The sequence below is a fragment of the Geodermatophilus sp. SYSU D00663 genome, from assembly GCF_054050655.1.
On record NZ_JBJGZT010000002.1, the window covers coordinates 1 to 56,224 of the forward strand.

General features: G+C 76.8%; 57 protein-coding genes and 1 rRNA gene (1 of these 58 cut by a window edge). 23 read left to right on the top strand and 35 right to left on the bottom strand.

Features of this window, described 5'->3' with window-relative positions; translation table 11 throughout:
* Position 1 precedes the first annotated feature (1 nt).
* Positions 2-118, top strand: a 5S ribosomal RNA gene (gene rrf, locus ACI79Z_RS01530).
* Between the two features lie 151 nt (positions 119-269).
* Here the strand turns inward: rrf and ACI79Z_RS01535 are convergent.
* From ACI79Z_RS01535 to ACI79Z_RS01545, 3 genes are read right to left on the bottom strand one after another with little or no spacing between them, the layout of a single operon-like run.
* The gene (locus ACI79Z_RS01535; RefSeq protein ID WP_456901463.1) at positions 270-968 is read right to left on the bottom strand and encodes a hypothetical protein; all 699 of its coding nucleotides are present in this window, start codon (positions 966-968) and stop codon (positions 270-272) included.
* The gene (locus ACI79Z_RS01540) at positions 965-1,906 is read right to left on the bottom strand and encodes an ABC transporter ATP-binding protein (protein WP_456901464.1); all 942 of its coding nucleotides are present in this window, start codon (positions 1,904-1,906) and stop codon (positions 965-967) included. Before ACI79Z_RS01540 ends, ACI79Z_RS01535 begins: the two co-directional genes overlap by 4 nt.
* Positions 1,903-2,265 carry a GntR family transcriptional regulator gene (locus ACI79Z_RS01545; RefSeq protein ID WP_387994108.1) on the bottom strand — a complete coding sequence of 121 codons (363 nt, stop codon included), beginning with the start codon at positions 2,263-2,265 and terminating at the stop codon, positions 1,903-1,905. Before ACI79Z_RS01545 ends, ACI79Z_RS01540 begins: the two co-directional genes overlap by 4 nt.
* A gap of 110 nt (positions 2,266-2,375) precedes the next feature.
* On the opposite strand from ACI79Z_RS01545, the gene ACI79Z_RS01550 reads away from it, so the two are divergent.
* Genes ACI79Z_RS01550 through allB form a run of 8 tightly spaced genes read left to right on the top strand, consistent with a single transcriptional unit; the run spans position 2,376 to position 9,196 of the window.
* Positions 2,376-3,506, top strand: a complete 1,131-nt coding sequence (locus tag ACI79Z_RS01550; protein ID WP_456901465.1) for an epoxide hydrolase family protein — start codon at positions 2,376-2,378, stop codon at positions 3,504-3,506.
* A gap of 59 nt (positions 3,507-3,565) precedes the next feature.
* The gene (locus tag ACI79Z_RS01555; protein WP_387994115.1) at positions 3,566-3,868 is read left to right on the top strand and encodes an urease subunit gamma; all 303 of its coding nucleotides are present in this window, start codon (positions 3,566-3,568) and stop codon (positions 3,866-3,868) included.
* Complete coding sequence (locus ACI79Z_RS01560) at positions 3,865-4,167, top strand: urease subunit beta (RefSeq protein WP_387994118.1); 303 nt, start codon at positions 3,865-3,867, stop codon at positions 4,165-4,167. The genes ACI79Z_RS01555 and ACI79Z_RS01560 overlap by 4 nt, the downstream gene beginning before the upstream one ends.
* On the top strand, positions 4,167-5,888 hold the full coding sequence (locus tag ACI79Z_RS01565) for an urease subunit alpha (protein ID WP_456901466.1): 1,722 nt from the start codon (positions 4,167-4,169) through the stop codon (positions 5,886-5,888). The genes ACI79Z_RS01560 and ACI79Z_RS01565 overlap by 1 nt, the downstream gene beginning before the upstream one ends.
* Positions 5,889-5,903: 15 nt before the next feature.
* Positions 5,904-6,542 (top strand): urease accessory protein UreF, encoded by a 639-nt coding sequence (locus ACI79Z_RS01570; protein WP_387994124.1) that lies wholly within the window; start codon positions 5,904-5,906, stop codon positions 6,540-6,542.
* A complete protein-coding gene (gene ureG / locus ACI79Z_RS01575) occupies positions 6,532-7,206 on the top strand; it encodes an urease accessory protein UreG (RefSeq protein WP_456901467.1) in 675 nt (224 codons plus the stop codon). The genes ACI79Z_RS01570 and ureG overlap by 11 nt, the downstream gene beginning before the upstream one ends.
* Before the next feature lie 56 nt (positions 7,207-7,262).
* Positions 7,263-7,886, top strand: a complete 624-nt coding sequence (locus tag ACI79Z_RS01580) for an urease accessory protein UreD (protein ID WP_456901468.1) — start codon at positions 7,263-7,265, stop codon at positions 7,884-7,886.
* Complete coding sequence (allB, locus tag ACI79Z_RS01585; protein ID WP_456901469.1) at positions 7,883-9,196, top strand: allantoinase AllB; 1,314 nt, start codon at positions 7,883-7,885, stop codon at positions 9,194-9,196. Before ACI79Z_RS01580 ends, allB begins: the two co-directional genes overlap by 4 nt.
* Before the next feature lie 36 nt (positions 9,197-9,232).
* Here the strand turns inward: allB and ACI79Z_RS01590 are convergent, their stop codons facing one another.
* Positions 9,233-9,394 carry a hypothetical protein gene (locus tag ACI79Z_RS01590; RefSeq protein ID WP_387994136.1) on the bottom strand — a complete coding sequence of 54 codons (162 nt, stop codon included), beginning with the start codon at positions 9,392-9,394 and terminating at the stop codon, positions 9,233-9,235.
* Positions 9,395-9,477: 83 nt separating this feature from the next.
* Between ACI79Z_RS01590 and alc the strand changes: the two genes are divergently transcribed.
* A complete protein-coding gene (alc, locus tag ACI79Z_RS01595; protein WP_387994139.1) occupies positions 9,478-10,473 on the top strand; it encodes an allantoicase in 996 nt (331 codons plus the stop codon).
* Between the two features lie 27 nt (positions 10,474-10,500).
* Positions 10,501-11,241: an SDR family NAD(P)-dependent oxidoreductase gene (locus ACI79Z_RS01600; RefSeq protein WP_387994142.1), complete on the top strand. Its 741-nt coding sequence runs from the start codon at positions 10,501-10,503 to the stop codon at positions 11,239-11,241.
* On the opposite strand, the gene pucD is transcribed toward ACI79Z_RS01600, so the two are convergent.
* Genes pucD through ACI79Z_RS01615 form a run of 3 tightly spaced genes read right to left on the bottom strand, consistent with a single transcriptional unit; the run spans position 11,228 to position 14,954 of the window.
* Positions 11,228-13,603, bottom strand: coding sequence for a xanthine dehydrogenase subunit D (gene pucD, locus ACI79Z_RS01605; RefSeq protein ID WP_456901470.1), 2,376 nt, complete (start codon positions 13,601-13,603; stop codon positions 11,228-11,230). The two genes, ACI79Z_RS01600 and pucD, sit on opposite strands and share 14 nt — an antisense overlap.
* On the bottom strand, positions 13,600-14,088 hold the full coding sequence (locus ACI79Z_RS01610) for a (2Fe-2S)-binding protein (RefSeq protein ID WP_387994148.1): 489 nt from the start codon (positions 14,086-14,088) through the stop codon (positions 13,600-13,602). The genes pucD and ACI79Z_RS01610 overlap by 4 nt, the downstream gene beginning before the upstream one ends.
* Positions 14,079-14,954 carry an FAD binding domain-containing protein gene (locus ACI79Z_RS01615; RefSeq protein ID WP_456901471.1) on the bottom strand — a complete coding sequence of 292 codons (876 nt, stop codon included), beginning with the start codon at positions 14,952-14,954 and terminating at the stop codon, positions 14,079-14,081. Before ACI79Z_RS01615 ends, ACI79Z_RS01610 begins: the two co-directional genes overlap by 10 nt.
* Positions 14,955-15,087: 133 nt before the next feature.
* On the opposite strand from ACI79Z_RS01615, the gene ACI79Z_RS01620 reads away from it, so the two are divergent.
* Positions 15,088-16,482, top strand: coding sequence for an 8-oxoguanine deaminase (locus ACI79Z_RS01620; protein ID WP_456901472.1), 1,395 nt, complete (start codon positions 15,088-15,090; stop codon positions 16,480-16,482).
* A 25-nt stretch (positions 16,483-16,507) separates the two neighbouring features.
* Here ACI79Z_RS01620 and egtE read toward each other — a convergent pair whose 3' ends face one another.
* The 9 genes from egtE to egtA form a co-directional block, all read right to left on the bottom strand.
* Complete coding sequence (gene egtE / locus ACI79Z_RS01625; protein ID WP_387994157.1) at positions 16,508-17,638, bottom strand: ergothioneine biosynthesis PLP-dependent enzyme EgtE; 1,131 nt, start codon at positions 17,636-17,638, stop codon at positions 16,508-16,510.
* Positions 17,639-17,647: 9 nt separating this feature from the next.
* Positions 17,648-18,499, bottom strand: a complete 852-nt coding sequence (locus tag ACI79Z_RS01630) for an anti-sigma factor (RefSeq protein ID WP_456901473.1) — start codon at positions 18,497-18,499, stop codon at positions 17,648-17,650.
* Positions 18,480-19,079: an RNA polymerase sigma factor gene (locus ACI79Z_RS01635; protein ID WP_387994162.1), complete on the bottom strand. Its 600-nt coding sequence runs from the start codon at positions 19,077-19,079 to the stop codon at positions 18,480-18,482. The genes ACI79Z_RS01630 and ACI79Z_RS01635 overlap by 20 nt, the downstream gene beginning before the upstream one ends.
* Before the next feature lie 101 nt (positions 19,080-19,180).
* Positions 19,181-19,816: a class F sortase gene (locus ACI79Z_RS01640; protein WP_456901474.1), complete on the bottom strand. Its 636-nt coding sequence runs from the start codon at positions 19,814-19,816 to the stop codon at positions 19,181-19,183.
* Position 19,817: 1 nt separating this feature from the next.
* Positions 19,818-20,633 carry a DUF4397 domain-containing protein gene (locus ACI79Z_RS01645; RefSeq protein WP_456901475.1) on the bottom strand — a complete coding sequence of 272 codons (816 nt, stop codon included), beginning with the start codon at positions 20,631-20,633 and terminating at the stop codon, positions 19,818-19,820.
* 93 nt (positions 20,634-20,726) lie between these two features.
* Positions 20,727-21,689 carry an L-histidine N(alpha)-methyltransferase gene (egtD, locus tag ACI79Z_RS01650; RefSeq protein ID WP_456901476.1) on the bottom strand — a complete coding sequence of 321 codons (963 nt, stop codon included), beginning with the start codon at positions 21,687-21,689 and terminating at the stop codon, positions 20,727-20,729.
* 24 nt (positions 21,690-21,713) lie between these two features.
* On the bottom strand, positions 21,714-22,403 hold the full coding sequence (egtC, locus tag ACI79Z_RS01655) for an ergothioneine biosynthesis protein EgtC (RefSeq protein ID WP_456901477.1): 690 nt from the start codon (positions 22,401-22,403) through the stop codon (positions 21,714-21,716).
* 2 nt (positions 22,404-22,405) lie between these two features.
* On the bottom strand, positions 22,406-23,698 hold the full coding sequence (egtB, locus tag ACI79Z_RS01660) for an ergothioneine biosynthesis protein EgtB (protein ID WP_456901478.1): 1,293 nt from the start codon (positions 23,696-23,698) through the stop codon (positions 22,406-22,408).
* On the bottom strand, positions 23,695-24,993 hold the full coding sequence (egtA, locus tag ACI79Z_RS01665) for an ergothioneine biosynthesis glutamate--cysteine ligase EgtA (protein ID WP_456901479.1): 1,299 nt from the start codon (positions 24,991-24,993) through the stop codon (positions 23,695-23,697). The genes egtB and egtA overlap by 4 nt, the downstream gene beginning before the upstream one ends.
* A gap of 176 nt (positions 24,994-25,169) precedes the next feature.
* Here egtA and ACI79Z_RS01670 point away from each other — a divergent pair, with 176 nt between their 5' ends.
* Positions 25,170-25,622 carry a DUF309 domain-containing protein gene (locus tag ACI79Z_RS01670; protein ID WP_456901480.1) on the top strand — a complete coding sequence of 151 codons (453 nt, stop codon included), beginning with the start codon at positions 25,170-25,172 and terminating at the stop codon, positions 25,620-25,622.
* A gap of 35 nt (positions 25,623-25,657) precedes the next feature.
* Here ACI79Z_RS01670 and ACI79Z_RS01675 read toward each other — a convergent pair whose 3' ends face one another.
* The gene (locus ACI79Z_RS01675) at positions 25,658-28,864 is read right to left on the bottom strand and encodes a BTAD domain-containing putative transcriptional regulator (RefSeq protein ID WP_456901481.1); all 3,207 of its coding nucleotides are present in this window, start codon (positions 28,862-28,864) and stop codon (positions 25,658-25,660) included.
* A gap of 37 nt (positions 28,865-28,901) precedes the next feature.
* Positions 28,902-29,807, bottom strand: coding sequence for a CPBP family intramembrane glutamic endopeptidase (locus tag ACI79Z_RS01680; protein WP_456901482.1), 906 nt, complete (start codon positions 29,805-29,807; stop codon positions 28,902-28,904).
* 127 nt (positions 29,808-29,934) lie between these two features.
* Here ACI79Z_RS01680 and ACI79Z_RS01685 point away from each other — a divergent pair, with 127 nt between their 5' ends.
* The 3 genes from ACI79Z_RS01685 (at position 29,935) to ACI79Z_RS01695 (ending at position 32,789) form a co-directional block, all read left to right on the top strand.
* Positions 29,935-30,321 carry a hypothetical protein gene (locus tag ACI79Z_RS01685; RefSeq protein WP_456901483.1) on the top strand — a complete coding sequence of 129 codons (387 nt, stop codon included), beginning with the start codon at positions 29,935-29,937 and terminating at the stop codon, positions 30,319-30,321.
* Between the two features lie 34 nt (positions 30,322-30,355).
* Positions 30,356-31,846 carry a malic enzyme-like NAD(P)-binding protein gene (locus ACI79Z_RS01690; RefSeq protein WP_456901484.1) on the top strand — a complete coding sequence of 497 codons (1,491 nt, stop codon included), beginning with the start codon at positions 30,356-30,358 and terminating at the stop codon, positions 31,844-31,846.
* Between the two features lie 88 nt (positions 31,847-31,934).
* On the top strand, positions 31,935-32,789 hold the full coding sequence (locus ACI79Z_RS01695) for an Fpg/Nei family DNA glycosylase (protein WP_387990677.1): 855 nt from the start codon (positions 31,935-31,937) through the stop codon (positions 32,787-32,789).
* A 326-nt stretch (positions 32,790-33,115) separates the two neighbouring features.
* On the opposite strand, the gene ACI79Z_RS01700 is transcribed toward ACI79Z_RS01695, so the two are convergent.
* On the bottom strand, positions 33,116-34,351 hold the full coding sequence (locus ACI79Z_RS01700; protein ID WP_387990674.1) for an MBL fold metallo-hydrolase: 1,236 nt from the start codon (positions 34,349-34,351) through the stop codon (positions 33,116-33,118).
* A 58-nt stretch (positions 34,352-34,409) separates the two neighbouring features.
* Entirely contained in the window at positions 34,410-34,943 is a 534-nt protein-coding gene (locus tag ACI79Z_RS01705; protein WP_387990671.1) for a copper chaperone PCu(A)C, read from the bottom strand.
* Between the two features lie 97 nt (positions 34,944-35,040).
* Here ACI79Z_RS01705 and ACI79Z_RS01710 point away from each other — a divergent pair, with 97 nt between their 5' ends.
* Positions 35,041-35,592, top strand: a complete 552-nt coding sequence (locus ACI79Z_RS01710; protein ID WP_456901485.1) for a MarR family transcriptional regulator — start codon at positions 35,041-35,043, stop codon at positions 35,590-35,592.
* An 83-nt stretch (positions 35,593-35,675) separates the two neighbouring features.
* Here the strand turns inward: ACI79Z_RS01710 and ACI79Z_RS01715 are convergent, their stop codons facing one another.
* Positions 35,676-36,914, bottom strand: coding sequence for a Rieske 2Fe-2S domain-containing protein (locus tag ACI79Z_RS01715; protein ID WP_456901486.1), 1,239 nt, complete (start codon positions 36,912-36,914; stop codon positions 35,676-35,678).
* Between the two features lie 163 nt (positions 36,915-37,077).
* Here ACI79Z_RS01715 and ACI79Z_RS01720 point away from each other — a divergent pair, with 163 nt between their 5' ends.
* Both ACI79Z_RS01720 and ACI79Z_RS01725 read left to right on the top strand, forming a co-directional pair.
* The gene (locus ACI79Z_RS01720; protein ID WP_387990663.1) at positions 37,078-37,473 is read left to right on the top strand and encodes a DUF485 domain-containing protein; all 396 of its coding nucleotides are present in this window, start codon (positions 37,078-37,080) and stop codon (positions 37,471-37,473) included.
* Entirely contained in the window at positions 37,463-39,106 is a 1,644-nt protein-coding gene (locus tag ACI79Z_RS01725) for a solute symporter family protein (protein WP_387990660.1), read from the top strand. The genes ACI79Z_RS01720 and ACI79Z_RS01725 overlap by 11 nt, the downstream gene beginning before the upstream one ends.
* A 117-nt stretch (positions 39,107-39,223) precedes the next feature.
* Here ACI79Z_RS01725 and ACI79Z_RS01730 read toward each other — a convergent pair whose 3' ends face one another.
* From ACI79Z_RS01730 to ACI79Z_RS01740, 3 genes are all read right to left on the bottom strand, one after another.
* A complete protein-coding gene (locus ACI79Z_RS01730; protein WP_387990657.1) occupies positions 39,224-39,481 on the bottom strand; it encodes a hypothetical protein in 258 nt (85 codons plus the stop codon).
* Between the two features lie 64 nt (positions 39,482-39,545).
* Positions 39,546-40,409: a manganese catalase gene (locus tag ACI79Z_RS01735; RefSeq protein ID WP_387990655.1), complete on the bottom strand. Its 864-nt coding sequence runs from the start codon at positions 40,407-40,409 to the stop codon at positions 39,546-39,548.
* A gap of 192 nt (positions 40,410-40,601) precedes the next feature.
* Positions 40,602-41,348, bottom strand: a complete 747-nt coding sequence (locus tag ACI79Z_RS01740) for a sensor histidine kinase (RefSeq protein ID WP_387990652.1) — start codon at positions 41,346-41,348, stop codon at positions 40,602-40,604.
* A gap of 114 nt (positions 41,349-41,462) precedes the next feature.
* On the opposite strand from ACI79Z_RS01740, the gene ACI79Z_RS01745 reads away from it, so the two are divergent.
* Positions 41,463-42,104: a response regulator gene (locus ACI79Z_RS01745; protein ID WP_387990649.1), complete on the top strand. Its 642-nt coding sequence runs from the start codon at positions 41,463-41,465 to the stop codon at positions 42,102-42,104.
* Positions 42,105-42,212: 108 nt separating this feature from the next.
* Here the strand turns inward: ACI79Z_RS01745 and ACI79Z_RS01750 are convergent, their stop codons facing one another.
* Both ACI79Z_RS01750 and ACI79Z_RS01755 read right to left on the bottom strand, forming a co-directional pair.
* Positions 42,213-43,721 carry a PH domain-containing protein gene (locus tag ACI79Z_RS01750; protein ID WP_456901487.1) on the bottom strand — a complete coding sequence of 503 codons (1,509 nt, stop codon included), beginning with the start codon at positions 43,719-43,721 and terminating at the stop codon, positions 42,213-42,215.
* Complete coding sequence (locus ACI79Z_RS01755) at positions 43,718-44,236, bottom strand: PH domain-containing protein (protein ID WP_387990643.1); 519 nt, start codon at positions 44,234-44,236, stop codon at positions 43,718-43,720. Before ACI79Z_RS01755 ends, ACI79Z_RS01750 begins: the two co-directional genes overlap by 4 nt.
* 64 nt (positions 44,237-44,300) lie before the next feature.
* On the opposite strand from ACI79Z_RS01755, the gene ACI79Z_RS01760 reads away from it, so the two are divergent.
* Positions 44,301-44,633, top strand: coding sequence for a rhodanese-like domain-containing protein (locus ACI79Z_RS01760; RefSeq protein ID WP_387990640.1), 333 nt, complete (start codon positions 44,301-44,303; stop codon positions 44,631-44,633).
* Positions 44,634-44,642: 9 nt separating this feature from the next.
* On the opposite strand, the gene ACI79Z_RS01765 is transcribed toward ACI79Z_RS01760, so the two are convergent.
* From ACI79Z_RS01765 to ACI79Z_RS01785, 5 genes are all read right to left on the bottom strand, one after another.
* Positions 44,643-46,259, bottom strand: a complete 1,617-nt coding sequence (locus tag ACI79Z_RS01765; RefSeq protein ID WP_456901488.1) for a long-chain fatty acid--CoA ligase — start codon at positions 46,257-46,259, stop codon at positions 44,643-44,645.
* Positions 46,260-46,308: 49 nt separating this feature from the next.
* The gene (locus ACI79Z_RS01770) at positions 46,309-47,259 is read right to left on the bottom strand and encodes a hypothetical protein (RefSeq protein ID WP_456901489.1); all 951 of its coding nucleotides are present in this window, start codon (positions 47,257-47,259) and stop codon (positions 46,309-46,311) included.
* Complete coding sequence (locus tag ACI79Z_RS01775; protein ID WP_456901490.1) at positions 47,256-47,792, bottom strand: SigE family RNA polymerase sigma factor; 537 nt, start codon at positions 47,790-47,792, stop codon at positions 47,256-47,258. Before ACI79Z_RS01775 ends, ACI79Z_RS01770 begins: the two co-directional genes overlap by 4 nt.
* Positions 47,793-47,885: 93 nt before the next feature.
* Positions 47,886-48,548, bottom strand: coding sequence for a DNA alkylation repair protein (locus ACI79Z_RS01780; protein WP_456901491.1), 663 nt, complete (start codon positions 48,546-48,548; stop codon positions 47,886-47,888).
* Positions 48,548-49,756 carry a cytochrome P450 gene (locus ACI79Z_RS01785; RefSeq protein ID WP_456901492.1) on the bottom strand — a complete coding sequence of 403 codons (1,209 nt, stop codon included), beginning with the start codon at positions 49,754-49,756 and terminating at the stop codon, positions 48,548-48,550. Before ACI79Z_RS01785 ends, ACI79Z_RS01780 begins: the two co-directional genes overlap by 1 nt.
* 57 nt (positions 49,757-49,813) lie before the next feature.
* On the opposite strand from ACI79Z_RS01785, the gene ACI79Z_RS01790 reads away from it, so the two are divergent.
* Entirely contained in the window at positions 49,814-50,749 is a 936-nt protein-coding gene (locus tag ACI79Z_RS01790) for a DUF5926 family protein (protein ID WP_456901493.1), read from the top strand.
* Between the two features lie 59 nt (positions 50,750-50,808).
* Here ACI79Z_RS01790 and ACI79Z_RS01795 read toward each other — a convergent pair whose 3' ends face one another.
* The 3 genes from ACI79Z_RS01795 to ACI79Z_RS01805 form a co-directional block, all read right to left on the bottom strand.
* On the bottom strand, positions 50,809-52,245 hold the full coding sequence (locus ACI79Z_RS01795; protein ID WP_456901494.1) for a M20/M25/M40 family metallo-hydrolase: 1,437 nt from the start codon (positions 52,243-52,245) through the stop codon (positions 50,809-50,811).
* Positions 52,242-53,726 carry an MFS transporter gene (locus ACI79Z_RS01800; protein ID WP_387990622.1) on the bottom strand — a complete coding sequence of 495 codons (1,485 nt, stop codon included), beginning with the start codon at positions 53,724-53,726 and terminating at the stop codon, positions 52,242-52,244. Before ACI79Z_RS01800 ends, ACI79Z_RS01795 begins: the two co-directional genes overlap by 4 nt.
* A 96-nt stretch (positions 53,727-53,822) precedes the next feature.
* Positions 53,823-55,049, bottom strand: a complete 1,227-nt coding sequence (locus tag ACI79Z_RS01805; RefSeq protein ID WP_387990619.1) for an arginine deiminase — start codon at positions 55,047-55,049, stop codon at positions 53,823-53,825.
* 63 nt (positions 55,050-55,112) lie between these two features.
* On the opposite strand from ACI79Z_RS01805, the gene ACI79Z_RS01810 reads away from it, so the two are divergent.
* Positions 55,113-55,880: an SDR family oxidoreductase gene (locus tag ACI79Z_RS01810; RefSeq protein ID WP_387990616.1), complete on the top strand. Its 768-nt coding sequence runs from the start codon at positions 55,113-55,115 to the stop codon at positions 55,878-55,880.
* On the opposite strand, the gene ACI79Z_RS01815 is transcribed toward ACI79Z_RS01810, so the two are convergent.
* On the bottom strand, positions 55,877-56,224 hold the final stretch of the coding sequence (locus tag ACI79Z_RS01815; RefSeq protein WP_456901495.1) for an ABC transporter permease. 1,305 nt of this gene lie beyond the right edge of the window; the window shows 348 of its 1,653 coding nt (coding positions 1,306-1,653); its start codon lies beyond the right edge, outside the window; its stop codon occupies positions 55,877-55,879. The two genes, ACI79Z_RS01810 and ACI79Z_RS01815, sit on opposite strands and share 4 nt — an antisense overlap.

Here is a 56,224-nt window from a genome sequence, read left to right on the forward strand (position 1 = left end):
TTACGGCGGCCATGGCGAGAGGGAAACGCCCGGATCCATTCCGAACCCGGAAGCTAAGCCTCTCAGCGCCGATGGTACTGCCCCGGAGACGGGGTGGGAGAGTAGGACGCCGCCGGACAACCATTCAGGAAGGGCCCCCACCACCACGGTGCGGGGCCCTTCCGGCATTCCCGGGGCGATGTCGACGTGGCGGACCCGGAGGAATGCCGCACGGCCCCGGTTCCGTCACGACGGAACCGGGGCCGTGGATGGAATGCCGTCGTCGGCTGTCAGGGGACGATGCGGCGGAGGCCGGTGAAGGAGAGGACCGCCGTCACGGCCGCCAGGGCCACCGGGATGGCGACGGCGAGGGTGAGCACGGACTCGTCGACGAGCCAGGTGCCGACGTCGCCCCACCAGCCCCGCCAGGAGACCAGGACCGCGAGGCCGCCGAAGACCACCATCGCGCCGATCACCAAGCCCCAGATCCCGAACTGCCCCCAGCGCTTCATCACCACGCCGATGGCGACGCCCAGGAAGGCCGCGGCGAGCATCGGGGCGCCGGAGACGAGGACCTGCAGGGCCGTGTTGTCGACGTCCATCTGCCCCGGGGCCCAGAAGTTCAGCCTCATCCCCCAGCCGCCGGTCGCGTCCTCGATCGACGTCAGGACCGACAGCGCGACGCCGTACGCGAGCGCCGCGGCCACCGCGGCCAGGGCGGTCCCCAGGTAGAAGGTGCGCCGGCTGAGGCTCATGCCCATCGCGAACGGCAGCACCTGGGTGACCGACTGGACGAAGACGACCAGCACCGTGATGTAGAGCGAGGCGACGCCTCCGGTGATGCCCCCTCCCGGCTGGGTGCCGGCGTCGGTGAGCGACCAGACCGCCAGGTTGATCGCGAAGCTGAGCGACACGACGCCCCAGGGGATCCCGACGGTCAGCAGCGGGTTCATCGAGTGCAGCCGGGCGGCCGCGAGGACACGGTTCATCGAGTGGCTCCCTCGAAGGGCGTGGACGGGCGGGCGGTGCGGGCTGCCGCGGCCGCGGACGGCGTCCCGGCGGGACGCGTGCTGAGCGCGACCACGAGCTGCTGCAGCGAGGTGGGCTCGACCGTCAGCCCGGCCGCGGCCAGGTCCCCGGGGTCCACCGGCCGGCACAGCCGCACGACGGCGCGGGCGGACCCGCCGAGGGCGTCGGTGGTGAGGAGCTCGTGCTCCTGCGCCAGGGCCGCCACCCGCTCGGCGGGCCCGGTGACGGTGAGGGCCGAGGCGCGCAGGCGCTCGGCGTCGTCGTCCAGGAGCACCCGGCCGGCGTCGAGGAGCACCACGTGCTCGAGCAGGCCGCTGATCTCCTCGATGAGGTGCGTGGACAGCACGATCGTGCGGGGCTGTTCCGCGTAGTCGGCGATCAGCCGGTCGTAGAAGAGCTGCCGGGCGACGGCGTCGAGGCCCAGGTACGGCTCGTCGAACAACGTGAGCGGCGCCCGGGAGGCCAGGCCGATGGTGATGCCGACGGCCGAGACCATGCCGCGGGAGAGCTTGACGACCGGCCGGCGCGCCGGCAGGTCGAAGTCGGCGACCAGTGCGCGGGCCAGGTCCTCGTCCCAGGTGGGGAAGAGGGTGGCGGCCGCGGAGAGCGCGTCGCGCACCCGGAAGTGGTCGGGGTATCGCTGGCTCTCCTTGACGAAGCAGACCTGCTGCAGGACGGCGTCGTCCTCGTAGGGGTCGGCGCCCAGTACCCGCACCCGGCCGCTGGTGGGCACCCGGTGCCCGGCGAGCAGTTGCATGAGCGTGGTCTTGCCGGCCCCGTTGCGGCCGAGCAGGCCGGTGATGCCGTCGGTGGCGAAGCCGGTGGTGACGCCGTCGAGAGCCGTGTGCTCCCGGTACCGCATCGTCACGTCGGTGAGCGTGGCGGCGGCGTCGCTCACCGCTCGTCCTCCCAGCGGTCGATCATGGTGGCCAGCTCGCGGGTGGAGATGCCGAGCTTGTGGGCCTCGGTCATCAGGGGGCGGACGTACTGGTCGGCGAACTCGCTGCGGCGGCGCTTGAGCAGCTGCTCGCGGGCGCCCGTGGCGACGAACATCCCGACTCCTCGTCTCTTGTAGAGGACCCCGTCGGCCACCAGCTGGTTGAGGCCCTTGGCCGCGGTGGCGGGGTTGATGCGGTGGAAGGCGCTGAGCTCGTTGGACGAGGGCGCCTGGCTCTCCTCGGCGAGGGAGCCGTCGACGATCGCGTTCTCGATCTGGGCGGCGACCTGCCGGAAGATCGGGCCGGCGTCCTCGTTCACCGGGGGTGCCGGCCACTACCAGGGTCCCCGAGGTCCCTGGGTTCATTACTCATGTAATGAACCGTAGAACCGGTTCGTCGACGGCGTCAACCCCGGCTACGGTCGCGCTCGTGGACGACGTCGTCAGGCCCTTCACCGTCGACGTGCCGGCGGACGCGGTGGAGGACCTGCGCCGCCGGCTCCGGAGCACCCGCTGGCCGGACCCGCCGACGGCGGAGGGCTGGACCCAGGGCGTCCCGCTGGACGTGCTGCAGGAGGTCTGCCGGTACTGGGGCCAGGAGTACGACTGGCCGGCCCGGCAGGCGCGGATCAACGCGTTCCCGCAGGTGGTCACCGAGATCGACGGGTTGCCGGTGCACGCCCTGCACGTCCGCTCGCCGCACCCGGACGCCCTGCCGCTGGTCCTCACCCACGGCTGGCCCGGCTCGGTGGTCGAGTTCCTCGAGGTGATCGGCCCGCTGACCGACCCCGAGGACCCGCGCGACGCCTTCACCGTCGTCGTCCCGTCGCTGCCCGGCTACGGGTGGAGCGGAAAGCCGGCGGCACCCGGCTGGGGGCCGGCGAGGACCGCCGACGCCTGGGCGGAGCTGATGCGCCGGCTCGGGCACGAGCGCTTCGGCGCCCAGGGCGGGGACATCGGGTCGTTCGTGTCGGCCAACCTGGGCGCGCGGCACCCCGACCGGGTGGTCGGGATGCACCTGAACATGGTGGTGACCGTCCCGCCGGAGGGCCGGAGCGAGTTCGACGAGCGCGAGCAGCGGGCGCTGGACCGGATGCGGGCCTTCCGCGACGACGGCTCGGCCTACAGCTACCAGCACCGCACCCGGCCGCAGACGCTCGGCTACGGCCTCACCGACTCCCCGGCCGGCCAGTGCGCGTGGATCCTCGAGAAGTTCCACGCCTGGACCGACACCGGCGGCGACCCGGTCGGGGTGCTCGGCGTCGACCGGCTGCTCGACGACGTCTCGGTGTACTGGTTCACCGGCACGGCGACGTCGTCGGCGCGGATGTACTGGGAGATGGCGCGGGCGCCGGGGGAGCGGACGCCGCGGGTCGACGTCCCCAGCGGCGTGTCGATGTTCCCCGGCGAGATCTTCGTGCCGCCCCGCGCGTGGGCCGAGCGGCAGCTGACCGACCTGCGGGCCTGGCGCGAGCACGACAGCGGCGGGCACTTCGCGGCGATGGAGCGGCCGGCGGAGCTGGTGGCCGACGTCCGGGAGTTCTTCCGCCCGCTCCGGTAACCGCCGCGACACATCGGGGAACTAGCGTCCGGGCTCCGCCGACCCCCGGAGGACCCCGCGTGCACCTCTCCCCGCACGAGCAGGAGCGCCTGCTGCTCTCCTACGCCGCCGACCTCGCCCGCCGACGGCGCGCGAGGGGGCTGCTGCTGAACCTCCCGGAGGCGACGGCGATCGTCACCGACCACGTGCTGGAGGGCGCCCGCGACGGCGTCCTGGTCGCCGAGCTCGTGCAGTCGGGCCGCACGGTCCTCACCCGCGACGACGTCATGGACGGCGTCCCCGAGCTGCTGGAGGAGGTGCAGGTGGAGGCGACCTTCCCGGACGGGACCAAGCTGGTCACGGTCCACCAGCCCATCCCGTGATCCCCGGCGAGGTGATCCCGGCCGAGGGCGTCATCGAGACGCTGCCCGGAGCCCCGCGGACCGAGCTCGAGGTGACCAACACCGGCGACCGGCCCGTGCAGGTGGGCTCGCACGTCCACTTCGCGCAGACCAACCGGGCGCTGCGGTTCGACCGGGACGCCGCCCGCGGCCACCGGCTCGACGTCGCCGCCGGCACCGCCGTCCGGTTCGAGCCCGGCATCACCCGCACCGTGACGCTGGTGCCGCTGGCCGGCGCGCGCGTCGTCCCCGGCCTCACCGCCGAGGGAGGGCTCGGCTGATGGTGCAGCTGTCCCGCGAGCGCTACGCCCAGCTGTACGGGCCCACCACCGGCGACCGGATCCGGCTGGCCGACACCGACCTGCTGATCGAGGTCGAGGAGGACCGCTGCGGCGGCCCTGGCCGGGCCGGTGAGGAGGCGGTGTTCGGCGGCGGCAAGGTCATCCGCGAGTCGATGGGGCAGGGCCGCGCCACCCGGGCCGAGGGCGCGCCCGACCTGGTCATCACCGGCGCCGTCGTCCTGGACCACGGGGGGGTCGTCAAGGCCGACGTCGGCGTCCGCGACGGGCGGATCGTGGCGCTGGGCAAGGCCGGCAACCCCGACACGATGGACGGCGTCCACCCGGACCTGGTCATCGGACCCGGCACGGAGGTGATGGCCGGCAACGGGCGGATCCTCACCGCCGGCGGCATCGACTGCCACGTCCACTTCATCTGCCCGCAGATCGTGCCGACGGCGCTGGGCTCGGGCGTCACGACGCTCATCGGCGGGGGCACCGGCCCGGCGGAGGGCTCGAAGGCCACCACGATCACCCCGGGCGACTGGTACCTGGCCCGGATGCTCGAGGCGATGGACCCGTGGCCGGTCAACGTCGCGCTGCTGGGCAAGGGCAACACCGTCTCGCAGGAGTCGATGGAGGAGCAGCTCCGCGGCGGGGCGAGCGGGTTCAAGCTGCACGAGGACTGGGGCTCGACGCCCGCGGCGATCGACGCCTGCCTGACCGTGGCCGGGCGCAACGGCGTCCCCGTGGCGCTGCACTCGGACACGCTCAACGAGGCCGGCTTCGTCGAGGACACCCTGGCCGCGATCGCCGGGCGGTCGATCCACGCGTACCACACCGAGGGGGCCGGGGGCGGTCACGCGCCGGACATCATCACCGTGGCCGGGCACCCGAACGTGCTGCCGTCGTCGACCAACCCGACCCGGCCGCACACCGTGAACACCCTCGACGAGCACCTCGACATGCTCATGGTCTGCCACCACCTGGACTCGTCCGTGCCGGAGGACCTCGCCTTCGCCGAGAGCCGGATCCGGCCGACGACGATCGCCGCCGAGGACCTGCTGCACGACCTCGGCGCCATCTCGATGATCGGCTCGGACGCGCAGGCGATGGGCCGGGTGGGCGAGGTGGTCCTGCGCACCTGGCAGACGGCGCACGTGATGAAGCGCAAGCGCGGGTCGCTGGCCGGCGACGGCGCCGCGGACAACGCCCGCGCCCGCCGGTACGTCGCGAAGTACACGATCTGCCCGGCGGTGGCGCACGGCATCGACGGCGAGGTGGGCTCGGTGGAGCCGGGCAAGCTCGCCGACCTCGTGCTGTGGGACCCCCGGTTCTTCGGCGTCCGCCCGCACGCGGTGCTCAAGGGCGGGGTCATCGCGTGGGCGCAGATGGGCGACGCCAACGCCTCCATCCCGACGCCGCAGCCGCAGCTGCCGCGGCCGATGTTCGGCGCGTACGGGAAGGTGCCGGCGCTGACCTCGCTGCACTTCGTCGCGCCCGCCGCGCTGGAGGCAGGGCTCGGCGACCGGCTGGCCATCGACCGGCGGCTGGCCGCGGTCACCGACACCACCCGGCTCACCAAGGCGGACATGCCGGAGAACACCGCGCTGCCGGAGATCCGGGTCGACCCGGACACCTTCACGGTGACCGTGGACGGCGAGGTGTGGGAGCCCGAGCCGGTGCGCGAGCTGCCGATGGCGCAGCGGTACTTCCTGTTCTAGAGGACACCTCGCCCCATGTCTTCAGCGTTGCTGACCCTGGCCGACTCGCGGCTCCCCGCGGGCGGGCACGCGCACTCCGGCGGGGTGGAGCAGGCGGTCGCGGCCGGGCTGGTGCGGGACCCGGCATCGCTGGCCGCGTTCCTGCTGCGCCGGCTCGCGACCTCCGGTGCGGTGGCGGCGGGTCTTGCCGCCGCCGCGTGCCGAGGGGAGGACCTCGCGGCGCTCGACCTGGAGGCGGACGCGCGGACGCCGTCGCCGGCGCTGCGGGCCGCGTCGCGGCAGCAGGGGCGCGGGCTGGTGCGGGTGGGCCGCCGGGCGTGGCCCTCGCCGGCCTGGGACGCGCTGCCCGCCGCGCCGCACCACCCGGTCGCGATCGGGGTCGCCGCGGCCGCGGGCGGGCTGGCCGCCCGGGACGCCGCCGCGGCGGCCGCCTACCTGTCGGTCAGCGGCCCGGCGACGGCGGCCCAGCGGCTGCTCGCCATGGACCCGCTCACCGTCGCCGCCGTCACCGCGCGGCTCGCGCCGGAGATCGACGCCGTCGCCGAGGACTGCCTCTCGCGCGCGAATGGCGAGATCCCCGCCGACACCGACCCGCTCCTCGACCTGCTGGCCGAGGTGCACGCCACGAGAGGGGACCGCTTCTTTGCCTCCTGACCACAACGTCCAGGACTACGTCGACGCGGAGGTCCCGCACCGGCACGGCGGGCCGCTGCGCGTCGGGCTCGGCGGCCCGGTCGGCTCGGGGAAGACCGCGCTGGCCGCCGCCCTGTGCCGCACGCTCGGCGCGGAGTACGACCTCGCCGTCGTCACCAACGACATCTACACGACCGAGGACGCCGACTTCCTGCGCCGCAACGCCGTCCTCCCCGACGACCGGATCGAGGCGGTGCAGACCGGCTGCTGCCCGCACACCGCGATCCGCGACGACATCACCGCCAACCTCGACGCCGTCGAGCTGCTCGAGGCGCGCCACCCCGGGCTGGAGCTGGTGCTCGTCGAGTCCGGCGGGGACAACCTGACGGCGAGCTTCAGCTACGGGCTCGTCGACGTGCAGGTCTTCGTCGTCGACGTCGCCGGCGGGGACAAGGTGCCGCGCAAGGGCGGGCCCGGGGTCACCGCGAGCGACCTGCTCGTGGTGAACAAGACCGACCTCGCGCCGCTGGTGGGCGCCGACCTCGACGTGATGCGGCGCGACTCCGCGGTGGTGCGCGGGGACAAGCCGACCCTGCTCGTCTCGCTGCGGGAGGACCCGGCCGCCACGGAGGTGGCCGAGTGGGTGCGCGAGCAGGTGCGGGCCCGCCGGCTGCAGCGGGCGTGAGGACCCGGGTCGAGGTCGTCGCGCGGCGCGGGCCCGGCGGACGCACGGTGCTGACGGTGGTCCGCGCGAGCGGGCAGCTGGCGGTGCGCCGGACCGGTCCGTCCGCCGTCCACCTGGTGGCGACGGCGTTCGGCCCGCTGGGCGGAGACGACGCGGAGGTCCGGCTGGTGGTCGAGGAGGGCGCCACGCTGGCGGTGCGCTCGGTGGCCGCCGCCGTCGCGCTGCCCGCCCGCGAGGGCGACCGGCCCTCGGTGCAGCGCGTCGTCGCCGAGGTGGCCGGGGCGCTGGACCTGCGGATGGAGCCCACCGTCGTCGCCGCCCGGGCGCACCACCGGGCGGGGCTGGCGGCGTCGCTGGCGCCCGGCGCCCGGCTCACCGCCACCGAGCAGGTGCTGCTCGGCCGCACCGGCGAGGAGCCGGGCCGGTGGACCGGCACCACGCGGGTGGTCGCCGACGGGCGGCCGCTGGTGCACACAACCGTCGGCCTGGGGCCGGGGGCGCCGGCCTGGCTGCCGCCGGTCGCGCCGCGCGCCTACGCCTCCACCGTGCACGTGGGGCAGGCTGCCGGGGTGCTGACCGCCGACGACGCCGTCCGCCTGCCGCTGGAGAACGGGTGGGTGGCCACCGCGTGGGGCGCCGAGCTGCACTCCGTGGTGCGCGCGGTGGAGGCGGTGGCGTGACGCTCGTCGTCCGGGCGCGGCGGGTGGTGCTGCCCGGCGGCGAGCGCGCCGCCGCGGTGCACACCGCCGACGGCGTGGTCACCGCGGTCACCGGCTTCGACGACGTCCCGGCCGGCGCGGTCACCCTCGCCGACGACGAGGTGCTGCTGCCCGGGCTGGTCGACAGCCACGTGCACGTCAACGAGCCCGGCCGCACCGAGTGGGAGGGCTTCGCCACCGCCACCCGGGCCGCGGCCGCCGGCGGGATCACCACGATCGTGGACATGCCGCTGAACTCCGTGCCGGCCACCACCACGGTCGAGGCGCTGCGGGTCAAGCGGGAGGTGGCGGCCGGGCAGGTCGCCGTCGACGTCGCCTTCTGGGGCGGCGCGGTGCCGGGCAACCTCGCGGAGCTGCGGCCGATGCACGAGGCCGGCGTCGTCGGGTTCAAGTGCTTCCTGCTCGACTCCGGCGTCCCGGAGTTCCCGCCGCTGGACGACGCCGGGCTGCACGCCGCGCTGGCCGAGCTGGCGTCGTTCGACGGGCTGCTGATCGCGCACGCCGAGGACGAGGCGGTGATCGGCGCGGCGCCCGAGCCCGCCGGCGCCAGCTACGCGGCGTTCCTCGCCTCCCGCCCGCCCGCGGCGGAGGAGACGGCGATCGGCCGGCTGGTCGACGCCGCGCGGGAGACCGGCGCGCGCAGCCACGTCGTCCACCTGGCCGACGGCGACGCGCTGCCGCTGCTGCGCGCCGCGCGGGCGTCCGGTGTGCGGATCACCGCGGAGACCTGCCCGCACTACCTGACGTTCGCCGCCGAGGAGGTGCCCGACGGCGACACCGCGTACAAGTGCTGCCCGCCGATCCGGGAGACGGTGCACCGGGAGGCGCTGTGGGGCGCGCTGACGGCCGGCGACGTCGACATGGTGGTCAGCGACCACTCACCCTGCACGCCGGAGCTCAAGCGGCTCGACGTCGGCGACTTCGGCCTGGCGTGGGGCGGCATCGCGGGGCTGCAGGTGGCGCTGCCGGCGGTGTGGACCGGCGCGCGGGCCCGCGGGGTGCCGCTGGCGGAGGTGGTGCGCTGGATGTCGGCGGCGCCGGCGCGGCTGGCCGGGCTGCCGGGCAAGGGCGCGATCTCCGTCGGGAGGGACGCCGACCTGGTGGCCTTCGCGCCGGACGAGCGGTTCACCGTGAGCCGGCTCGAGCACCGCAACCCCATGACCCCGTACGCGGGGCGGGAGCTCACCGGTGTCGTCCGGCGGACCTGGCTGCGGGGGCGCGAGGCCGACGGCAGCCCCCTCGGCCGGCTGCTCGACCGGGGGAGCCGCTGACGAGACCCGCCATCCGCGCGCGAATGGCGGAACCGGTCAGGACTGCTGCTCGCCCTCCTCGCGGGCGGCCTGGTCCATGATCTTCGGGTCGTCGGTGGAGCCGCCGGCGGGGTCGGCGTTGCCCAGCGCGGTCTCGGCCGGCATCTGCCGGACGTGCTCACGGGCGCGCTCGCGCAGGTCGTCGGTGGGTTCGGACACGGGGCCTCCTCGGATCTCTCGCTGACCCCGGCCCCCTACCCCGCCCGTGCGACAGTGACCCCCGCCGAACCCCGAGGAGCCCCGTGAGCGACCCGTTCGACCTGCCCGACCTCGCCGTCCGCACCCAGGGCGGCGCCGTGGTCGCCGCCAACGACGAGTTCTTCGCCGGCAAGGAGAACCTGGTCCTGCCCGGGCCGGCGCGGGCGCGCGACGACTTCGGCGCCCGCGGCAAGGAGTACGACGGCTGGGAGACCCGCCGGCGGCGCGAGCCCGGGCACGACTGGGCGGTCGTGCGCCTCGGCATGCCGGGCGTGGTGCACGCGGTCGTCGTCGACACCGCGTTCTTCCTCGGCAACTACCCGCCGCGGGCCGCGCTGGAGGGCGCCTCCGTCGAGGGGCACCCCCCGGCGTCCGCGCTGGCCGACGCCGACTGGTCCCCGCTGCTGCCGCTGTCGGACCTGGCCGGCGGGACGGCGAACCGCTTCGCCGTCGAGCCGGGGCCGCGGGTGACGCACGTGCGGCTGTCCATCCACCCCGACGGCGGCGTCGCGCGGCTGCGGGTGCACGGCGAGGTCGTGCCCGACCCGCGCCTGGTCGACGCCGGCCCGTGCGACCTCGCCGCGCTGGAGAACGGCGGCCGGGTGACCGGGGTGAGCAACGCCTTCTACGGCAGCCCGCACCAGCTCATCGGCCGTGGCGAGGCCCGCTCGATGGGCGAGGGCTGGGAGAACGCCCGCCGCCGCGACGACGGCAACGACTGGGTCGACGTGGCGCTGGCCTGCGAGGGCACCGTGACCCTCGCCGAGCTCGACACGTCGTGGTTCCTCGGCAACGCGCCCGGCGCGGCGGCCCTGACCGGCCGGACGGCGGACGGCGCCGAGGTGGAGCTGCTGCCCCGCACGCCGCTGCAGCCCGACACCCGGCACCGGTTCGTCCTGCCCGGCGACGCCGCGGTGACCGCGGTGCGGCTGGACGTCTTCCCCGACGGCGGCATGGCCCGGCTGCGGCTGTGGGGCCGCCCGACCGAGGCCGGCCGCGCTGCCCTGCGGCAGCGGTGGGAGGCGACGACGCGCGGGTAGGGCCGGTCCGTGGCTCACTCAGGTCCAGTGATCGCGATCACGGGCTCCACCGACGGCATCGGCCGGGCGGCCGCGCGGCGGCTGCTGGGCGACGGGCACACCGTCGTCCTGCACGCGCGCAGCGAGGCCCGCGGCGCCCCGGTCGCCGAGGAGCTCGGCCGGCTCGGCGACGTCCGGCTGGTCACCGGCGACCTGGCCGACCTCGACCAGGTGCGTTCGCTCGCCGGGCAGCTCGGGGAGCTGGACGTGCTCGTGCACAACGCCGGCGTGTGGCCGCCGGACGGCGCGCCGGTCAGCGCGCAGGGCCACGAGCTCGCGTTCGCCGTCAACGCGCTCGCCCCGCACCTGCTCACCGCCCTGGCGCACGAGCGGGTCCGGGAGCGGCTGGTCTTCCTCGGCAGCGGCATGGTCGGCTCGGGCCGCGTCGACCCGGACGATCTCGGCGGCCCGCGGGAACCGGGGCGCGCCTACGCCGACTCCAAGGCGCTCGACGTCGTCCTGTCCCTCGGCTGGGCCCGGCGCCTGCCGCACCTGCGGGTGGGCGCGGTCGACCCGGGCTGGGTGCGCACCAAGCTGGCCTCCCCGGGCGCGCCGGGCGACGTCGAGGACGGCGGCGCCCGGGTGGCGCTGGCCGCGGCCGGCGACTGGCCCGGCGGCTACACCGCCGGCCGCCGTCCCGCGCGGACGCCGCGCGCCCTGGAGGACCCGGCCCTGCAGGACCGCGTGCTGGCCGCGATGGACCGGCTGGCGGGGATCAGGTCCGGGTGACGTGCTCCGGGCGGACGGGCACGCGGCGCAGCGGCAGGCCGGTCGCCTGGCGGATCGCGGCGAGCACCGCGGGGCCGGAGGAGATGTTGGGTGCCTCGCCGACGCCGCGCAGGCCGTAGGGCGCGTGCGGGTCGGCGTACTCCAGCACCTCGATGCGCATCGGCGGCATGTCGAGCACGGTCGGGATGAGGTAGTCGGTGAACGACGGGTTCTGCACCCGGCCGTCGCGGACCAGGATCTCCTCCATCACCGCCAGGCCCAGCCCCTGCGCGGTGCCGCCCTGGATCTGCCCGACGACGGCCTGCGGGTTGATCGCCTTGCCGACGTCCTGCGTGCAGGCCATCTCCACGACCTTGACCAGGCCCAGCTCGGTGTCGACGTCGACCACGGCCCGGTGCGCGGAGAAGGCGTACTGCACGTGCGCGAAGCCCTGGCCGGTCTCGGGGTCGATCGCCTGGGTCGGCCGGTGCCGCCACTCGACGATCTCCTCGACCGCCTCGTCGCCGAGCACGTCGGCCAGCGGGAGTGCCACGCCCTCGAGGTCGGACACGACCTTCCCGCCGTCCAGCCGCAGGTCGGCCACCGGCCGGCCGACGGCGGACCGCGCGAGCTCCAGCACCCGGCCGCGGACCGCCTCGCACGCGGCCTTGACCGCGCCGCCGGTGACGTAGGTCTGCCGGGACGCCGAGCTGGACCCGGCCGACCCGACGCCGGTGTCCTTCGGGTGGAGGACGACGGCGTCCACGCCGAGCTCGGTGCGGGCGATCTGCTGCTCCACGGTGACCAGGCCCTGGCCGACCTCGGCCGCCGCGGTGTGCACGGTCGCGACCGCCTCGCCGCCGACCACCTCCAGCCGCACCCGCGCGGTCGAGTAGTCGTCGAAGCCCTCGGAGAAGGCCACGTTCTTGTAGGCGACGGCGTACCCGACGCCGCGGCGCACCCCCTCGCCGTGGGTGGTGTTGGAGACGCCGCCGGGCATGTGCCGCAGGTCGACGTCGTCGCCGGTGGCGGGCGCCGGGGGCAGCGGCATCGCCTCCAGCCGGCGCAGCAGCTCCGCGACGGGCGCGGGGCTGTCGACCACCTGGCCGGTGGGCGTCTCCGAGCCCTGCTCCATCGCGTTGCGGCAGCGCAGCTCGACCGGGTCCATGCCGAGCTCGGCGGCGAGCGCGTCCATCTGCGCCTCGTAGGCGAAGGCGGTCTGCACCGACCCGAACCCCCGCATGGCGCCGCACGGCGGGTTGTTGGTGTACGCGCCGTAGCAGTCGACGTGCACGTTGGGGACGACGTAGGGGCCGATGCCCATCGTGCCGCCGTTGCCCACGACCGCCGGCGTGCTGGAGGCGTAGGCGCCGCCGTCGAAGTGGATCTCCGCCTTCACGTAGACCAGGTCGCCGTCGCGGGTGGCGCCGTGCTCGTAGCGCATGGTCGCCGGGTGGCGGTGCACGTGGCCGAAGAAGGACTCCTCGCGGTTGTAGGACATCTTCACCGGCCGGCCGGTGTGCAGCGCGAGCAGGCAGGCGTGCACGTGCATCGACAGGTCCTCGCGGCCGCCGAACGCGCCGCCGACGCCGGCCAGGGTCAGCCGCACCCGCTCCGGCGGCATGCCCAGCGCCGCGCAGACCTGGCGCTGGTCCACGTGCAGCCACTGGGTGGCCACGTACAGGTCGACGCCGCCGTCCTCGGCGGGCACCGCCAGCCCGGACTCCGGGCCCAGGAACGCCTGGTCCTGCATGCCGACCTCGTACTCGCCGACCACGACGACGTCCGCGGTGGGCGCGGGGTCGCCCTTGCGGACCTTGAGGTGGCGCACCAGGTTGCCGTGCGGGTGCAGGTGCGCGCTCTCCCGGCTGAGCTCGGTGACCTCGGCCGGCGCGTCGTGCACCTGGTTCCAGGTGGGGTGGCCCAGCGCCGCGCGGGCGTCGGTGACCGGCTCCCAGACGTCGTAGTCGACGACGATCCGCGCCGCGGCGCGCCGGGCGGTGTCGGGGTGGTCGGCGGCGACCAGCGCCACCGGCTCGCCCTGGTAGCGGACGACGTCGAGGGCGAGCACCGGCTGGTCGGCCAGTTCGAGGCCGTAGACCTTCTCGCCGGGGACGTCGTCGGAGGTGAGGACGGCGTGCACGCCGGGGACGGCCAGCGCCGGGCCGACGTCGATCGAGCGGATCCGGGCGTAGGGGTGGGGGCTGCGCAGCGTGACGCCCCACAGCATGTCGTCGGTCCACAGGTCGCTGGCGTAGGCGAACTCGCCGCGGACCTTGAGGACGCCGTCGGGGCGCTGCGCGTCGGTGCCGACCCCGCCGCCGCTGCCGGGGCCGGTCAGGTGGGAGGGGGCGCCGCTCGGGGCGCGGGTGGGGGTGCTCATCGCGCGTCACCTGCCATGCGGTCGGCCGCGAGCCGGACGGCGTCCAGGATCTTCTCGTAGCCGGTGCAGCGGCAGAGGTTCCCGGCCAGCGCCTCGCGGATCTCGGCGTCGGCGGGCCTGCGGCCCTCGTCGCGGGCGCGGCGGACCAGGTCGTCGGTGGCCACCAGCAGCCCGGGCGTGCAGAAGCCGCACTGGACGGCGCCGGCCTCGAGGAACGCCTCCTGGACCGGGTGCAGCCCGTCCTCGCCCGCCAGCCCCTCGACGGTGCCGACCTCCCGGCCCTGCGCCTGCCCGGCGGCGACCAGGCAGGCGCACACCGGCAGCCCGTCGAGGTAGACGGTGCACGAGCCGCACTCGCCCTGCTCGCAGGCGTTCTTCGAGCCGGGCAGGCCCATCCGCTCACGCAGCACGTACAGCAGGCTCTCGCCCTCCCAGACGTCGTCCACCTGCTGCGGCGTGCCGTTGACGGTGCAGGTCAGGCGCACGTCGGGTCCCCCTTCCGGTAGTCGGCCCAGGCCCAGGTCAGCGTGCGCCGGGCCATGACCGAGAGTGCGTGGACGCGGTAGCGGGCGGTGCCGCGGACGTCGTCGATGGGCGCCGCCGCCCCGGCCACCAGCTCGCCGAAGCGGGCGGCGGTGGCCGGCGGCAGCTCGGCGCGGGACTCCCACAGGCCGTCGAGCTCCCCGGCGAGGAACTCCTCGGCGGCGGGGGCGCGGCGCGGCGTGGGCGCCGCCGACCCGATGCCGGTGCCGACGGCGCGGCGGTCGGGGTGCAGCGCCAGCCCGAACGCGGCGACGGCGATGACCATGGCGTTGCGCGTGCCGATCTTGCTGTACTGCTGCGGGCCGGCGGGCGGGGTGATCCGCACGGCGGCGATCAGCTCGTCGTCGGCCAGCGCGGAGCGCTTGACGCCGGTGTAGAACTCGGCGACCGGGATCCGGCGGGTGCCGCGGACCGACGCCACCTCGACCTCGGCGCCGGCGGCCAGCAGCGCGGGGTGCGCGTCGCCGGCCGGGGAGGCGGTGGCCAGGTTGCCGCCGACGGTGCCCCGGTTGCGGATCTGCGGCGAGCCGATGGTGCGGGCGGCCATCGCCAGCCCCGGCAGCCGGTCGCCGAGCTCGGCGATGACCCGGGCGTAGGGGACGCCGGCGCCCAGCCGCACGGCACCGTCGTCGGGCTCCCAGGTCTGCAGCTCGGCGACCCGCGTGAGGTCCAGCAGCAGCGGCGGGCGCAGCCGGCCGAAGTTGATCCCGACCATGACGTCGGTGCCCCCGGCGATGGGCACGGCGTCGCGGTGGGCGGCCTTCGCCTCCAGCGCCTCCGCCCACGTCGTGGGCTGCAGGAAGTCCATCGTCGCTCCTGGTCGGATCAGGCGGGCCGGGTTCCCGGGGGACGGTCACGGTAGCCCCGGTTCGTTCCGGCCGGGTTGCCTGACGGCACGTGGCGACTCGCCGTGTTCACACGCGGTCGGCAGGATGCCGCGGGTGGAGACGACCGCCGACCTGCTGGTGCCCTCTGCCGATCTGCTCGTCCACGATGCCGACCTGCTCGCCACCGTCGACGACGGCCGGCGGGAGATCGCCGGCGGCTGGGTCGCCGTGACCGGCGGGGTGGTGAGCGGGGTCGGCGGGCCCGGGGACCCGCGGCCGGTCGCGGCCCGCACGGTCGACGCGCGCGGCTGCCTGGTGACGCCCGGGCTGGTCAACACCCACCACCACCTGTACCAGAACCTCACCCGCTCGTTCGCGCCCGCGCTGACCGGCGGGCTCTTCGAGTGGCTGGTCACCCTGTACCCGCTGTGGGCGCGGCTGGACGAGGAGGCCGCGTACGTGTCGGCCTACGTCGGGCTCACCGAGCTCGCGCTGGCCGGCTGCACCACCTCGACCGACCACCTCTACGTGCACCCGCGCGGTGCCGGCGACCTGATCGGCGCCGAGGTGCGCGCGGCGCAGGACCTCGGCGTGCGGTCGCACTTCACCCGCGGGTCGATGTCGCTGTCGGTGAAGGACGGCGGGCTGCCGCCGGACTCCGTCGTCCAGGACGACGACGAGGTCCTGGCCGAGTCGCAGCGCCTGGTGGACGCCCACCACGACCGCTCCCCGCACGCGCTGACCCGCATCGCGCTGGCGCCCTGCTCACCGTTCAGCGTGTCGACGGAGCTTATGACGCGGACGGCGGAGCTGGCCGAGCGGCTCGACGTCCGGCTGCACACCCACCTCGCCGAGACGCAGGACGAGGACGCGTTCTGCCTGGAGCGCTTCGGCCGCCGCCCGGTCGACTACCTGGCCGACGTCGGCTGGATGTCCGACCGGGTGTGGCTGGCCCACGTGGTGTGGCCCTCGGCCGAGGAGGTGACCCGGCTCGGCGCTGCGCGGGTGGGTGCCGCGCACTGCCCGTCGTCGAACATGGTGCTGGGCAGCGGCCTGTCGCCGGTGGCCGAGCTGCGGGCGGCCGGGGCGCCGGTGGGGCTGGGCGTGGACGGGTCGGCGTCGGCGGACGCGGCGTCGCTGTGGCTGGAGGCCCGGACGGCGATGCTGCAGGGCAAGCTGCGGCACGGCGCCGGGTCGTTCGGCGCCCGCGACGCGCTGGAGATCGCCACCCGCGGCGGCGCCGCCTGCCTCGGGCGCACCGGCGAGATCGGGGAGCTGTCGGTGGGCGCGTGCGGCGACCTGGCCGTCTGGCCGCTGACCGGGCCGGCGTTCGCGGGTGCGCTGAGCGACCCGGTGGAGGCGTGGCTGCGCTGTGGGCCGGTGGCCGCGCGGCACACCGTCGTCGGCGGGCGGTTCGTGGTGGAGGACGGCGTGCCCGTGCACCCCGGCCTCGACGAGCAGCTCGCCGTCCACCGCCGGGTGAGCGAGCGCATCCAGGCGACCCTGTAGTCGCCTTTCGCGCGCGAAAGGCGGATCAGAGGGCGGCGGCGAGGGCCTCGAGGTCGTCGAGGGTGCCGTCGACGTGCGGGGACACCCGCAGCACCCAGCCGGTCAGCTCCGCCGGCGCGCGACCGGGCTCGACCGCCGTGGTGACGACGCCGTGCTCGGTGAGCAGCCGCGCCCGGGTGGCGACGACGTCGACGCCGTCCGGCGGGCGCAGCGTCGTGGTCGCGGTCGGCTCGTCGAGCGGCTCCACCACCCGCCAGCCGCCGGCGCCGTCGAGGACCCGCCGCGCCGCCCGGCCCAGCGCGGCCAGCCGCTCGCGCACCCGGTGCGGGCCCGCGGCCAGGTGCTCTCCGACGGCGAGGACCAGCCCGACGCGGCCGGCCACGTGCGCCTCGCCGCTCTCCAGCGCGCGCAGGGGCGGCAGGTCGGCCGGGGCGGGGAGGGCCGGGACCAGCTCCGCGGCCACCGCCGGCCGCGCGCACAGGACACCGACCCCGCGCGGGCCGGCCAGCCACTTGCGCGAGGTCGAGTAGACGACGTCGGCGCCGAGGTCGACGTCGACGTGCCCGAGCGACTGGGCGGCGTCGAGCACCAGCGGCACGCCGTGCGCCCGGCACAGCGCCGCGACCTCGGCCGCCGGCTGGACGACGCCGCGGTGGCTGGCCACGTGCGTGAGGTGCACGAACCGCGGCGGGCCGGCGGCCAGCGACCGCTCGAGCGCGGCGACGTCGACCCGCCCGTCGCCGTCGACGGCCATCGGCTCGGGCACCAGCCCCGCGGCGCGCAGCAGGGCGGCGTTCGGCGCGTACTCCCCGGGCGGGCAGGCCACCCGCGTGCCGGCCGGCAGCCGCCAGGCGGCCAGCAGCGCGGTGAGCGCGGCCTGCGCGGACTCCACGAAGACGACGTCGGCGGCGGCCATGCCGACCAGCCCGCCGATGACGCTGCGGCCCTGCTGGAGCAGGTCGCCCGCGGTCGCCTCGGCCACGTAGCCGCCGAGCTCCGCCTCGTGCCGGGCGTGGTGCGCGACCGCCTCGAGCACCCGGTTGCTCTGCCGGCTGCAGGCCGCCGAGTCCAGGTGCCGGCCCGCCGGGCGGGGGCGGGCGGCGCGCCAGGAGTCGGCGAGGTCGTCGTGGGGGAGCAGCAGGTCGAGCGCGGTCACTCCCTGACGCTAGGACAGCTGCCCGCGGACGATGGAGACCCCGGAGTGGGCCGGGTCGCCGTCGAGCGGCTCCACCGAGACGTCGACGACCGGGTACTCGGCCAGGTCCAGGCCCGCGGGCAGCTCGAACTCCTCGGTGCCCGCGCGGACGACGCCCAGCGGGACCAGCCCGGACACCGACTCCGTCAGCAGCCACGCCTCGTAGTAGCCCTCCTCCGGCGCGCCGGCGGTGAGCTCGACCTGCAGCACCCGCGTGCCGTCGGCCCGCTCGACCACCTCGGCGCGTCCGGAGGCGTCGCTGCCCTCCAGCGGGTCGAGCACGGTCGCGGCGACCGGCTCCCCGGCGTCGTCCCGGTTGCCGAGCGCGACCGCCCCGGCGCCGATGGCCAGCCCCGCCACCAGCGCCGCCGCGGCGGCGAGCGCCAGCCGCGACCGCCGCGGCCGCAGCGGCACGACCGGCACGACCGGCACGACCGGCGCGACCGGCGCGACCGGCGGGATCGGCTCGTCCGGCTCGTGGGGCACCGGCTCCTCGGGCACCGGCGGGGCCCCGGGGACGGGCGGCGCCACCGGGACGACGTCGGGCACCGGGCCGGCCGGGGGCCCCGACGCCGCGACGACGCCCGGGCGCGGCGCCACGCGCACGCCGGTGGCCGCGGCGATCCCCGCCCACAGCGACGGCGGCGGCGCGACCGGCGGCCCGGAGGCGGCGAGCTCCGGCACGGCCAGCGCGTCGACGGCCCGGCGCAGCCGCGCCACCTCGGCGCCGCAGGCCGCGCAGCCGGCCAGGTGCGCGGCGTCGTCGGGGAGCGGCTCGCCGAGCGCGGCCAGCGCGAGGTCCTCAGGCGTGCAGTGCGGCACCGCCCACCTCCAACCGGTCGCGCAGGCGCTCGAGGGTGCGCCGGATGTGGCTCTTGACCGTCCCCAGCGGCAGGCCGGTGCGCTCGGCGATCTGCACGTGCGTGAGGTCGGCGAAGAAGGCGAGCTCGATGATGCCGCGCTGCGGCTGGCCGAGGCGGTCCAGCTCGCCGAGCAGCAGCACCCGGTCGGCGACCGTGCTGTCCACCGGGGCCTGTCCGCCGGGCGGCGCCGCCTGAGCCTCGGCCAGCGCGGCCTCGGCGGCGCGCCGCTGGCGGTCCCGCCGCGCCCACGTGTCGGCGATCTTGTGGCGGCAGATGCCGACCAGCCAGCCCGGCAGCGGGCCCTGGTCGGCGCGGTAGCCGGCCCGGCCGGTCCAGGCGGAGACGAAGGTCTGCTGGGTGACGTCCTCGGCGTCGGGCCCGGGGCCGAACGCGCGCACCCCCATGCCGTGCACCAGCGCCGCCCACCGCTCGTAGGCCCAGGCCAGCGCCTGCTCCTCGCCCGCGGCGAAGCGCCGGGCGACCTCGGCGTCGTCCGGCTCGGCCGCGCCCGAGGGCGCCGGCTCCGCCTGGCTGTCCACCGCACCGACCCTAGGGCCCGTCCGGTCGATCCGGGATGGCCTTCCTGCAGGGGCCCGCCGCGAGCGTGCGAGCGGTGGGGGGCAGGGAGGTCCTTCGACCGTCATGCGACCGGCTCCGCCACGACGACGACGTTGTCGCGGTAGCCGCCGACGTCGGGGAGGAACGGTCCGCCGCAGGTGACCAGCGTCAGCCGCGGCGGCCCCTCGCGCGTGAAGAGCAGGTCCACCGGCAGCGCCTGCTTGTCGAGCAGCTCGCGCGCGACCACCCGCCACCGCGTCGTCGCGCCGGCGACGTCGGTGACGAGCACCTCCTGCCCCGGCTCGGCCGAGCGCAGTCGGGCAAGCGCGCCCAGGCCCTGCTCGGCGTCGTCGACGTGGCCGGCGAGGACCGCGGAGCCGGGCGCCCCGGGTGCCGGGCCGAACCGGTACCAGCCGGCCCGGGCGACGTCGTCCGGCAGCGCCATCTGCCCGTCGCCGGCGACCCCGGCCGGGTCGACCGGCGCGTCGACGCCGAGCGCGGGCACCTGCAGCCGGACGGGCGGGACGACAGCGGGTGCCGGCGCCGGGGCGGCGTCGCGGACGGCCGGCCCCGGCGCCGGAGGGGGAGCGGCCGGTGTGCCGAGCACCTGCTCGACCGGCGCGCCCGCCGCCGCCGGGGGCCGGGTCAGCTCCCACGCGGTGGGCACGCCCACGGCGAGGGCCAGGCCCAGGGCCACGCCGGCGGCGGCGGGTCGCACGTCAGGCCCGGGTGGTGGCCAGCCGGCGGGCGGCCAGGCCGGCGCCGACCAGGCCGAGGGCGGACAGGCCGAGCAGCGGCAGCGGCAGGCCGTCGTCGTCGGCCAGCCCGGCGCTGCCGCCGGGGACCCCGGACGGCGCCGAGTGCCCGCCGCCGATCGTCTGGACGGCGAGCTCGAAGCCGGCGTCCTGCGAGCCCCACGCGTAGACGACCGTCGTGGCGCCCTCCGTGACCGCGAGGTCGGCCGGGCCGAGCGCCACGGTGGAGGTGCCCGCCAGGACGACGTCGGCGCTGACCGTGCCGGCCGGCACCTCGAGCGACGCCTCGTCGGGGTTGGCGAGGTCCGGCGCGACCACCTGGCCGCCGGCGCGAACGTCGACCGCCGGGGCGGCCGCCACGTGCCGCACCACGACCCGGCCCTGGCCCGCGGGGACCGCGGCGGTGTCGTTGACGAACGGGGTGAGCGCCGGCTGCCCCTCCGCGGTCAGGTGCGCGACCACGGTGGCGTTCGCGCCGGCAGGCACCGCGACGCCGTCCGCGGACAGCAGCGGCGTGCCCGAGCCGTCGGCGGCGTCGGCGGGGAACAGCGCCAGGTCGTAGGAGCCCGCCGGCAGCGACAGCGGGTCGGTGAGCGTGCCGGGCTGGAAGTCGTCGACCAGCCGCTCGCCGTTGGCGTACACGTCGACCGGGGTGTCCGGGACGGCGTGCAGCACAGAGACGGTGGCGGTGTCGGCCGCTGCGGCCGGCGTGGCGCCCAGCGCGACGAGCGCGCCGGCTCCGGCGACGGTGGCGAGGCCGAGGGTGCGGGTCCGGGTCACGGGGTCCTCCGGTGTCGGGGTGCTGACACCTCCTCTTCCGGCGTCCCCGCAGGTCCGGATGCAGGTCCCGCCTTCCGCGCGCGAAAGGCGGGACTAGGCCGGAACCGAGAGGGACACGGCGAAGTCGCCGTCCGGGTCGGTCCACCAGTGCGTCGTCCGCAGGCCGGCCGCCGCCAGCTCGGCCTCGACGCCCTCCCGGCGGAACTTCGCCGACACCTCGGTGCGCATCTCCTCGCCCGCGGCGAAGCGCACGGTCAGGTCCAGCGCCAGCACGGTGACCACCTGCGCGGTCCGCGCGCGCAGCCGCATCTCGATCCACTCGTCCGCCGGGTCCCACACCGCGACGTGGTCGAACGCCGCCGGGTCGAAGTCGGCGCCGAGCTCGCGGTCCAGCACCCGCAGCACGTTGCGGTTGAACTCCGCGGTGACGCCGGCGGCGTCGTCGTAGGCGCGGACTAGCCGGCCGGGGTCCTTGACCAGGTCGGTGCCGAGCAGGAAGGAGTCACCGGGCGCGAGCGTGCCGGCCAGCTCGGCCAGGAACGCCGCCCGCGGGCCGGGTTCGAGGTTGCCGATCGTCGAGCCGAGGAAGGCCACCAGCCGCCGCCCGCCGCGGGGCAGCAGGCCCAGGTGCGCGGTGAAGTCCCCGACGACGGGGTCGACGGCGATGCCCGGGTACTCGGCGGTGACCGCCTCCGCGGCGGCGGCGAGCACCGACGGGTCGACGTCGCAGGGGACGAACCGCCGCAGCGTGCCGGCCCGGGTCAGCGCGTCCAGCAGCAGGCGGGTCTTCTCCGACGTGCCGCTGCCCAGCTCGACGAGCACCTCGGCGCCGGAGGCCGCGGCGACCTCCCCGGCGTGCGCGGCCAGCACCGCCCGCTCGGCGCGGGTCGGGTAGTACTCGGGCAGCCGGGTGATCTCGTCGAACAGCTCGCTGCCGCGGGCGTCGTAGAACCAGCGCGGCGGCAGTGCCTTCGGCGTCGCGGTCAGCCCGGCGAGGGCGTCGGCGCGCAGCGCGGCCGCGACGTCGGCGGGGGCGAGGTGGCGGGTCGTCGTCACGGGTCTCCTCGGCTCGCGGGCGGGTCAGGTCAGCGGGGTGACGGTCAGGCCGTCCGGGGTCACCTCGACCAGCGAGCGGTCGGGCACGTCGGTCCACGCGGGGTCGTCGTCCCAGGGTTCGCTGGCCACCGCCGTCCCCTCGGCGGTGACCAGGGCGGAGAGCGTGTCGCCCCAGGTCGTGGCCAGCAGCCGGGTGCCGTCGGCGGCGAGCAGGTTGAGCCGCGCGGCGGGGTCGGCGGCGGCCACCTCGCGCACGGTGTCGCCGAGCCGGTCCGGGCCGCGGGAGAACACGAGCGCGGCCAGCAGCGCGCTGTCCACCGTCGACTCGGCGTCGCGCACCGGCGGGAGCACCGCGCGGTCGACCCGGCCGTTGTGCGACAGCAGCCAGCGGCCGTCGGTGAACGGCGCCGCGGCGCTCTCCTCCAGCGGCATGCCCACCGTCGCCGAGCGGACCGCGGCCACCACGCACCCGGACTCCAGCACCGGCGCCACCGAGGCGAACGACGGGTCGGCCCACAGCGGCCGCGCCGAGCGCCACCGCACCGGCTCCGCCCGACCGGGGGCGAAGAAGCCGACGCCCCAGCCGTCGGCGTTCACGGTGCCGTACCGCTGCCGCCGCGGCGCCCAGGACTGCGCCAGCAGCGACGACGGCGGCTCGAGGACCAGCGAGGCCACCGACCGCGGCCGCCCCAGCCAGGCGAGGTGACGGCACACGGTCAGGCACCCGCCTCGTCGACGTCCCACGCCAGCCGGATGCCGCTGAACACCTGCCGCCGCACCGGGTGGTCCCAGTTGCGGAACGACGGCCGCAGGATGGAGGGGTCCACCGCCCACGAGCCGCCGCGCAGCACCCGGTAGTCGCCGCCGAAGAAGGGCGCCGAGTAGTCGGCGTAGAGCATCGGCGTGAACCCGGGATAGGCCTCGAAGCCCGACGACGTCCACTCCCAGACGTCGCCGACCGCCTGCTCCACGCCGTACGCCGACGCACCCGCCGGGTAGGCGCCCACCGGCGCCGGGCGCAGCGCCGACCCGCCCAGGTTGGCCAGCGCCGGCGTCGGGCCGGCGTCGCCCCAGGGCCAGCGGCGCCGGCGGCCGGTCGCCGGGTCCCACGCGGCGGCCTTCTCCCACTCCGCCTCGGTGGGCAGCCGGGCGCCGGCCCACGCCGCGTACGCCTCGGCCTCGAAGAACGTGACGTGCTGGACCGGCTCGTCGGGCGGGACGTCCTCGAGCACGCCGAAGCGGGTGCGGGCGCCGCCCGGGCCCCAGTACAGCGGCCGCTCGAGCCCGGCCTCCTGCCGGTGCGCCCAGCCCCGCGGCGACCACCAGCCGGGGGTGTCGTAGCCGCCGTCGGCGACGAACGCCGCGTACTCGGCGTTGGTCACCGGCACCCGGCCGATGCGGAAGGCGGGCACGTCGACCACGTGCGCGCCGCGCTCGTTGTCCAGCGCGAACGGCTCGTCGGCGGCGTCCACGCCCATCACGAACGGCCCGGCGGGCACGGGCACCGACGTCCCGGCCACCCCGGGCCGGCCGGCCGGCAGCGGGCCGCCCGTGCCCAGCACCGGCGGACCGACGCGCAGCCCGAGCGTCTGCAGCATCGTCTCGGTGTGCTGGGCCTCGTGGCTGACGACCATCGCGACGTCGAACGGGTCGTCGTCCGGCCCGGCGCGCCCGATCCGGTCGAGCACCCGGCCGCGCACCTCGGCGACGAACGAGCGCGCCTCCACCGGCGGCAGCAGCGGCAGCCGGTCCCGGACCGCGCGCGGGTGGGTGAAGGCGTCGTAGAGCGCCTCGACGGCGGGCGGGAGCAGGCCGGCGCGGCGGGCGTCGCCGTGGCGCAGCAGCCACAGGTCCTCCTGCTGGCCGACGTGCGCGAGGTCCCACACCAGCGGGCTCATCAGCGGGCTGTGCTGGCGCAGCAGCTCGGGCTCGTCGAGGTCGGTGAGCAGCAGCGTCCGCTGCCGGGCGGTCTCCAGTTCGCGGGCGAGCCGCTCGTGCGTCGTGCTCACGGGTGCACCTCCGGGTCGACGGGGGCGGTCTCGGTGGCGGTCTGCGGGGCGGTCTCGGTGGCGGCGGCCAGGGCGGCCGCGGGGCCGCCGGCGCCGGCGGCGCCGGCCAGGACGTCGCCGGGGCCGCGGCCGCGCCCGGCCAGCCCGGCGAGCGCGGCGACGTCGTCACGCAGGTCCGGGTCGACGGCGGGCAGCGCGGCGGCCAGGCAGCGCACCGCGGCGGCGCGCAGCTCCGGGTCGGCCAGCCCGTCGCGGGCGGCGCGGGTCCAGGCGCCGGCGACCGGCGCGGTCGCCTCGGCGGCGGCGTCGGCGGCGGCGGGGTCGTCGAGCAGCGCCGCGGTGACCGCGGCCAGCGCCGGCCACCACGGCTCGGGGGCGGCGTCGAGGTAGCGGATCTCCAGGTAGCCGCGCAGCCGCACCGGCGGGAACAGCGTGGACAGGTGGTAGTCCAGGTCGGCCGGGGTGGGCCGGCGCCCGCCCAGCGGGACCGCGCCGGTCACCCAGTCGGCGAAGCGGGTGCGGGTCAGCACCGGCTCGGCGTCGCCGGTGTCCGGGTCGCGGACCAGCATCACCGGCGCGGCCAGCGCGTACGCCGCCCACTCGCCGGCCGGGTCGGCGCCGCCGAGGATGGGGCCGCAGCGCGCCTGGTCGAGGGCGCCCCACACCTGCTGCCGCGTCGAGCGCCAGCCGGTGACCCGCCCGCCGAGCAGCGGCGAGCACGCCGAGACGGCGACCAGCACCGGGCCGAGCTGGTGGGCCAGCGCCACGCGGCGGCTCCACCCGCTGCGCGGGCCGGCGTTCAGGTTGACCTGCAGCGACGCGGTCGCGGTCATCATCGCCGTCCCGGCCGGGCCGCAGCCGACGGCGGTGAAGTGCCGCTCCATCGCGCGGTAGCGCGGCGCGGGGCTCACCCGGGCCGGGCGGCGCAGCGGGTCGGCGCCCACCGGCGCCAGCCCGAGCCGGTGGGGGGCCAGCGCGGCGGCGAGGACGGCGCGGTCGGCGCGCAGCGCGGCCACCGCGGCCGCGGCGCCGGGCAGCGGCGGCCCGGACAGCTCGACCTGCCCGCCGGGCTCCAGGGTCACCCGGCTGCCGCCGGGCAGCGGCGGCACCCCGGCCACCGCGGCGCACACCCGGTCCCAGGGCACCCGGGCGGCCGGGGCGTCGAGGTCGACCAGGTGCGCCTCGAGCTCCAGGCCGACCCGGCCGACCGGACCGGGCCGCAGCGCGGTGGCGGTGACGGTGGCGACGGCGGTCTCGAGGTCGAGCGCGGTGCGCTCCTCGACGGCAGGGCCCACGGGGCCCACCCCCTCCAGGTCCGGACCGGTCGCGAACGACCGCGGGTCGGTGCGGGGGCGGCCTCGCGCAGGGGCCGTCCTCGGCTGACATCCATGCACTACACGGCGCCTGTGACAACCCCCGGGGCCGGAGGACGCACCGCGCCGTCGTCCGGTGTTCGCGCGAGGATCGTCCGGTGGATGCCCCCCGGGACCGGGACGCCGCGGGGCGGGCCCGCAACGCCCGGCCGCGCGACGCCCTCGGCCGCCCGCTGCCCCGCGGCGCGGTGGGCGAGGAGCGCGCGCCGGAGGGGGTGCCGCGCACGCCGGACGAGGCGCTGACCGAGGCGCAGCGGCTGCTCGACGCCGGGCGCCCGTTCCACGCCCACGAGGTGCTGGAGGACGCGTGGAAGGCCGCGCCCGAGCACGAGCGGCAGCTGTGGCGCGGGCTGGCGCAGCTCGCCGTCGGGCTGACCCACGCCGCCCGCGGCAACGGGCGCGGCGCCGCCCGGCTGGTCGAGCGCGGCGCGGGCAACGTGGCGCCCTACGCGGCCGCGCCGCCGCACGGGATCGACGTCGCGGGCCTGGTGGCCTGGGCGCGGGAGCCGCTCGCCGCCGACCGGCCGTTCCGGCTGCGCGGCCGGGACTGACCCCACCGGGCGCGTCCGCGGACGTGCACGGTGGGTCAGCCGTGCTCGGCCAGCAGCGCGCGGGCGCGGGCGGCGAACGGCGCGAGGCCGAACGCGTCGCAGATCTCCAGCGCCCGCCGCAGCTCCGCCGCCGCGCCCGGCCCGCCGAGCAGCCCGAGCACGCCGCCGCGGTAGAGCGCGGTCGGACCGAGGACGGTCGTGCCCGCCCACAGCACCACCACGGTGTCGCCGTAGCTCTCCAGCGCCGGCAGCTGCGCGGCGGCGAGGTCGCGGTCGCGCAGCTCCAGGGCGGCGTCGGCGAGCAGCACCGCCCGCACCGGCTCGCGGGCGCCGTGCGCGGGGAACGCGAGCCACCGCTCGACGACGGCGTGCGCCTGCTCCCGCCGCCCGGCCTGGGCGTGGGCCAGCGCGAGGACCGACAGGAACCCGGCGTCGACGGTCGCGGCCAGGTCGACCACCTCGGGCACCAGCGCGCCCATCCGGCGCTCGTGCCAGGCGGCGATGCCCTCGATCGTCTGCCGCGACATCCGGGTGACGTCGGCGGCGGCCGGGGAGGTGGTCGGCGCCTCGCGGACGGCGGCGTCGGCCAGCCGGCGGGCGCCGTCGGCGTCGCCGCGGGCCAGCGCGAGCCCCGCGGACCACCAGGCGTCCAGCTGCAGCAGGTCGCCGTCGCCGCGCCGGGTGGCCAGCTCGGTGAACCGGCGGGACACCGCCGCGGCCTCGTCGGCCTGCACGGTCTCGGTCAGCGCGCAGCGCAGCAGGTGCAGGGCGGTGGCCTCGGCGGCGGGGTCGCCGGCCGACTCGCGCAGCAGCGCCCGGGCCAGCTCCACCCGCTGCGCCGCGTGCGCCGGCGTCCAGTCGGCCACGAACCGGGCCACCCGCGCCCGCGGCCGCGCGGACGGGACGTCGCCGGCCGCGGCGAGCGCGCGGTCGGCCAGCTCCCGGCCGCCCGCCTCGCCGGTGGAGGACCGCTGCACCGCCAGCGCGGCGAGGACGGCCGAGGCCAGCTCCGGCGGCAGCGCGTCGGCGCCGGCCGCGGCCTCCTCCAGCAGCGCGACGTCGGTGGCCGCCGGCGCGCCGACCGACGCCCAGTAGCCACCCAGCCCGCCGCCGGCGGAGGCGACGGCGGCGCGGGCCAGCCGCGGCGCGTCGCCGATCCCGCGGGCGAGGTCCGCCGCCGCGCGCAGCGCCGCGCCGCTCTCCTCCAGCAGCCCCAGCCTGCGCAGCGCCCGGCCGCGCAGCAGGTGCAGGTCCGCCGCCAGTGCCGCCTCCCCGGGCGGGACGTGCGCGAGCCCCCGGTCGGCCAGCGCGGCGGCCTCCTCCACGCCGGCCCGGTCCAGCGCCTCGCGGGCGGCCCGGAGGCACGCGCGGGCGGCCACCGGGTCCGGCCCGCCGGCCGCGGCCTCGCTGCGGTGCACCGCGATGGCGCCGGCCGCGGTCGCCGCCGCGGGCCCGGCCTCCAGGACGTCGGCCGTCCGGCCGTGCACGCGCGCCCGCTCGACCGGCCCGAGGTCGGTCAGCAGCACCTCGCGCACCAGGTCGTGCGCCACGCGCACCCGGCCGGGGGAGGTCTCGACCAGCAGGCCCGCGGACAGTGCCGTCGTCACCCCGCCGTCGTCGCCGGACACGACGGCGGCCAGCAGGCCGACCGGCACGTCCCGGCCCGCGACGGCGGCTGCGGCCAGCGCGTCGCGCGCGGGCGCGGGCAGCGCGGCCAGCCGCAGCCGGACGACGTCGCGGACCCCGGCCGGCACGGCCTCCCCGGCCGACGGCGGCAGCGCGGCCAGCTCGGTGACGAAGAACGGGTTGCCGCCGGTGCGCTCGGCCAGCGCGGCGACGACGGCGCCGGCCGGGGCGTCCCCGCGCAGCCCGGTGACCAGGTCGGCGACCTCGTCGGCGGCCAGCCCGGCCAGTCGCAGCCGCCGCGCGCCGGGCAGCCGGGCGGCCAGGCCCAGCACGCGGGTGAGCACCGGGTCGGCGGTGGCCTCCTCGCGGCAGGTCACCGCCAGCAGCAGCCGGCTGCCGTGCAGCTGGGACAGGACCACCTCGAGCACGTGCAGGGAGTCGCGGTCGGCCCACTGCAGGTCGTCGAGGACGACGAGCAGCGGCCGCTCGGCGGCGAGGGCGTGCAGCCGGCGGGCGGTGTCCAGGCCGAGGGCGAAGCGGGCGCCGGTGTCCGCGCCGAGCGCCGCCTCGGGCAGCCCGCCGAGCACCTGCTGCCAGGGCCAGTACGGCGGCGCGCCGCCGATCTCGGCGCACCGCCCCCAGCGGACGGCGGCCCCGGCGCGGGCGGCGAACGCCTCGACCAGCCGGGTCTTGCCGATGCCCGGCTCGCCGGTGACGACGACGGCGGTGCCGCGGCCCGCGCCCGCGGCCGCCCACGCCGCCGCCAGCGCGGCGAGCTCGCCGGGCCGGCCGACGAAGCCGTCCCCGGCCGGCTCGGCCCGTGGCGCTTGCACGGCGGCGGGTGCCGGGGTACGCGCCGGGGCGGCCAGCGCGGCGTCCTGGCGCAGGACGGCGGCCTCGACGTCGCGCAGCTCGGCCGAGGCGTCCAGGCCCAGCTCGTCGGCGACCCGCTCCCGCGTGCGGCGCAGCACGTCCAGCGCGTCACCCTGCCGCCCGGCCCGGTACAGCGCCCGGGCCAGCAGCGCGGCGGTGTGCTCCCGCAGCGGGGCGACGGCGGCCGCCGCGGTGAGGTCGGGCACCAGCTCCGCGCCCGCGCCCAGCGCCAGCCGGGCCTCGGCCAGCCGCTCGACGGCGACCAGCCGCAGCTCCTCCAGCCGCGCCACCGCCGGGACGACGTCCGCCACGTCGGCGACGTCGGCGTAGGGCCGGTCCTGCCACAGCGCCAGCGCCTCGGTGAGCAGCCGGGCGGCCTCCCGGTCGTCGGCGGCGGTGCCGGCGGTGACCAGGTCGGCGAAGGCGTGCGCGTCGACGGCGGTGCGCGGCAGGACCAGCGCGTAGCCGTCCCCGCGGGTGACCAGCACGGCGGCGTCCCGGGCGCCGCGGCCGGGGTCAAGCAGCCGGCGCAGGCGGCTGACGTGGCCCTGCAGGGTCGTCGTCGCGGTGGCCGGCGGGACGCCGCGCCACAGCCGGTCGGCCAGCGCGGCCGCCGGCACGGTCCGGCCCTCGGCGGCGGCGAGCAGCGCGAGGACCTCGGCGGGCCGGCGCCCGCCGAGGTCCACCGCGGCGCCGTCGCGGAGCAGCCGCGTCGGCCCGAGCACGTCCAGCCGCAGGTCCACGGCCGGGGAGGGTAGGTGGTCCGGGCCCTCCCGGGGCTCAGGCGGCTCGCGTGCCGCCGTCGGGGGACCGGCGCAGCGGCGCGACCCGCCACCAGGCGAGCGCGGCGAGCAGCAGCGTGACGGCCCCCGCGGCGCCGGTCTCCGTGGAGAGCCACTCGGTGGGCCCGCTGTCGGCGGTCAGCGGGGCGAGCACGTGGTAGAGCAGCGCGTTGAGCACCGCGTGCGCCAGCACGCCGGGCCAGATGCCCCAGCGCAGCTGCATCGAGGCGAGCGCGGCGCCCAGCGAGGTGGTGCCCACGGTCAGGCACAGCAGCGCGAACGGCACCGGGATCCCGGCGGGCGCGCCGCCGAGGAAGAGCACCAGCGGCCAGTGGAACAGCGACCAGGCCAGCCCGCTGACCAGGACGACGGTGCGCGGGCCGGCGACCTCGGCCAGGCGCTGCACCAGCAGGCCGCGCCAGCCGACGTCCTCGGCGAGCGCGAGGGCGACGTAGGGCAGGACCAGCACCGTCAGGCCGAGCGCCACCGTCGGCGTCAGCCCCTCGGAGGCGAAGCCGGCCAGCCCGGTGGCCCACAGCAGGCCGCCGGCGGCCAGCGTCGGCAGCAGGGCCCACAGCCAGGCGGTGCCGAGGTTGCGCCACGACGTCCGGCGGAAGCCCCAGCCGGGCCGGCGCAGCGTCCCGGCGGTGACCAGCCGGGCGAGGACGGCGGCCACCAGGGGGATCAGGGCCTGGCCGAACAGCAGCGCCTGGACCAGCGGCGGCTCCTGGTCGACGTGCGCGACGTCGGCGTCCGCGGCCGCCGCGACGGCGGTCGTCAGGGTGAGCAGGCCGGCGGTGGCGCCGAGGAAGACGCCGATCTCCCGCCACGGCGACGGGCGGGCCGCGGGCGCGGCCGGCGGGGCGGACGGGGACGGGGCGGACAGGGACGGGGCGGTGCTCATGGCGGCTCCAGGGGAGGTCGGTCTCGATCGGCGCCCACCGTCGGAGCCGGTGCTGGTCGGGGACTGGTCGGCCGCTGGCGGGGGCGGGACCAGCGGCCCACCAGCGCGCGGGCGCACCGTGCGGGGCATGGAGCCGCTCGACGCCGTCCCCCCGCCCGGTCCTCCCGCCGCCGAGGCGGTGACCGTCCCGCCCGGCTGCCCGCCGCGCCGGCTCGTGGCCCGGGGCGCGGACGTGGTGCTCGTCGTCACCGCCGGCCGCCCGCTGGTCGCGGTCGGCTCCGGGCCGGCGCGGCCGCGCCCGGCCGGCTCGGCCGTCGTCTGCCCGCGGGGCGTGCCCTGGTCGGTGGGCGGCGGGGACGCCGCGGCGCGGGTGGTCGTCGTCGCCGTCCCGGCCGGGCCGCAGGCCGCCCTGGCCACGCTGCTCGGCCCACCGCCGCTCGACGGGGCCGCGCTGGTGGCGGCCGCCGCCGACGGCGGCCTGGAGGTCGTGCTGGAGCCGGTCCCCGGCGCCTGACGCGGCGCGCGCCCGGCGGTGTCACGATCGGGGTGTGAGCAGCGACACAGCAGCGGACCCGACCGCCCTCGGCGAGCCGGCCGCCGTCCCGCGCGGGCCGGTCACCTCGGCCTCCTACTCGATCACCGTGCGGCTGACCGCCGACGGCGACCCGGCGAGCATCGGCCGGATCGCAACGGCGGTGGGCGAGGCCGGCGGCGCGGTGACCGCCATCGACGTCGTCGACTCCCGGCCCGACGGGCTGACCGTCGACGTGACCTGCTCGGCCGCCGACGCCGCGCACTCCGAGGAGATGGTCACCGCGCTCGGCGCCGTGCCCGGGGTGGCCGTGCGCAAGGTCAGCGACCGCACGTTCCTGCTGCACCTCGGCGGCAAGCTCGAGGTGGCCTCCAAGGTGCCGCTCAAGACCCGCGACGACCTGTCGATGGCCTACACGCCCGGGGTGGCGCGGGTGTGCCTGGCGCTGGCCGAGCACCCCGAGGACGTGCGCCGGCTGACCATCAAGGGCAACACCGTCGCCGTCGTCACCGACGGGTCGGCCGTCCTGGGCCTGGGCGACCTCGGGCCCGGCGCCGCCCTGCCGGTGATGGAGGGCAAGGCGGCGCTGTTCAAGCGGTTCGCCGACATCGACGCCTGGCCGATCTGCCTGGACACCCAGGACGTCGACGAGATCGTGCGCACCGTCGAGCTCATCGCGCCCGGCTTCGGCGGCATCAACCTCGAGGACATCGCCGCGCCGCGCTGCTTCGAGATCGAGGCCCGGCTGCGCGAGCGGCTCGACGTCCCGGTCTTCCACGACGACCAGCACGGGACGGCGATCGTGGCGCTGGCCGCGCTGCGCAACGCCCTGCGTGTGGTGGACAAGCGGCTGGCCGACGTGCGGATCGTCGTCGCCGGGGCCGGCGCCGCCGGGACGGCGATCGTGCACCTGCTGCTCGCCGCCGGCGCCGGGCAGGTGCTCGTGTGGGACCGGGAGGGGATCCTCTCGCCGGACGACGAGCGGCTGTCCTCGGCCAAGGCCGACCTCGCGCGGCGCACCAACGCCGCGGGCGTGCGGGGCGAGCTGCCCGACGCGCTGGCCGGCGCCGACGTGTTCATCGGGGTGAGCGCCGGCAACGTGCTGCCGGTGGAGGCGCTGGCCGCCATGGCCGAGCGGGCGGTGGTCTTCCCGATGGCCAACCCGACGCCGGAGGTCGACCCGGTCCGGGCCCGGCAGCACGCCGCCGTCGTCGCCTCGGGCCGGTCGGACCTGCCCAACCAGATCAACAACGTGCTGGCCTTCCCCGGCGTCTTCCGCGGGCTGCTGGACGCCCGCGCCACCGAGATCAGCACCGGGATGCTGCTGGCAGCGGCCGACGCGCTGGCGGCGATCGTCCGCGACGACCAGCTCAACGCCAACTACATCATCCCGAGCGTGTTCGACCCCGCCGTCACGCAGGCGGTGGCCGCCGCGGTCGCCGACGCCGCCCGCGCCGAGCCGGGCGCGACCGCGACGGTCACCGACCGGACGTCGTTCGTCGGGTGAGCGCCGCGCGGACGGGCGCCGCGCACTTCCGCGGGAGTGCACCCGTCCGGGGACGACGGGAGGCGGCGACGGCGGGGATCATGGCCGGGTGCCCGAGTTGCCCGAGGTGGAGGCGCTGGCCGCGTTCCTGCGCGAGAACGCCGTCGGCCGGGTGGTCGCGCGCGCCGACCTGACCGCGCTGCAGGCGCTCAAGACGTTCGACCCGCCGCTGTCGGCCCTGGCCGGGCTGGAGGTCACCGGCGCAGCCCGGCACGGCAAGTTCCTCGACCTCGACGTCTCCGGGCTGCACCTGGTCGTGCACCTCGCCCGCGCCGGGTGGCTGCACTGGCGCACCGGCCTGCCCACCGCGCCGCCCAGGCCCGGCAAGGGGCCGCTCGCCCTGCGCGTCCACCTCGACGACGGCAACGGCTTCGACCTCACCGAGCAGGGCACCCGCAAGAGCCTCGCCGTCCACCTGGTCCGCTCGCCGTCGGAGGTCCCCGGCATCGGCCGGCTCGGCCCCGACGCCCTCGCCGTCGACCGCGAGCAGTTCGCCGCGCTGCTGGCCGGGCGGCACGCGCAGCTCAAGGGCACGCTCACCGACCAGACCGTGCTGGCCGGCGTCGGCAACGCCTACTCCGACGAGATCCTGCACGCCGCCCGGCTCTCGCCGTTCAAGATGGCCGACAGGCTCTCCGACGACGAGCTGGTCCGGCTGTACGACGCGCTGCGGGCCACGCTCACCGACGCGCTGGAGCGCCAGGTCGGCCAGGCGGCGGCGACGCTCAAGGGGGAGAAGCGGTCGGGGCTGCAGGTGCACGCCCGCACCGGCCTGCCGTGCCCGGTGTGCGGCGACACCGTCCGCGAGGTCAGCTTCGCCGACACCTCGCTGCAGTACTGCCCGACCTGCCAGACCGGCGGCAAGCCGCTGGCCGACCGGCGGATGAGCAAGCTGCTGCGCTGAGAGCGGTCCCGGTCCGGGGCCGAGGAGGTCCTCGCCCGCTGGCCGGACCCCGACGCGCTCCTCGCCGGCTGCGACGGGGTCGCCCTCGGCGTCCTGGCGGTGCTGGACCGGCACGGCCGGCAGGTCCCGGCGACGCCGCGGTCGCCGGGTCCGACGACGTCCCCGTCGCCGGGGTCACCGGGCTGACGACGGCGACGCACCCGGTGGAGCGGATCGCCGGCGCGGCGGTGCGGGCCGTGCCCACCCGCGCCCGGCTCACCGGGGCGACCGCCGAGGGGACGGGGTTCCTCCCCCCGGAGCTGGTCGTGCGCCGCAGCGCCTGGGCGTCAGCCGGCCCGCAGGGCCATCAGCCGGGAGAGCACCCGCGCGAGCACGGTGCCGCTCACGCCGGCGTCGTCGTGCGCGCCCGTGCCGGGCCCGGGCGAGCCGACCGCGGTCCACCAGTCCTCCAGCGGCGGCGGCGCCAGGACGTCGACCCGCTGGCCCGGCCGCGGCACGAGCACCTGCACGCCCGAGCGCCCGGCAGCGGCGAGCAGCCGCTGCACCGGCTCGTCCCAGCGGTGGAAGGCGAGGTTGAACGTGGCCCAGTGCACCGGCAGCAGCACCCCGCCGCCGAGGTCGCCGTGCGCGCGCACCGCCTCCTCGGGGTCCATGTGGATGTGCGCCCAGGCCTCGTTGTAGGCGCCGATCGGCAGCAGCGTGAGGTCGAAGGGGCCCAGCCGGGCGCCGATGCCCGCGAAGGCGGGGGTGTAGCCGGTGTCGCCGCCGAAGAAGACGCGGTGCCGCGGCCCGGCCACCACCCACGACGACCACAGCGTGGTGTCGCGGGTGAGGTAGCGGCCGGAGAAGTGCCGCGCCTCGGTGCAGGTGATCGTCAGGTCGCCGACCGTCGTCGCGCCGTCCCAGTCCAGCTCGACGACGCGGTCCTCCGGCACGCCCCAGTGCCGCAGGTGCACGCCCACGCCGAGCGGCACGACGAACGGCGCGTCCTGCTGCTCGACCAGCGCCCGCACCGTGGGCAGGTCCAGGTGGTCGTAGTGGTCGTGCGAGACGAGCACGGCGTCGACGCGGGGGAGGGACTCCACCGGCGCCGGCGGCTCGTGCAGCCGGGTGGGGCCGAACACCGGCGACGGCGAGACGCGGTGCCCCCACACCGGGTCGACCAGCACGCGGGCGCCGTCGACCTCCAGCAGCGCGCTCGAGTGCCCGAACCAGGTGACGGCGAGCTCGCCGGCCTCGGCCGGGACCTCCGGGCGGGCCAGCGGCACCGGGCGGGCCGGCAGGCCGACGTGCCGGTCGTCGTGCCACTGCCGGAGCAGGCCGCGGCGGGCGTTGGGCGGCGGCAGCGTGGGCGTGGGCAGCGTGTTGTGGAACTTCCCGTGCGACCACTGCGGTGAGCCGGCCGCCGTGGGCCGGATCTCCCGCCGGCCGGCACCGATCGCCGTGGGCAGCCCCCACAGCGCACGGGCCAGCCAGCCCGCGGGGAGGGCCAGGGCGGCGGCGGTCAGGGCGGTGCGGCGCGCTCGGTCTCGGCGCAGGGCGGGCGACGGCACGACGTCCATGTTCCCAGCCGCGCCCGGGCGGCCGCCGCGACCCGCGTCACCGTCCGGCGCCGGAGGGTCAGGTGCTCGGGTCCTCCGCGGGATCGGGGAAGTCGTACGGCGGCTCGGGGTGCTGGCGCTCGGCGGCCACCATCGCGTCGACGGTCACCTCCCCGGCGCGGGCGAACTCGAGGGCCACCGGGATCGACTGCGAGGACCGCAGCGACCGCTCCAGGCCGACCAGGGTGACCGACGGGGCGCCCTCCGCGCCGACATAGACGTTGTCGTCGGCCGGGACGGCGATCGCGAACGCGCCGCCGTCCCCGTCGACGGCCCCGGCGAAGGGACCCTCGACGGCGACCAGGGTGTCGTCCTCGGCGCCGGAGTTCGCGATGCCGAGGAACAGCCGGGCGTCCTCGCCCTCCTCGTACAGCCCGTCGAGCGGGTACTCGAGCTGGACCTGCAGCACCGACAGGTCGCCGGTGACGGCCTCATCGGGACCGATCGCGCCGCCCGCCACCTCGGGGGCCGGGGTCGACAGCGGCTGTTCGGCGGTGCAGGCACACACGGTGAGGACCAGGGCGGCGGGGATCGCGAGTGCGGTGCGGGGCATCGTCGTCCTCCTCGTCTCGGGGTCGGTGCCGTAGGGTGTGCCCCTCGACCGGTGCACGATGCCAACTGTTGCCGTAATGCAACATGAAGGGGGAGGCGTGGACGACGAGGTGCTGCTCGGCCTGGCCCGGGCCGTCGTCGGGGTCTCCACCCGGGCGGCCGCACGCCTGGGGGAGGTCTCCGTCGTGCAGTTGCGGGCGCTCACCGTCCTGCGCGCGCGGTCGGGCGCCTCCCTCGCCGACCTCGCCTCCGGGGTCGGCGGCAGCATCTCGACGACGAGCCGGCTGGTCGACCGGCTGGTCACGGCGGGCTGGGTGGAGCGCCGCCCCTCCCCGGCGAGTCGCCGCTCGGTCAGCCTCCGGCTGTCCGCCGCCGGGGAGGAGCTGCTCGACCGCTACGACGCCCTGCGGCTGACCGAGCTGCGGGCCGCCGTCGCCGCCCTGCCCGATGACCGCCGTGAGCCGGTCCTCGCCGCACTCGGGGAGTTCGCCGGCGCGGTGAGCGGGACGCCGTCCCGGCGGGAGGTGCCCGAGGAGGGCGGTGACCCGGCGTGCTGGCTGGCGCGGGTGTGCCCGGCGTGCGGGCGCATGGCCGACGAGGACCCGCCCACCCGCTGCCCCGCGTGCGGCGAGCGGCTCGAGTCGGCCTGACGACGGCGCCACGGACCCCGGCCCGCGGTGCCCGTCCCCACCGCGCGCGGCGAGGTCGGGCACCGCAGGGGAAGGGCGGTGCCTCAGCGGCCGGCGGCGAAGTCGGCCAGGGCGCGGCGCAGCGCCAGGCCGTGCCGGTCGGAGCGCACGTGCAGCTCGTCGCGCGCCGACAGCGGCAGCCCGGTGCTGGCCAGCTGCGCCTGCAGCTCGAGGTCCTCGGCCAGCGCCCGCTGGGTGCGGGCGACCTCGGCGGCCACCACGTCCGGCCCCGGCAGCGGCTCGCCGTGCCCCGCGCGCAGCAGCACGCACGCGTGGACGCGGGTGGAGTCGGCGTCCTCGGGCTGCAGGAGGAACAGCGTCGTCGTCGCCGCGCCGGAGGCCGGGGACTCCAGCCGCCGCCGCAGCTGGAACGGCGCGCGGTGGACGGCGGTGGCCACCGTCGCGCCCTGCTCGCGCACGCTCGTGAACCCGCCCGGCTCCGGCGTCACCTCGGGGGCCGGCGCGCCGTCCTCGGGATCGCCGTGCACGAACGGGCCGTGCGTGGGATCGAGGAGGGCGTCGGCCAGCGGTCCGGCGGGGCCGGCCGAGCGGACCGGCGTCAGCCAGCCGCGGACGAAGCGGCGGTCGCCGTCCTCGGGCAGCTCGAGCGGGACGTCGCGGGGCTCGGCCGGCGCCAGCCAGACGACGCCGAACCGCTCGCGCACGCCCCACGCCGGCGGGTCCGCCGACAGGCCGTCCGCGCCGCGGGACAGCGCCCACGTGCGGCCGAGCAGCCGGACCTGCAACCAGCCACCGGGCCGCAGCTCGCGGGACAGCGCGACCGGGTGCCAGGCGTGCTCCAGCGACGGGTCGAGGTTGCCGAACACCGGCCCCGGCGGCGGCCCGGGGGCCGGAGCGGGCTCGGGCACCGGCTCTGCGGCGGGGGCCGGCGGGAGGGCGACGACGGTCCGCTCGGGCGCGAGCCAGACCCAGCCGTGCCGCTCCTCCACCGCCCACGGCACCGTCAGGTCCGCCCGCGGCGGCGGGCTGCCGTCGGGCCCGAGGGAGGGGACGTCCACGCAGCGGCCGTCGGCGTCGAAGCGCCAGCCGTGGTACGGGCACTGCAGCCGGCCCCCGACGACGGCGCCCGCCGCCAGCGGGACCAGCCGGTGCGGGCACCGGGCCGGGAAGGCGCTGACCTCCCCGCCGGGCCGCAGCCGGACGACGACGTACGCGCGTCCCCCGGCGCCCACCGGCACCGGCGTCGTCCCGACCTCGGTGGCGCGGGCCACCGGGAACCACCCCGTCGACCGTCCGGTCGACGTGCCTGCCGTCGCGGTCATGCCGTCCAGTGCACCGCCGGCGCACTACCGCGGCGTTACGGCGGTCGGAAGCTCAGGTCACGGCTCCGCACCGATAGTTTCGATCATTTCCGACTCAACCGTCGCCGACCTATGGTGAGCGCCGTCACACGTCCGGAACAGGTCGACACGAGGGGGCACAGCCGTGACCGAACCCGCCGAACGGCGGTTGCTGACGCCGGAGGAGTACCGGCAGGCACAGGACTCGCCGGAGTTCACGGAACTGCGCAGGCGCTTCCGGGCCTTCGCGTTCCCGATGACCGTGGCCTTCCTGGCCTGGTACCTGCTCTACGTCCTGCTCTCCACCTACGCGCCGGACTTCATGGCGACCCGGGTGTTCGGCAACGTCAACCTCGGGCTCCTGCTGGGGCTCGGCCAATTCCTGTCGACGTTCGTGATCACCCACGTGTACGTGTCGCACGCCAACCGGCGCACGGACCCGATCGCCGACGAGATGCGCGAGCGGCTCGAGCACCACGAGTACGCCGCCGGCCACCGCGCCGCCACCGACCTCGGGAAGGGGGCCACGCGTGCCCGTTGACGTGCTCGCCGCCGACGCCACCATCGGGACGCCGGCGCTCAACATCGCGATCTTCGGCGCGTTCGTGCTGGTCACCCTGGTCATCACCTTCCGGGCCAGCCGCAACAACAAGAGCGCGGCGGACTACTACGCCGCGGGCCGCAACATCAGCGGCACCCAGAACGGCCTGGCCATCGCGGGCGACTACCTGTCGGCTGCCTCGTTCCTCGGCATCGCCGGGGCCATCGCCGTCTACGGCTACGACGGCTTCCTGTACTCGATCGGCTTCCTCGTCGCCTGGCTGGTGGCGCTGCTGCTGGTCGCCGAGCTCATGCGCAACACCGCCCGGTTCACCATGGCCGACGTCCTGGCCTTCCGGATGCGGCAGGGCCCGGTGCGCACCGCCGCGGCCATCTCCACGCTCGCGGTGTCGCTGTTCTACCTGCTGGCCCAGATGTCGGGCGCCGGCGGGCTGGTGACCCTCCTGCTGGGGGTCACCGGCGAGGCCGCGCAGGCGCTGGTCGTGGTCCTCGTCGGCGCCCTGATGATCATCTACGTGCTGGTCGGCGGCATGCGCGGCACGACCTGGGTGCAGATCATCAAGGCCTCGCTGCTGATCGCCGGCGCGCTGGTCATGACCCTGTGGGTGCTCGGCGAGTTCGGCTTCAACCTGTCCTCGCTGCTGGGCGGCGCGCAGGCCAACGCGGTCGAGGGCCGCGACGTCCTGGCGCCCGGCGCGCAGTACGGCGCGACCAGCACGTCGAAGCTCGACTTCGTCTCGCTGGGCCTGGCCCTGGTGCTCGGCACGGCGGGCCTGCCGCACGTGCTCATGCGCTTCTACACCGTGCCGACGGCGAAGGACGCCCGTCGCTCGGTGGTCTGGGCGATCTGGCTGATCGGCATCTTCTACCTGTTCAGCCTGGTCATCGGCTACGGCGCGGGCGCCCTGGTCGGCGCGGAGACCGTCCTCGGCGCACCCGGTGCGGTCAACTCCGCCGCGCCGCTGCTGGCCTTCGAGCTCGGCGGCACGGTGCTGCTCGGCATCATCGCGGGCGTCGCGTTCGCGACGATCCTCGCGGTGGTCGCCGGCCTGACGATCACCGCGTCGGCCTCGTTCGCGCACGACGTCTACGCGTCGGTCATCAAGAAGGGCAACGTGCCGCCCAACGGCGAGGTGCGGGTCGCCCGCATCACCGCCGTCGTCATCGGGGCGATCTCGATCGGCCTGGGCATCCTCGCCCTGCAGGCCGGGCTGAACATCGCCTTCCTGGTGGCCCTGGCCTTCGCCGTCGCGGCGTCGGCGAACCTCCCGACGATCCTCTACACGCTGTTCTGGAAGCGGTTCACCACCCAGGGCGCGCTGTGGTCGATGTACGGCGGCCTGATCGCCTGCATCGTGCTGATCGTCTTCTCGCCGGTCGTGTCGGGTGCGCCGGTCAACCCGGCCACCGGGCTGTCCCCGTCGCTGTTCCAGGACGTGGACTTCCACTGGTTCCCGCTGAACAACCCCGGCATCGTGTCCATCCCGCTGTCGTTCTTCCTCGGCTGGCTGGGCACGGTCCTGTCCAAGGAGAAGCCGGACCTGGACAAGACCGCCGAGCTGGAGGTCCGCTCGCTCACCGGGATCGGTGCGGAGAAGGCCGTCGCCCACTGAGAGGACCCCCTGGCCCCCCACCCCTCGCTCCGCTCGGGGCGGGACCCTGCCAGGGGGCCGTTCCAGCACCTCACCTGCCGAGGCGCGCGTCCCCGACGGGGCGCGCGCCTCGCGCGTTCAGGCGGCGCGGGCGGCGGGCACGGCCTCGGGGAGGGCGGTGTCGGGCAGCGCGGCGTCGACGGCGACGACGGCCGCCGCGGTGGAGGGAGCGGCGCGGCGGGAGCGCCGCAGCGCCCAGCGGGTGACGACGGCGGCGAGGACCACCAGGCCGGCCAGGGCCTCGCGGACCGAGCCGGTGGCGGCGCCGGCCACGGCGACGGCGAGCGCCGCGGCGTAGACCGCCGTCAGGACGACGGCGGGGGTGGGCAGGTGCACGGGGACCTCCGGGGACTGCCGTTCTGGGGCGCGGCGACGGCGCGGGAATCGGGAGTTCAGCGGCTCACTTGAGCAGGTCCTTGGCCTTCTGCAGCAGCGTGTGGGCCTCGGTCTGCGGGGTGTCGTAGAGCCGCGGGTCGCCCGGGACCAGCGTCGGGGCGTCGGCCGTCGCCTCGATCGCCGCGGCACGGAACTGGTTGTCCGTGCCGTCGAGCGCGGGGCCGGAGGCCCAGCGGCCGTTGGCGGCCTCGGGGCCGTCGGAGGCCTGGATGAAGGTGTAACCCAGGTCGCCGACCTCGTCCGACAGCGGGAAGGCCTCGGGCACCGGCAGCCCCTCGAGACCGTCCTCCTTCAGCTGCTCGACGGCGGCCAGCCACTGCTGCTGGTGCATGTGGTCGCGGGTGATGAGGAACCGCAGCATGTCCTTGACGCCCGGGTCGTCGGTCATGTTGTAGAGCCGGGCCACCTGCAGCCGGCCCTGCATCTCGGCGGTGGCGTTGTAGTAGAAGTCGGCCATCAGGTTGCCGGAGGCGGTGACGTACGCGCCGGACCACGGGTTGCCCATCGAGTCCATGTAGGACGCGCCCTGCCCGTTCTGGATCAGGTGCTGCGGGTTGTGCTGGCCGTAGCCGGCCGCGGCCTCCTTGGTGCGGTCGGCCGAGTCCGGCTTCAGCGGCGCGTGGTCGAGCAGCCGGTCGATCATCGTCACGATCATCTCGACGTGGGCCAGCTCCTCGGTGCCGATCGAGAGGAGCATGTCCTTGTACTTGCCGGGCAGGCGGGTGTTCCAGCCCTGCAGCAGGTACTGCGTGGCGACGGTCATCTCGCCCCACTGACCGCCCAGGATCTCCTGCATCTTGCGGGCGAAGTCCGGGTCGGGGCCGTCGGGCTTGGCCTCGTACTGCAGGGCGTGGGTGTGCGTGAACACGGGTTCTCCCTCACTCGGCTTGCGTCGTCGCGCCGCCGCCGCTGCGGCGACACCCCGGATCTGCCCCCGCGGGGTGGCCCGCCCGTGCCGTCCCGTGGCCCTCCGGTGCCACGTCGTCCGGCCTCCGGGCCCCACTCCTCGCGCCGCCTCGCGGGGCGGCTCACGTCAGGGGACTCGGTCAGGAGGGGGACCTCACCGGTCGGGGAGCTGGACGCAGAGGGTGAGGCCGGCGTCGGAGGTGGCCCAGACGACGGCGCCCCCGAGGTCGTGCGCGTGGCGCTGCACCGACCACAGGCCCAGGCCCGTGAGGTCGACCGGCGGCGAGTCGTGGCGCAGGTACTGCACGACCCGCTGCGGGTGCGCCACGTCCTGGGTGAGCGCCAGCCGGACCCAGCCGTCGCGGTGGACCGCCGTGAGCAGCACGGGGGCGCCGTCGCCGTGCCGGTGGGCGTTCTCCAGCAGGTTCGTGAGGATCCGCTGCACGCGGGCGTCGGCCACGTTCACCCCGGCGGCGCACTCCTGCACCGCCAGGGTGAGCTGCCGCGGCGGCAGCCCGGAGGCGGCCACCGACGCGCGGACGACGTCGCCGAGCCGCCGGCCGCTCGGGGCCTGCCGCGTCGCCCCGCCGGAGGCGTCGGCGGTGCGCAGCATCGAGGACAGGTGGGCGGTCTGCGCGCGGGCCAGCTCCAGCAGCTCCTCGCGCTGGGTGGGCTGGCGGTCCAGCGAGCCGAGCAGCGCCTCCAGCGAGGCCAGCGGGCTGCGCATGTCGTGGCACATCGCCCGCAGCAGCGCGCCCTCCGGTGTGGGTGGCGGCTCCTGGCCCGGCCGCGGGCCGCGGGCGGCGCGGACGACGTGCTCGCGCACCACGCGAGCCAGGTCGGTGAGCAGCCGTCCGGAACCGGGCCGGACGGTACGGGGTGTGTCGGGGGCCAGGGTCACGGGCACCTCCGGGTGCGGGGAGCCCGGTGCGCGGACGCATCGGGCCAGGTGAGGAGGGTCGTGGGGTCGACCGACGCCGGGGCTGGGCGTCAGACGTACGTGGACGTGGTCGTGGTGGACGACCACCCGTTGTTCAGCCGGGGGCTGTCCCTGCTGCTCCCCGGTGTGAGCGAGGGCCGGGTGCGCGTGGTGGCCACCACCGACGACGCCTCGGCGGCCGCCGCGCTGGTGCGCCGCCACCACGCGGACGTCGCCGTCGTGGACCTGCACATGCCGCCCCCGGGCGGCGTGCGCGCCATCGCGGCCATCCGGCGGGCCGACCCGGCGGTGCGCGTGGTGGCGCTGTCCGGGCTGGCCGAGGCCGACGCGGCGCTCGAGGCGCTGCGGGCGGGGGCGGCGGGCTTCCTGCCGAAGTCCGCGGATCCGGAGCACCTCGTCCGCCCGCTGCTGTCGGTGCTCGACGGCTGGTCGGTCATCCCCGAGGCCCTGCTGCGCCAGCTGCTCGACGACGCCGCGCCCACCGGCGAGCAGACCGTCGCCGACCGGCTGACCAGCGACGAGCGCCGGCTGTGGCGGCTGGTGGCCGACGGCACGAGCACCGTCGACATCGCCACCACGCTGCACGTGTCCGAGCGGACCGCCAAGCGGCTGGTCGCCTCGCTGCTGCGCAGCCTCGGGGTGGCCACCCGCGTGGAGGCGGCCGCGCTGGCCGGCCGCGTCGGCCTCGGCAAGGGGGCCGGCGGCGGCCTGCGCTGAGCGGGCGTACCGCGTGGCAGCGGTCATCGAGCGCCGGGCTACCCGGGCAGATGATCGACACTCCCGCGTTCCGGTGACCTGGCCCCGACGGGCCAGCGACCTCCCCGGTCAGCCGGTCGGGCGGGGCGCTCCCGTGCCGGGCGCCGCGGCCCACGGTCCCGACGCGGCGACGGTGAAGGCCGCGACGTCGTCGGCGGCCATGTCGACCGCGGCGTAGCCGCCGTTGCCCGCGCCGACGCAGGCCACGACGGTGGCCAGGCCCGCGCGCCGCTGGAACCAGGTCTGCCGGACCTGCCAGCCGACGACGGCCCGCCGCTGCAGCACCGCCTGCTCGCGCACCAGCAGCCCGCTGCGCACGCTGAACGAGCCGGGCCCGGTGGCGTGGCCGAGCGCGGCGTAGCGGCCGAGGCCCAGCGGCACGCCGAGCACGGTGAGCACGATCCCGGCGGCGAGCACGCCCCAGAAGCCGGTGAGGACCGTCAGCGCGGCCCCGGCCGCGGCGACGAGCAGCCCGGCGCCGACCGCGCGGACCACCGCCCGCCGGCGGGCGGCGGGCGGGTGCGGCGCCAGCGGGCCCGGGTCGTCGACCAGCAGGCCGAGCAGCCGCACCGCCTCCGCGCGCGGGCCCAGGGGGAACAGCTGGCCGCGCCGGCTGGCCGCGCCCAGGCCGGTGACCAGGGCGTTGACCCGCGCGGCCCGCACCAGCCGCATGCCCAACCCCTCGGCGAGGGTGCCGCCGCGGATCCGGTCCACCTCCAGCTCGGTGTGCCGCCGGGTCACCAGCCCGCGGACGGCGACCAGCGAGCCCCCGCGGCGCACCAGCCGGAAGCCCCAGTTGACCACCGCCGCCCCGGCGACCGCCCCGACCGCGAGCAGCACCACCGCGACCACCGCGGTGACGACGAGGACGCGGACGTCGGTGAGGTCGGGGCCGGTGAGGTCGGGGCGCAGGTCCCGGGGCAGCTCCTGCAGCAGCCGCGACAGCGCGCCGACGGCGGCCAGCGGCACGGCGAGGTAGCTCGCGACCAGCGGCGCGTACAGCAGCCAGCGCCGGTCGAACCGGGCCAGCTCCTGCTCGGCCGGCTCCGCCGGCGGCGGGGCGGACGGGTCCGTGCCGGGGGACACCGCCGCGGCTCGCCGGTGGGTGAGCACCGAGGTCCGCAGCCGGTCGCCCTCCGCCCGCGGGACGCCGTCGACGACGACCTCCTCGTCCCCGCCGGTGAGCGTGCCGGCCGCGGCGTCGACGCGGACGCGGACCAGCCCGAACAGCCGGTGCAGCGCCGGCGCCTCGACCTCCACGCCGCGGATCCGGTCGTTGGGCACCGTGCGCACCGACCGCGCGAGCAGGCCGCGCGTGACGACCACCGCGGACGCGGTGTCGAGGTAGGTGGTCCGCCACCACGTCAGCGCGGCGAACAGCAGCGACAGCGCCGTCACCGCCACGACCAGCGCGACGACGACCCCCGGCCCGTCCACGCCCACCGCGGCGACGACGGGGATCGCCGCCGGCGCCACCTGCCGGGCCTGGCGGAAGGTGACGGTGTGCACGAGCACGACCAGCGGCGAGGTGCGCCGAGGGGCGGTCGTCTCGGGCGCCGTCAGGACCGGGTCCGTCACGTGGCCTCGTCCCGCACCTGCTCGGCCCGGCGGGCCAGGTCGTCGGCCACCCGCTCGGCGACGGCGACCTCCAGGTGCGGCACCCGGACGGTGCCCTGCGACGAGGCGGTCAGCACCGCGACGCTGGCCAGCCCGTAGAGCTGCTGCAGCACGCCGCGGGTGACGTCGACGGTCTGGATCCGGGCGACCGGCACCAGCGTCCAGGTGCGGCTCAGCCAGCCGGTGAGGGTGTGCACCGCGTCCGCGGTGACCTCCCAGCGGTGCACCCGGTAGCGGATCCAGGGCCGCACCCCGATCGCCACCACCGCGTACCCGACCAGGAGCACCGGCAGCAGCCACCGCAGGACCGGCACCGGCCCGCCCACCGACGCCGGCACGGTCAGCACGAGCACCGCCACGAGCACGCCGTAGACGAGCGTGCCGATGACGCCCTGGGTGACCCACAGCCAGATGGCCGAGCGCGACAGCGACCAGGCCGGCTCGCGGACCGGGGGCGCGGGGGGAGCGGACGTCACGGCCCGATCCTCCCAGCCCCCGGCGCGGCCTGGTCTCTGCGCCGGGGCTGGGAGGATCGGGCGCATGATGCCCCAGCAGGTCCCGACCGTGTCCGCCGCCGAGGTGCCCGAGGACGCCGTGCTCCTCGACGTCCGCGAGGACGGCGAGTGGGTGGCAGGGCACGCCGAGGGCGCCACGCACATCCCGATGGGCGACGTCCCGGCCCGGCTCGACGAGGTCCCCGACGGCGACCCGGTCTACGTCGTCTGCCGCAGCGGCGGACGCTCGGCGCGGGTCGCCGCGTGGCTCAACCTCAACGGCTACGACGCGGTGAACGTCGGCGGCGGCATGGGGGAGTGGGAGGCGGCGGGCCGGCCCCTGGTGAGCGAGACCGGCCGGCCGCCCTTCGTCCGCTAGGACCCCGACTCAGGACCTGGGCGCGTACTCCGCGAAACGGGTGCGCAGGTCCTTCTTCGAGAACTTGCCGACGCTGGTCTTGGGCACCTCGTCGATGAACTCGACGGCGTCGGGCATCCACCACTTGGCCACCAGCGGCTTCAGGTGCTCGAGGATCTCCTCCTCGGTCGCCTCCTCGCCGTCCTTGAGGACGACGCACGCCAGCGGCCGCTCGTCCCACTTCGGGTGCGGGATGCCGACGACCGCGGCCTCCTTGACCTTCGGGTGGCTCATGATCGCGTTCTCGAGGTCGACCGAGCTGATCCACTCGCCGCCGGACTTGATGAGGTCCTTGGTGCGGTCGGCGATGCGGATGGAGCCGAAAGGGTCCATCGCCGCGACGTCGCCGGTGCGCATCCAGCCGTCGTCGGTGGTCAGGACGACGCCGGCGTCGGGGTTGTAGTAGTCCTTCGCGCACCACGGGCCGCGGACCTGCAGCTCGCCGGTGGCCTTGTCGTCCCACGGCTGCGGCTCGAGGGTCTCGGCGTCGACGATGCGCGCCTCGACACCGAGGAACGGGATGCCGGCGCGGGCGCGCTGGGCCGCCTTGGTCTCGTCGTCGGCGTCGGCGTACCGCTTGGGCAGGACCCCGGAGGAGGCGACCGGGTGGGTCTCGGTCATGCCCCAGGCCTGCAGGATCGGCAGCCCGACCTGCTCGCGGTAGGCCTCCGACAGCGCCTTGGGCACCGCGGAGCCGCCGCAGCCGATGTCGCGCAGCTTGTGCGGCTTGCCGGCCAGGTGCGGCAGCACGCCCTGCCAGATGGTGGGGACGCCGGCGGTGAAGGTGACGCCCTCCTCGACGATGAGCTTCGCCAGCGCCTCGGGCTGCATCATCGGCCCGGGCATGACCAGCGAGGCGCCGGCGGCCGGGGCGGCCTGGGCGATGCCCCAGGCGTTGGCGTGGAACATCGGCACGACCGGCATGGCGACGTCCTGGATGCCGAGGCCGAAGGCGTTCGGCTGCATCACGCCCATCGTGTGCAGGAACGTCGAGCGGTGGCTGTAGACGACGCCCTTGGGGTTGCCGGTGGTGCCGGACGTGTAGCACATCGAGGCGGCGCGGTTCTCGTCCTCGACGCGGAAGTCGACCGGCTGCGCCTCGGCCAGCAGCGTCTCGTAGTCCAGGACGCGCGGGTCGTCGGGGATCTCGTTGTCGCCGCCGTCGTCCATGACGACGACGTGCCTGACCGTCTTCATCGTGTCGACCAGCGGCCAGAACAGCGGCAGGACGGTGCGGTCGACGAAGACCACCTCGTCCTCGGCGTGGTTGGCGATGTAGGTCAGCTGCTCGGGGAACAGCCGGATGTTGAGGGTGTGCAGCACCCGCCCGGTGGCCGGCGCGGCGAAGTACAGCTCCAGGTGCCGCTGGCTGTTCCAGCCGAAGGTGCCGACCCGGCCGTCCTCGCTGACGCCGAGGGTGTCGAGGACCCCGCCCAGCCGGCGGGTCCGATCGGCCCACTCGGCGTAGGTGCTGCGCACCGGTCCGGTCGGGCTGCCGGTGACGATCGTCCCGTCGCCGTAGTGCTGCTCGACGTGCCGGAAGATCGCGTCGATCGTGAGAGGGAAGTCCTGCATGAGGCCGCGCATGGCGGCATCGTGCCAGTGACCGCGCTCACGATCCACAGGTGCCGGCCGGTCAGCCGAACGCGGCGGTCACACCCTCGACCAGCGCGGGGAGGACGTCGGCCGCGGGGGCCGTCGCCCGCTCGTCGGTGGAGACCACCAGGAACCAGACCCCGCCCTCGAGCCGCGTGTCGGGCACGACGAGCGTGTAGCTGGTCGTGCCCGACGACTCGCACCGCAGCAGCAGAGCACCTCCGGGCGCGGAGGGCACGTCGGCCCGCGGGCACGGTGCGACGCCCTGGCCGGGGCCCTGCCGCGCGTCCCGGGCGTACTCCTCCACGGTGGTCCCGTCGGCGAGGAAGCCGACGCTGACCACGGTGTCGTGGTCGACGGTGTCGTACACCAGGGGCACGGGGACCCAGGTGCACCCGGCGGGCCCGTTGGGCAGCGTCCCGGCCCAGTAGCTCATCTCCCGGCCGGTGACCTCACCGAGCCGGGCGGACAGGACCGGGCAGGTGGACAGGTCGTCCTCGAGGTCGTCGCCGGGGTACGGCCTGCCGTCCGGCAGCCACCGGTCCCACTCCGCCGGAGAGCCCAGCGTGACCGGGCCGCCGAGCTCCGAGACGACGGCGTCGAGCTCGGGCTGTGCGGCCGCCTGGGCGGCAGCGGCCTCGGCCGCCCACTGCGCCGACCGGGACGCCGCTGCCGCGCGCGCGGCCGCCTCGGCCGCCTCACGAGCGGCGACCTCGGCCTCACGGTCCGGGGTGGAGGTCGGAGTGGGTGCCGGTGTGCGGTCCGCACCGGCGACCTCGCCGGAGCCACGTGCGGGCCCGCCCACCGCGGCGGGGACGGCGACCACGACGGCGGCGACGGCCGCGGTCGCGGCGGTCAGCACGACCCGGGTCCTCCGGCGCTGCCGGTACCGGGCGATGGCCGCCGGCGCCGACACGGTGTCGTCAGGGCCGGTCAGGTCCTCGGCGACGGCGCCCAGCCGGGCGCGCAGGTGGGACTCGACGTCGGTCACGAGGACCTCCTCGACACGGGTGCCGCGGTGGGGGTGGTCAGGCCGGCGGGGGCGAGCAGCGTCCGGAGGACGGCGAGCCCGCGGGTGACGTGGTTGTTGACGGTGCTGGTCGAGCACCGCATGAGCCGGGCGGTGTCGGCCTCGCTGAGGTCCTCGTAGTAGCGGAGGACGACAGCGGTGCGGACCCGCGGCGACAGGTGCAGCAGCGCGGCTCGCAGCTCGTCGGTCTGGGCGTACGCGGCCTGCAGGTCGCGGCCGTCGGAGCGGTCGGGCAGCGACTCGACCACCTGCTCGCCACTGCTCAGCAGCCGCCGCCAGCTGAGGTGGCTGTTGACGACGACCCGGCGTACGTAGGCCGTCGGGTCGTCGGTCTCCCGCACCCGCGCCCAGCGGGCGTAGGTGCGCGCCAGTGCCGTCTGCAGCAGGTCCTCGCCGCGGTGCCGGTCGCCGGTGAGCAGGCAGGCGGTGCGCAGCAGCGCCGGGCCGGCGTCCCTGACGAACGCGGTGAACTCCGCGTCCTGCTCTGCTGCCACCGGTCCTCCTCGCCGCTCCGTCCCACCCTGGAGACGCATCGGCAGGGCCGGCCCGCCCCAGTCGCATCCGGTCACGATCCGGTCACGGCCCGGTCACCGCGGAGGACGCCGCTCCAGCTCCCTCAGGGCGTCGGTGCCGACCCAGCGGGCGCCGGGGCCGCCCGACCGCAGCTCCCGTGCCGTCGCGACGGCGCGGCCGTGCAGGCCGGGGCTGCGCTTGCCGACCTGCCGCAGCGCCCAGCTCGCGCCCTTGCGGACGATCGGCCGGTCGTCGTCGGCCCGCTCGGCGACCGCGCGCAGGAACGGCTCGAACCGGTCGTCGTCCGCGCCCTTGTCCGCCACCGCCAGCCCGGCCATGACGGCGAACCCGGCGCGCTTGACGAACTCCTCCGGCCGCCCGCTCCACGCCAGCGCCCGGTCCCAGGCGAACGGGGTGTGCCGCACGAGGTTCTGGCAGACCTGGTCGCACAGGTCCCAGGAGTCGAACCCGGCCGCCCACGCGTCGAGCTGCGCGGCGTCCACCGCGGCCGGCTCCTCGACCATGCCGGCCAGGATCCGGGCCTCGTGGACGCCGGAGCCCCACAGCCCGGCGGCCAGCGCGTGGTCGCGGCCCAGCTCCCTCGCCAGCGTGCGCAGCTCGGCGACCGTGATGCCGAGGGTCTGCGCGCCGCCGACGCCGTGACGGGCCATGCCGGCCAGCCGCGACGGGTCGGCCAGCTCCCGGAGCCGGCCGAGCACCTCCGCGGTCGCGGCCACTACCGGGTCAGGACGACGGGCAGCTCGGCCAGGCCGCGGATGACGAACTCCGGACGGCGCCGCGCCGGGCGGGCGAGCTGCAGGTCGCTGGTGCGCCCCAGCAGCGCGCCGAAGGAGGCCTGCAGCTCCACGCGGGCCAGTGGCGCCCCGATGCAGAAGTGCACACCCGCGCCGAAGGAGATGTGCGGGTTGTCGCTGCGGCCGACGTCGAGGGTGTCGGGGGCGGCGAAGACGGCGGGGTCGCGGTTGGCGGCACCCAGCAGCGCGGCGACCTTCTCCCCCTCCCGCACGGTGACGCCGCCGACCTCGACGTCGGCGGTCGCGGTGCGCTCGAACAGCTGCAGCGGCGAGTCGAACCGCATGAGCTCCTCGACCGCCGTCGGCAGGAGCGTCGGGTCGGTCCGCAGCCGCGCCAGCTGGTCGGGGTGCTCGAGCAGCGCGAGCAGGCCGTTGCCGCTGACGTTGACCGTCGCCTCGTGGCCGGCGTTGAGCAGCAGGATGCACGTGGTGACCAGCTCGTCCTCGGTGAGCCGGTCGCCGTCGGCGTCGCGCACGGTGACCAGGTGCGACAGCAGGTCCTCGCCGGGGGCGCGGCGGCGCTCGGTGGCCAGGTCGCGCAGGTAGGCGACGAACTCCGCGGCGGCGCGCTCGGCGGCGTCCTCGACCGCCGCGGTCCGGCCGTACTCGTACATCTTCACGATCGCGTTGGACCAGGGGCGCAGCAGCGGCCGGTCCGCCTCCGGGACGCCGAGCAGCTCCGCGATGACCGCGACCGGCAGCTCCTCGGCCATCCCCGAGAGGACGTCGACGGGCTCGCTGCCGCCGGAGCGCTCCACCAGCCCGTCGACCAGCTCGCCGGCCAGGTGCTCGACCCACGGGCGCAGCCGCTCGACGTGCCCGCGGGCGAAGGCCGCGCTGACCAGCCGGCGCAGCCGGGTGTGGTCGGGCGGCTCCATCTCGAGGACGGCGTTGCGGTGGATGAGGTTGAACTGCCCGAACCGCTCCTCCGGCTCCCGGTCCCGCCAGATCCGGCCCAGCCGCCGGTCCCGCAGGACGGCGTTGCTCTCGGCGTGGGTGAACGCCAGCCACAGCCGCAGGCCCTCGTGCCACTGGACCGGGGCGACGGCGCGGGCGGCGGCGAAGGCGGGGTAGGGGTCGGCGACGACGGCCGGGTCGGTGAGGTCGAGCGGTGCCGCCAGGGAGGTCACGACGCCGAAGCCTATGGCCCGCGGGACCCCGTCCCGGCCCCACATACCCTGGGCCGCATGGCCCGTTCCGCGACCCGCCGCCGTTCCGCGCCCGCCGCCGTCGAGGGTGGGATCAACCCGAAGGCCCCGTGCCCGTGCGGCTCGGGCCGCCGGTACAAGCACTGCCACGGCTCGGGCTACGCACCCCCGGTGACCCGCCCCTTCGAGGGCCTGCCCGGCGAGCCGGACTGGGTGGCGCTGCGCGAGCTGGTGCCCGCCGCCACGGCGCCGCTGAGGACCACCGACGGCCGCGACGTGACCCTCGCCAGCGTGCTGCCCGGCGGTGCGCCGGCGCTGGTCCGCAGCAACGGCGAGATCCTGCTCGGCGTCCAGCTGCAGGCCTCCTCCGACGACGTCAGCAGGGACATCGGCACCGCGCTCGCCGCCGCGCTGGACTCGCCGGCCGGCGCGCCGGTCGACCCGGGCTCGATCGGCGCGGCCGGCTCGGCCGGGCCGCGGCTGCAGGAACTGCTCGACCCCACCGTCCCGCTCGAGGTCACCGTGCACCCCGACTTCGGCTTCTGGCTGGAGGGCACCGACCCGAACCCCGCCGCGCAGGCCGGGCTGGAGCGGGCCAACGAGGCGGTGCTGCCGACCGAGCGGCTGGAGGGCCTGGGGGCCGCCTACTGGGTGCGGCCGGGCAACGAGCGGGCGCACCTGCGCTGGGTGCGGCCCGAGGCCGAGGAGCCGCTGCTCGACGCGCTGGCCCGGCTCTCGGCGTCCGAGCAGCTGCTGCTGGGCGAGGGGACCCGGTACGCCGGCGCCTTCCGCGCGCACGGGCTCGTCGTCCCGGTGTGGGACCTGCCGGCCGACACCCCCGCGCAGGAGTGGGCCGGCCCCGCGGCCGAGTTCGCCACCCGCCTGGAGCAGGCGCTGACGGTGACCGATCCGCTGACCGCCGACGAGCGCCGCGCCCGCGCCGGCCTGCTCTCCCGCCAGATCACGCTCCGGTAGGGCCTCCTCCCGCCGCCGCTCGTGCTCTGCCCACTTCCGGGGGCAGAGCACGAGCGCGCTCAGAGGTGCGTGATGAGGTGCCGGAAGAAGACCGCGCCCCGGTGCAGGGCGGCGACGCTGATCCGCTCGTCGGCGGCGTGCAGCGCGTCGAGCTCGCCGCGGGACAGGTCGAAGGGCATGAACCGGTAGACGCTGTCGCTGATCTGCGCGAAGTGCCGGGCGTCGCTGGCCTGCACCATCAGGTACGGCGCGACGGCGGCCCCCGGGTACACCGCCCGCACCGCGGCCCCGAGCGCCGCGTAGGCCTCGGTGTCGGTCCGCGAGACCGGTGAGGGGTCGCTGCCCGACAGCACCCGGACCTCGACGCGGTCGTCGGCGACCACCCGGCGCAGCCGCTCGACCGTCGACTGCACGGTCTCGCCCAGCGCGATCCGGACGTTCAGGTGTGCCCGCGCCCGGGTGGCCAGCACGTTGCGCGCGCTGCTGCCCTCGAGCTCGGTCACCGCCACCGTCGTCCGCACCAGCGCGTTGGCCTCGCGGCTCGCCCGGGCCAGCGCCGTCGCGAGCAGCGGCCGCAGCGGGCGGGCGTGCGCGAACAGCGCGCGGTGGGCGCCGGGGGCGTGGCGGCCCGCGGCGTCGACCATCGCCAGCACGACGTCGTGCAGCCGGGCCGGGAACGGCGCGGCGTCCAGCCGGAGGATCGCGCGGGCCAGGCGGGCCGGGGCACCGCCCGACGTCGGCGAGGACGCGTGCCCGCCGGGGTCGGTGGTGACCAGCTCGCAGTCGAGCAGCCCCTTCTCGGCCAGCCCGACGACGGCGATCTGCCCCGGCACGCCCGGGAAGACGCCGGTCACCACGGCACCGCCCTCGTCGACCACCGCCCACGGCCGGATGCCCCGCCCGCGGAACACGGCCACCGCCTCCTGGGCGCCGACGCCGAGGACCTCCTCGTCGTTGCCGGAGAAGACGTACACGTCGCGTGCCGGGGTGTGTCCCCCGGCGGCCAGGGACTCGACCGCCTCGAGGACCGCCACCAGCGAGCCCTTGTCGTCGACGGCGCCCCGGCCGTGCACCCAGCCGTCCTCGACCGCGCCGGAGAACGGGTCGCGGGACCAGTCCTGGCCGGTCACCGGGACGACGTCGTGGTGGGCCATGAGCACCAGCGGCGGTGCGTCGGTGCCGCTGCGCCAGCGGTACAGCAGCGACCCGCCGGGCAGCAGCTCGCGCTCGAGCGCCCGGTGCGTGTGCGGGTAGAGCTCGGCCAGGCGCTCGCGGAACCGCTCGAACGCCGCGGCGTCGGCCTGCCCGGGGTCGCGCGAGGAGACGGTGGGGACGCGGATCAGCTCGGCCAGCCGGGCCGCGGCGGCGTCGGGGTCCAGACCCGAGGCGTCCGCCGGCTCGACCGGCGCGGGGACCGGCCGGAAGCGGGCGACCCGCCGCGCGGCCGCGGCGCCGGCGGCGGCCGCGGCACCGAGCAGGAGCGGGGCGGTCCTCACGCGACCTCCCGCACGCCCACGGCCTCGGGCCGGTCGGAGAAGGCCAGGCGCGGCACGAAGACCAGCGACAGCGCGGCCAGCCACGCCGTCACCCCGCAGACCACCCAGACCGTGACGTAGCCCGACAGCGACCCGGCGGTGCCCTCGGACCCGTCGGCGGCGGCCGGCGCGCCGGCGGCCAGGGCGACGGCGAAGACGGCGGAGGCGAAGCTGCCGCCGAGCACCTTGGTCGTGTTGGTCAACCCGGTCGCGACGCCGGTGCGACCGGCGGGCGCCGCTGCCGCCGCGGCCGCGGGCAGCGCCGCCACCAGCGCCCCCGAGCCGAGGCCGGCGACCACCATCGCCCCGAGGACCTGCGGCAGCGTGGCGTGCAGCGGGACCAGCAGCAGGTAGCCCAGGCCGGTGAGCGTGGCGGCGCCGATCAGCGTGACCCTGGGCGTGGTGGCCGCGGAGACCCGGGAGAACGAGCTCGCGCCGACCAGCATCGAGACGACGTAGCCGCCGATGACGATCGACACCTGGCTGGTCGACAGGCCCAGGCCGTAGCCGTAGGTGTCGGGGTCGGTGCGGGCGAACGTCGACAGCGGCCCCTGCGCGCCGAGCACGCTCACCCCGAACAGCCCGGCGGTGAGCTGCACCGGCCACGTGCTGGGGGAGCGCAGCACGCGGAAGTCGACCAGCGGGTCCGCGCGGCGCAGCTCGTACCGGACGAACGGCACGACCAGCAGCACGCCGGCCGCGGTCACCAGCCACGGCCACACCTCGCCGGCGCCGTTGACCCGGACGAAGCTCAGCCCGCCCGTGATCACCAGCAGCACCACGCTGAGCAGGGCGACCCCGGGGACGTCGACGTCGCCGGCCCGCCGGTCGGTGCTCTCGGGCACGCGGGTGAGCACGACGACGCAGACGCCGGCCACCAGCAGGCCCGGCAGCAGCAGCACCAGCCAGAACCGCCCGGCGAGCGCGTCGCCGACCTGCCCGCCGCCGAGCGCGCCCACGATCGCGCCGGCCTGGAGCGCGGCGACGACCAGCCCCGTCGCCCGGCGGGTGCGGGCGGCCGCGTCGGCCTGCCCGCGCGACCGCGAGTGGATGAGCGCCACCTGCAGCGGCAGCCAGGCGGCGTAGACGCCCTGCACCGCCCAGGCCACCAGGAAGACGCCGAAGTCCTGCGCGAACGCCAGCACGACGGTGGCCGCCGCGACCACCGCCGCCGAGGTCCACAGCATCCGGCGGTGGCCGTGGAGGTCGCCCAGCTTGGCCAGCACCGGGACCGCGATCGCGGACGTCATCAGCTGGGCGGCCTCGAGCCAGTTCACGTCGGCGTCGTGGATGCCCAGGTGGCGGGCGACGTCGGTGAGCAGCGGGACGTAGTAGCCCTGCAGCACCCCGCTGGTGAACTCGACGAAGACGAGCCAGCCGACCAGCCCCCCGCCGAGCCCCGCGATGCGGCCGCCGCGCCGCCGCGTCTGCGTGCCGGTCACGCCCTGCTGCCCCTCACGGCGGGTCCTCCCGTCCGGACCTCCGGGGAGGAGACCCGGTACGGCACCGTACGGACCTCGCGGCCGGTCCGGGAGGGGTCACAGCGGATCGCGCCACACGGGACACGACATGCACCGCGGCCCCCCGCGTCCGCTGCCGAGCTCCGAGCCCGCGATCCGCACCACCTCGATGCCGGCGGCCTCGAGTGCGGCGTTGGTGACGGTGTTGCGCTCGTAGGCCACCGCCAGCCGCGGGGCCAGCGCGAGGGTGTTGTTGCCGTCGTCCCACTGCTCGCGCTCGGCGGTGACCGGGTCCAGGCCGGTGTCGATCACCCGCAGCCGGTCGATGCCCATCGCCTCGGCCGCGGCGACCACGAACGGCGCCGGGCCGCGGACGACGAGGTCGGTGGTGTCGGCGTCGTCGGGCGGGGTGTCGGCGGTGACCGTCCAGGCGACGAGGGTGTCCGCCACCGCGGGGTACATGACCATCGCGTCGACGTCGACCATCGTGGCGATGGTGTCCAGGTGCATGGTCGCCCGCTCCTGGGCTATCGGGACGACGAGCACCGTGTGCGCCAGCCCCCGCGCGAACACCCGGCGCGCGAGCCGCTCGGCGCCGCCCGGCGTCGTCCGCTCGCCCACACCCACGGCCACCACGCCGGGGGCCAGCAGCAGGACGTCGCCGCCCTCGAGGTGCTCGAGCGAGGAGTCGTAGAGCTGCTCGGCGCCGGCGAAGCGCGGGTGGTACGTGGCGATGGCGCGGAGGATCGTGCTCTCCCGGTGCCGGGCCGGCATCGCCAGCGACGTGACGGCGACCTGGTCGCCGACCCACACCGACGAGTCCCGGGTGAACAGCAGGTTGGGCAGCGGCGGGACGACGAAGTCGTGCCGGTCCATCAGCTCGTAGGCCAGGCCCCGCCCGCCGCGCAGCTCGTGGTGCGCCACGCCGGCCATGAGCGCGCCGGCGAGGTCGTCGGCCGCGAGGCCGGACAGGTGGCCGGCGGCCGTGCGCTGGAGGGTGGCGCCCAGGCGCGGGTCGTCGACGGCGGCGGCCACGAGCTCCTCGCGGGCCGTCGGGTGGTCCAGGACGTCGGTCAGCAGCCGGTCGAGGTGGAGCACCTCGACGCCGCGGTCGGTGAGGGCGGCGGCGAACGCGTCGTGCTCCTCCTGCGCGCGGGCCACCCACGGGACGCCGTCGAAGAGCAGCTGGTCGTTGTTGCGCGGCGTGAGCCGGCGCAGCTCGGCGCCCGGCCGGTGCAGGACCACCGTCCGCAGGGGGCCGACCTCGCTGGTCACGCCGAGGGGACTGGGGGCCGCGGTGGTCACGGGGGGAGAGGCTGGCACAGTGGCCCGGCCGGCGCACGGCACCGCCACAGGAGGAGGCACCGCGTGGACCTGTTCGACCTCACCGGGAAGGTCGCCGTCGTCACCGGCGGCACCCGCGGCATCGGCCTGATGATGGCGCGCGGCCTGCTGCAGGCCGGGGCGTCGGTCTACGTCAGCTCGCGCAAGCCCGAGGCAGGTGAGCAGGCGGTGGCGGAGCTGTCGGCGTTCGGGAGGGTGGAGTCGATCCCCGCCGACATCAGCACCGAGGCCGAGTGCGTCCGGCTGGCCGAGGAGGTCGGCCGCCGCGAGGAGCGCGTGCACGTGCTGGTCAACAACGCCGGCGCCACCTGGGGCGAGCCGCTCGAGACCTTCCCCGCCTCGGCGTGGGACAAGGTCCTCGACCTCAACGTCAAGGCGCCGTTCTTCCTGACCCGGGCGGTGCTGCCGCTGCTCGAGGCCGCGGCCACCGACGACGACCCGGCCCGCGTGGTCAACGTCGGCAGCATCGACGGGCTGCACGTGCCGGTCCTGCCGACCTACTCGTACTCCTCCAGCAAGGCCGCGGTGCACCAGCTCACCCGGCACCTGGCCAAGGAGCTGGGGCCCAGGCGGATCACCGTGAACGCCGTCGCGCCGGGGCCGTTCGAGTCGAAGATGATGGCCGCCACCCTGGCCGCCCGCGGCGACGAGATCGCCGCCAGCTCGCCGCTGGGCCGCATCGGCCGCCCCGACGACATGGCCGGCGTCGTCGTCTACCTGGCCAGCCGGGCCGGGGCGTACGTGACCGGCGCCGTCATCCCCGTCGACGGCGGCCGGGCCACCACCCTCTAACCGGTCGCCAGGTCCCGGCGGGCGAAGCCCGTGGAGCCGGCGACGAGCAGGACGGCGGCGACCCCGGTCAGCACGAGCACCGGCGCTGCGGTCCAGGGCTCCAGCGGCATCAGGGGCACCCAGCCGAACGGGGAGAGGCCACCGACCCAGCCCGGCCAGTCGAACGACCCGGCGAACAGGGTGAGGACGAGGGAGACGCCGACGGCGGTCCACGCCAGCGCGGTCGCCGCCCGGGGGAGCAGCCCGAACAGCGCCACCGCGGTGCCCGCGACCACCCAGACCGCCGGCACGTACGCCACGGCGGCACCCACCATCCGGCCCAGGGCGGCCGCCTCGCCGGTCTG

Excerpts from the sequence above, each read along its gene's own strand:
- ACI79Z_RS01570 (WP_387994124.1), top strand. The coding sequence starts at position 5,904 with ATGTCTTCAGCGTTGCTGACCCTGGCCGACTCGCGGCTCCCCGCGGGC.
- ACI79Z_RS01565 (WP_456901466.1), top strand. The coding sequence starts at position 4,167 with ATGGTGCAGCTGTCCCGCGAGCGCTACGCCCAGCTGTACGGGCCCACC.
- ACI79Z_RS01700 (WP_387990674.1), bottom strand. The coding sequence starts at position 34,351 with ATGGACGTCGTGCCGTCGCCCGCCCTGCGCCGAGACCGAGCGCGCCGC.
- ACI79Z_RS01615 (WP_456901471.1), bottom strand. The coding sequence starts at position 14,954 with ATGGACTTCCTGCAGCCCACGACGTGGGCGGAGGCGCTGGAGGCGAAG.
- pucD (WP_456901470.1), bottom strand. The coding sequence starts at position 13,603 with ATGAGCACCCCCACCCGCGCCCCGAGCGGCGCCCCCTCCCACCTGACC.
- ACI79Z_RS01535 (WP_456901463.1), bottom strand. The coding sequence starts at position 968 with ATGAACCGTGTCCTCGCGGCCGCCCGGCTGCACTCGATGAACCCGCTG.
- ACI79Z_RS01715 (WP_456901486.1), bottom strand. The coding sequence starts at position 36,914 with ATGACCGCGACGGCAGGCACGTCGACCGGACGGTCGACGGGGTGGTTC.
- ACI79Z_RS01680 (WP_456901482.1), bottom strand. The coding sequence starts at position 29,807 with ATGAGCACCGCCCCGTCCCTGTCCGCCCCGTCCCCGTCCGCCCCGCCG.
- ACI79Z_RS01765 (WP_456901488.1), bottom strand. The coding sequence starts at position 46,259 with ATGCGCGGCCTCATGCAGGACTTCCCTCTCACGATCGACGCGATCTTC.
- ACI79Z_RS01790 (WP_456901493.1), top strand. The coding sequence starts at position 49,814 with ATGGCCCGTTCCGCGACCCGCCGCCGTTCCGCGCCCGCCGCCGTCGAG.
- ACI79Z_RS01685 (WP_456901483.1), top strand. The coding sequence starts at position 29,935 with ATGGAGCCGCTCGACGCCGTCCCCCCGCCCGGTCCTCCCGCCGCCGAG.
- ACI79Z_RS01705 (WP_387990671.1), bottom strand. The coding sequence starts at position 34,943 with ATGCCCCGCACCGCACTCGCGATCCCCGCCGCCCTGGTCCTCACCGTG.
- ACI79Z_RS01760 (WP_387990640.1), top strand. The coding sequence starts at position 44,301 with ATGATGCCCCAGCAGGTCCCGACCGTGTCCGCCGCCGAGGTGCCCGAG.